The 57,057-nt window shown below is 59.8% G+C and carries 51 protein-coding genes (1 of these 51 running past the window's edge); 28 read left to right on the plus strand and 23 right to left on the minus strand.

Features of this window, described 5'->3' with window-relative positions; genetic code table 11:
* Positions 1-41: 41 nt before the first annotated feature.
* The 3 genes from CI807_RS15080 to CI807_RS15090 form a co-directional block, all read right to left on the minus strand.
* A complete protein-coding gene (locus tag CI807_RS15080; RefSeq protein WP_095015197.1) occupies positions 42-1,229 on the minus strand; it encodes an MFS transporter in 1,188 nt (395 codons plus the stop codon).
* A gap of 119 nt (positions 1,230-1,348) precedes the next feature.
* Positions 1,349-2,239, minus strand: a complete 891-nt coding sequence (locus CI807_RS15085) for an alpha/beta fold hydrolase (RefSeq protein WP_095015198.1) — start codon at positions 2,237-2,239, stop codon at positions 1,349-1,351.
* A complete protein-coding gene (locus tag CI807_RS15090; RefSeq protein WP_095015199.1) occupies positions 2,236-3,312 on the minus strand; it encodes a sugar phosphate isomerase/epimerase in 1,077 nt (358 codons plus the stop codon). The genes CI807_RS15085 and CI807_RS15090 overlap by 4 nt, the downstream gene beginning before the upstream one ends.
* A 109-nt stretch (positions 3,313-3,421) precedes the next feature.
* Here CI807_RS15090 and CI807_RS15095 point away from each other — a divergent pair, with 109 nt between their 5' ends.
* Together CI807_RS15095 and mqo are read left to right on the plus strand one after the other, a co-directional pair.
* A complete protein-coding gene (locus tag CI807_RS15095) occupies positions 3,422-4,048 on the plus strand; it encodes a TetR/AcrR family transcriptional regulator (protein ID WP_095015200.1) in 627 nt (208 codons plus the stop codon).
* A gap of 277 nt (positions 4,049-4,325) precedes the next feature.
* The gene (gene mqo / locus CI807_RS15100; RefSeq protein WP_095015201.1) at positions 4,326-5,972 is read left to right on the plus strand and encodes a malate dehydrogenase (quinone); all 1,647 of its coding nucleotides are present in this window, start codon (positions 4,326-4,328) and stop codon (positions 5,970-5,972) included.
* A gap of 71 nt (positions 5,973-6,043) precedes the next feature.
* Here the strand turns inward: mqo and CI807_RS15105 are convergent, their stop codons facing one another.
* Positions 6,044-6,880, minus strand: a complete 837-nt coding sequence (locus CI807_RS15105; protein WP_095015202.1) for a LysR family transcriptional regulator — start codon at positions 6,878-6,880, stop codon at positions 6,044-6,046.
* 98 nt (positions 6,881-6,978) lie between these two features.
* Between CI807_RS15105 and CI807_RS15110 the strand changes: the two genes are divergently transcribed.
* Both CI807_RS15110 and CI807_RS15115 read left to right on the plus strand, forming a co-directional pair.
* Positions 6,979-7,878, plus strand: a complete 900-nt coding sequence (locus CI807_RS15110; RefSeq protein WP_095015203.1) for a DMT family transporter — start codon at positions 6,979-6,981, stop codon at positions 7,876-7,878.
* Positions 7,879-8,008: 130 nt separating this feature from the next.
* The gene (locus CI807_RS15115) at positions 8,009-8,338 is read left to right on the plus strand and encodes a YXWGXW repeat-containing protein (RefSeq protein WP_095015204.1); all 330 of its coding nucleotides are present in this window, start codon (positions 8,009-8,011) and stop codon (positions 8,336-8,338) included.
* Positions 8,339-8,345: 7 nt separating this feature from the next.
* Here CI807_RS15115 and CI807_RS15120 read toward each other — a convergent pair whose 3' ends face one another.
* The 3 genes from CI807_RS15120 to CI807_RS15130 form a co-directional block, all read right to left on the minus strand.
* The gene (locus tag CI807_RS15120) at positions 8,346-8,690 is read right to left on the minus strand and encodes a hypothetical protein (protein WP_095017557.1); all 345 of its coding nucleotides are present in this window, start codon (positions 8,688-8,690) and stop codon (positions 8,346-8,348) included.
* Positions 8,691-8,791: 101 nt separating this feature from the next.
* The gene (locus CI807_RS15125; RefSeq protein ID WP_016975298.1) at positions 8,792-9,187 is read right to left on the minus strand and encodes a PIN domain-containing protein; all 396 of its coding nucleotides are present in this window, start codon (positions 9,185-9,187) and stop codon (positions 8,792-8,794) included.
* Complete coding sequence (locus CI807_RS15130; protein ID WP_095015205.1) at positions 9,184-9,441, minus strand: AbrB/MazE/SpoVT family DNA-binding domain-containing protein; 258 nt, start codon at positions 9,439-9,441, stop codon at positions 9,184-9,186. Before CI807_RS15130 ends, CI807_RS15125 begins: the two co-directional genes overlap by 4 nt.
* 155 nt (positions 9,442-9,596) lie before the next feature.
* Here CI807_RS15130 and CI807_RS15135 point away from each other — a divergent pair, with 155 nt between their 5' ends.
* Positions 9,597-9,989, plus strand: a complete 393-nt coding sequence (locus tag CI807_RS15135; RefSeq protein ID WP_095015206.1) for a RidA family protein — start codon at positions 9,597-9,599, stop codon at positions 9,987-9,989.
* A gap of 1 nt (position 9,990) precedes the next feature.
* Here the strand turns inward: CI807_RS15135 and ppnN are convergent, their stop codons facing one another.
* Together ppnN and CI807_RS15145 are read right to left on the minus strand one after the other, a co-directional pair.
* Complete coding sequence (ppnN, locus tag CI807_RS15140) at positions 9,991-11,364, minus strand: nucleotide 5'-monophosphate nucleosidase PpnN (RefSeq protein ID WP_010212000.1); 1,374 nt, start codon at positions 11,362-11,364, stop codon at positions 9,991-9,993.
* A gap of 149 nt (positions 11,365-11,513) precedes the next feature.
* Positions 11,514-12,338, minus strand: coding sequence for an aspartyl/asparaginyl beta-hydroxylase domain-containing protein (locus CI807_RS15145; RefSeq protein WP_095015207.1), 825 nt, complete (start codon positions 12,336-12,338; stop codon positions 11,514-11,516).
* A 308-nt stretch (positions 12,339-12,646) separates the two neighbouring features.
* Between CI807_RS15145 and fabV the strand changes: the two genes are divergently transcribed.
* Together fabV and CI807_RS15155 are read left to right on the plus strand one after the other, a co-directional pair.
* A complete protein-coding gene (gene fabV, locus CI807_RS15150) occupies positions 12,647-13,840 on the plus strand; it encodes an enoyl-ACP reductase FabV (RefSeq protein WP_016975302.1) in 1,194 nt (397 codons plus the stop codon).
* A gap of 155 nt (positions 13,841-13,995) precedes the next feature.
* Entirely contained in the window at positions 13,996-14,619 is a 624-nt protein-coding gene (locus CI807_RS15155) for an HAD family phosphatase (protein ID WP_095015208.1), read from the plus strand.
* Here the strand turns inward: CI807_RS15155 and CI807_RS15160 are convergent.
* Positions 14,616-15,521 (minus strand): LysR family transcriptional regulator, encoded by a 906-nt coding sequence (locus tag CI807_RS15160; RefSeq protein WP_095015209.1) that lies wholly within the window; start codon positions 15,519-15,521, stop codon positions 14,616-14,618. The genes CI807_RS15155 and CI807_RS15160 overlap by 4 nt on opposite strands.
* A gap of 102 nt (positions 15,522-15,623) precedes the next feature.
* On the opposite strand from CI807_RS15160, the gene CI807_RS15165 reads away from it, so the two are divergent.
* Positions 15,624-16,793 (plus strand): aspartate aminotransferase family protein, encoded by a 1,170-nt coding sequence (locus tag CI807_RS15165; RefSeq protein WP_095015210.1) that lies wholly within the window; start codon positions 15,624-15,626, stop codon positions 16,791-16,793.
* Here the strand turns inward: CI807_RS15165 and punR are convergent.
* Positions 16,774-17,697, minus strand: coding sequence for a DNA-binding transcriptional activator PunR (punR, locus tag CI807_RS15170; RefSeq protein ID WP_095015211.1), 924 nt, complete (start codon positions 17,695-17,697; stop codon positions 16,774-16,776). The two genes, CI807_RS15165 and punR, sit on opposite strands and share 20 nt — an antisense overlap.
* 122 nt (positions 17,698-17,819) lie before the next feature.
* Here punR and punC point away from each other — a divergent pair, with 122 nt between their 5' ends.
* Entirely contained in the window at positions 17,820-19,004 is a 1,185-nt protein-coding gene (gene punC, locus CI807_RS15175) for a purine nucleoside transporter PunC (protein WP_095015212.1), read from the plus strand.
* Here punC and CI807_RS15180 read toward each other — a convergent pair.
* A complete protein-coding gene (locus CI807_RS15180) occupies positions 19,001-19,834 on the minus strand; it encodes a nucleoside-binding protein (RefSeq protein ID WP_095015213.1) in 834 nt (277 codons plus the stop codon). The genes punC and CI807_RS15180 overlap by 4 nt on opposite strands.
* 158 nt (positions 19,835-19,992) lie before the next feature.
* Here CI807_RS15180 and CI807_RS15185 point away from each other — a divergent pair, with 158 nt between their 5' ends.
* Complete coding sequence (locus tag CI807_RS15185; protein WP_095017558.1) at positions 19,993-21,495, plus strand: nucleobase:cation symporter-2 family protein; 1,503 nt, start codon at positions 19,993-19,995, stop codon at positions 21,493-21,495.
* Between the two features lie 44 nt (positions 21,496-21,539).
* Here CI807_RS15185 and CI807_RS15190 read toward each other — a convergent pair whose 3' ends face one another.
* The gene (locus tag CI807_RS15190) at positions 21,540-22,472 is read right to left on the minus strand and encodes a proline iminopeptidase-family hydrolase (RefSeq protein WP_095015214.1); all 933 of its coding nucleotides are present in this window, start codon (positions 22,470-22,472) and stop codon (positions 21,540-21,542) included.
* A gap of 92 nt (positions 22,473-22,564) precedes the next feature.
* Positions 22,565-23,329 (minus strand): LuxR family transcriptional regulator, encoded by a 765-nt coding sequence (locus tag CI807_RS15195; RefSeq protein WP_095015215.1) that lies wholly within the window; start codon positions 23,327-23,329, stop codon positions 22,565-22,567.
* A gap of 184 nt (positions 23,330-23,513) precedes the next feature.
* Between CI807_RS15195 and CI807_RS15200 the strand changes: the two genes are divergently transcribed.
* Genes CI807_RS15200 through CI807_RS15225 form a run of 6 tightly spaced genes read left to right on the plus strand, consistent with a single transcriptional unit; the run spans position 23,514 to position 29,677 of the window.
* The gene (locus tag CI807_RS15200) at positions 23,514-24,401 is read left to right on the plus strand and encodes a proline iminopeptidase-family hydrolase (RefSeq protein WP_095015216.1); all 888 of its coding nucleotides are present in this window, start codon (positions 23,514-23,516) and stop codon (positions 24,399-24,401) included.
* Positions 24,402-24,404: 3 nt separating this feature from the next.
* Positions 24,405-25,352: an ABC transporter permease gene (locus CI807_RS15205; protein WP_095015217.1), complete on the plus strand. Its 948-nt coding sequence runs from the start codon at positions 24,405-24,407 to the stop codon at positions 25,350-25,352.
* Positions 25,349-26,206 (plus strand): ABC transporter permease, encoded by an 858-nt coding sequence (locus tag CI807_RS15210; protein WP_016975313.1) that lies wholly within the window; start codon positions 25,349-25,351, stop codon positions 26,204-26,206. Before CI807_RS15205 ends, CI807_RS15210 begins: the two co-directional genes overlap by 4 nt.
* Positions 26,203-27,159 carry an ABC transporter ATP-binding protein gene (locus CI807_RS15215; protein WP_095015218.1) on the plus strand — a complete coding sequence of 319 codons (957 nt, stop codon included), beginning with the start codon at positions 26,203-26,205 and terminating at the stop codon, positions 27,157-27,159. The genes CI807_RS15210 and CI807_RS15215 overlap by 4 nt, the downstream gene beginning before the upstream one ends.
* Positions 27,156-28,127: an ABC transporter ATP-binding protein gene (locus CI807_RS15220; RefSeq protein WP_095015219.1), complete on the plus strand. Its 972-nt coding sequence runs from the start codon at positions 27,156-27,158 to the stop codon at positions 28,125-28,127. The genes CI807_RS15215 and CI807_RS15220 overlap by 4 nt, the downstream gene beginning before the upstream one ends.
* Positions 28,128-28,162: 35 nt before the next feature.
* Complete coding sequence (locus tag CI807_RS15225) at positions 28,163-29,677, plus strand: ABC transporter substrate-binding protein (RefSeq protein ID WP_095015220.1); 1,515 nt, start codon at positions 28,163-28,165, stop codon at positions 29,675-29,677.
* Positions 29,678-29,797: 120 nt separating this feature from the next.
* Here the strand turns inward: CI807_RS15225 and CI807_RS15230 are convergent, their stop codons facing one another.
* From CI807_RS15230 to CI807_RS15245, 4 genes are all read right to left on the minus strand, one after another.
* On the minus strand, positions 29,798-30,538 hold the full coding sequence (locus tag CI807_RS15230) for a YciK family oxidoreductase (RefSeq protein ID WP_016975315.1): 741 nt from the start codon (positions 30,536-30,538) through the stop codon (positions 29,798-29,800).
* A 156-nt stretch (positions 30,539-30,694) separates the two neighbouring features.
* A complete protein-coding gene (gene mupP, locus CI807_RS15235) occupies positions 30,695-31,366 on the minus strand; it encodes an N-acetylmuramic acid 6-phosphate phosphatase MupP (protein ID WP_095015221.1) in 672 nt (223 codons plus the stop codon).
* Between the two features lie 4 nt (positions 31,367-31,370).
* The gene (gene ubiG, locus CI807_RS15240; protein ID WP_003189760.1) at positions 31,371-32,069 is read right to left on the minus strand and encodes a bifunctional 2-polyprenyl-6-hydroxyphenol methylase/3-demethylubiquinol 3-O-methyltransferase UbiG; all 699 of its coding nucleotides are present in this window, start codon (positions 32,067-32,069) and stop codon (positions 31,371-31,373) included.
* A 64-nt stretch (positions 32,070-32,133) separates the two neighbouring features.
* Positions 32,134-33,465: a TRZ/ATZ family hydrolase gene (locus CI807_RS15245; protein WP_095015222.1), complete on the minus strand. Its 1,332-nt coding sequence runs from the start codon at positions 33,463-33,465 to the stop codon at positions 32,134-32,136.
* A 108-nt stretch (positions 33,466-33,573) separates the two neighbouring features.
* Here CI807_RS15245 and mtnA point away from each other — a divergent pair, with 108 nt between their 5' ends.
* The 12 genes from mtnA (at position 33,574) to CI807_RS15305 (ending at position 52,135) form a co-directional block, all read left to right on the plus strand.
* Positions 33,574-34,650 carry an S-methyl-5-thioribose-1-phosphate isomerase gene (gene mtnA, locus CI807_RS15250; protein ID WP_095015223.1) on the plus strand — a complete coding sequence of 359 codons (1,077 nt, stop codon included), beginning with the start codon at positions 33,574-33,576 and terminating at the stop codon, positions 34,648-34,650.
* A 159-nt stretch (positions 34,651-34,809) separates the two neighbouring features.
* A complete protein-coding gene (locus tag CI807_RS15255) occupies positions 34,810-39,765 on the plus strand; it encodes a membrane-targeted effector domain-containing toxin (protein WP_095015224.1) in 4,956 nt (1,651 codons plus the stop codon).
* Between the two features lie 331 nt (positions 39,766-40,096).
* Positions 40,097-42,751: a DNA gyrase subunit A gene (gene gyrA, locus CI807_RS15260; protein WP_005786294.1), complete on the plus strand. Its 2,655-nt coding sequence runs from the start codon at positions 40,097-40,099 to the stop codon at positions 42,749-42,751.
* 216 nt (positions 42,752-42,967) lie between these two features.
* Complete coding sequence (gene serC, locus CI807_RS15265; RefSeq protein WP_095015225.1) at positions 42,968-44,053, plus strand: 3-phosphoserine/phosphohydroxythreonine transaminase; 1,086 nt, start codon at positions 42,968-42,970, stop codon at positions 44,051-44,053.
* Positions 44,053-45,147, plus strand: a complete 1,095-nt coding sequence (pheA, locus tag CI807_RS15270; protein WP_003172650.1) for a prephenate dehydratase — start codon at positions 44,053-44,055, stop codon at positions 45,145-45,147. Before serC ends, pheA begins: the two co-directional genes overlap by 1 nt.
* 9 nt (positions 45,148-45,156) lie before the next feature.
* Positions 45,157-46,269: a histidinol-phosphate transaminase gene (gene hisC, locus CI807_RS15275; protein WP_095015226.1), complete on the plus strand. Its 1,113-nt coding sequence runs from the start codon at positions 45,157-45,159 to the stop codon at positions 46,267-46,269.
* Between the two features lie 28 nt (positions 46,270-46,297).
* Positions 46,298-48,508, plus strand: a complete 2,211-nt coding sequence (locus CI807_RS15280; RefSeq protein ID WP_256578789.1) for a bifunctional prephenate dehydrogenase/3-phosphoshikimate 1-carboxyvinyltransferase — start codon at positions 46,298-46,300, stop codon at positions 48,506-48,508.
* Positions 48,505-49,194: a (d)CMP kinase gene (gene cmk / locus CI807_RS15285; RefSeq protein WP_003172653.1), complete on the plus strand. Its 690-nt coding sequence runs from the start codon at positions 48,505-48,507 to the stop codon at positions 49,192-49,194. The genes CI807_RS15280 and cmk overlap by 4 nt, the downstream gene beginning before the upstream one ends.
* A 120-nt stretch (positions 49,195-49,314) precedes the next feature.
* Entirely contained in the window at positions 49,315-51,000 is a 1,686-nt protein-coding gene (gene rpsA, locus CI807_RS15290; protein WP_016975322.1) for a 30S ribosomal protein S1, read from the plus strand.
* Between the two features lie 163 nt (positions 51,001-51,163).
* A complete protein-coding gene (locus tag CI807_RS15295) occupies positions 51,164-51,448 on the plus strand; it encodes a hypothetical protein (RefSeq protein WP_095015228.1) in 285 nt (94 codons plus the stop codon).
* Between the two features lie 132 nt (positions 51,449-51,580).
* Positions 51,581-51,877 (plus strand): integration host factor subunit beta, encoded by a 297-nt coding sequence (ihfB, locus tag CI807_RS15300; protein ID WP_003218804.1) that lies wholly within the window; start codon positions 51,581-51,583, stop codon positions 51,875-51,877.
* Positions 51,878-51,901: 24 nt separating this feature from the next.
* On the plus strand, positions 51,902-52,135 hold the full coding sequence (locus CI807_RS15305; RefSeq protein WP_095015229.1) for a lipopolysaccharide assembly protein LapA domain-containing protein: 234 nt from the start codon (positions 51,902-51,904) through the stop codon (positions 52,133-52,135).
* Between the two features lie 138 nt (positions 52,136-52,273).
* On the opposite strand, the gene CI807_RS15310 is transcribed toward CI807_RS15305, so the two are convergent.
* The 5 genes in view from CI807_RS15310 to CI807_RS15330 are tightly spaced (at most 9 nt apart) and all read right to left on the minus strand, a layout consistent with a single transcriptional unit that may run on beyond the window.
* Positions 52,274-53,035, minus strand: a complete 762-nt coding sequence (locus tag CI807_RS15310; RefSeq protein ID WP_095015230.1) for a glycosyltransferase family 2 protein — start codon at positions 53,033-53,035, stop codon at positions 52,274-52,276.
* Between the two features lie 9 nt (positions 53,036-53,044).
* Entirely contained in the window at positions 53,045-54,454 is a 1,410-nt protein-coding gene (locus CI807_RS15315) for a mannose-1-phosphate guanylyltransferase/mannose-6-phosphate isomerase (protein WP_095015231.1), read from the minus strand.
* Positions 54,455-55,579, minus strand: coding sequence for a glycosyltransferase (locus tag CI807_RS15320; RefSeq protein ID WP_095015232.1), 1,125 nt, complete (start codon positions 55,577-55,579; stop codon positions 54,455-54,457).
* Entirely contained in the window at positions 55,576-56,742 is a 1,167-nt protein-coding gene (locus tag CI807_RS15325) for a glycosyltransferase family 4 protein (protein WP_157742031.1), read from the minus strand. Before CI807_RS15325 ends, CI807_RS15320 begins: the two co-directional genes overlap by 4 nt.
* A protein-coding gene (locus CI807_RS15330) for a glycosyltransferase (RefSeq protein WP_095015234.1) crosses the window boundary here: on the minus strand, positions 56,739-57,057 show its 3' end. 869 nt of this gene lie beyond the right edge of the window; 319 of the gene's 1,188 nt are visible here — the last part of the coding sequence; its start codon lies beyond the right edge, outside the window; its stop codon occupies positions 56,739-56,741. Before CI807_RS15330 ends, CI807_RS15325 begins: the two co-directional genes overlap by 4 nt.

Consider the following 57,057-nt stretch of genomic DNA (forward strand, 5'->3'; position numbering starts at 1 on the left):
CGTTGGCGATTTTCGCGAGCAAGCTCGCTCCTACAGAAAAGCTAGTGGCCGCCCTTCATGCGCCGGGCGATGAGGTAGATGCCCAGGCCGATCAGCGCCGTAGCCGCGCCGATGTAGCCGGTGCTGGTCCACCCGTACCCCGCCGTAATCGCCATCCCACCCAACCACGGGCCCAGCGCATTTGCCAGGTTAAACGCCGCATGGTTGGAGGCTGCCGCCAAACTCGGCGCTTCATGGGCAATATCCATCAGGCGGATTTGCAGCGGCGCAGCCATGGCAATCATGGTACCGACCAGGCCAATGCCCAGCAGCACGCTCCACAGTGAGCTGGCAGCGAAGGTGAAGAAGATCAGCACGGCCATTGACCACACCATAATCCAGCCCACCGCCCGAAATTGCAGGCGGTCAAACAGTTTACCGCCCGCAATGTTGCCGATGATTCCGCCGACACCGAACGCGGCCAGACCAAACGGAATCCACTGCGGCGACACTTTGGTCACTTCCAGCATGGTCGGCGCCAAATAGCTGAACACGCAGAACATCCCGGCAAACCCGATTGCGCCGATGGACAGCGCCATCCACACCTGCGGTTTGGTGAACGCACGCAATTCCTTGCGCGGGTCGCTGCGCGGTTCGTCGCGGCGATCCGGCACGAACTGCCAGACTAGGGCAATGGTGCACAGGGCAATCACGCTGACCAGTGCAAACGCCGAGCGCCAGCCCAGGTGTTGGCCGAGGAAGGTGGCGATGGGGTTGCCGAGCAGCATAGCCAGGGTCAGGCCCATCATCACGCGGGCTACGGCGCCGGCGCGTTTGTCGTTGGGCACCATGCTGGAGGCGACCACGGCGGCGATGCCGAAGTAGGCGCCGTGGGGCAGGCCGCTGATAAAGCGGAAGGCTACCAGCGAGCCGAAGGTCGGGGTGAAGGCGGTGGCGAGGTTGCCCAGGGCGTACAGGCCCATCAGCAACAGCAGCATGTGTTTGCGCAGCAGCTTGGCGCCGAGGATGGCCAGCAGTGGCGCGCCGACCATGACGCCCAGGGCATAGGCGCTGATGGCATGGCCGACCTGAGGTTCGCTCAAGCCCAGGTTTTGGGCGATGTCGGGCATCAGCCCCATGATGGCAAATTCGCCAGTACCGATCGCGAAGGCGCCCACGGCCATGGCCGCTTCCATTTTGGCGGCGCTGCGCGCGGGCAGCACGTGCCCGGGTGTTTGCTGGATAGTCATGGGTAACTCTAGGTTTGGATGGAGAGCACGAAGGAGAGCCGCTGATGCTACGCAAGCAGCGGCGAGGGTGTCTAGAACAGCCTTTTACGCAGGAGTTCCCCTAAAGTGCCGCTAATCCCTTACGGCGCCGGGTGCGCTATCAAAAAATCGAGCAAATGTTGGCAAAACGCCCTTGGCGCTTCTTCCATCACAAAATGCCCGCAGTCCGCGATGATCGCCCCGCGCAGATCCACTGCACGCTCCTCCAGCGTCACCAGTGGCGCATCGTTGGTGGCGTGTTCGGCGCCGATGGCCAGAACCGGCATCTGCAATTGTCGGGTTGCCCGGGCTTGGTTTTGTCGGATGGTTTCGGGAATCGCGCGGTAGTAGTCAAACCCCGCGCGCAGTCCGCCCGGGGACGAGTAGGCACGGATGTAGACCTCGGAGGCGACGGCATCGCGGTGAAACGCCCAGCGATCAAACATGAAGTTGAGGTAGGTTTCTTCGCGCCCGGTGATCAGCGCTTCGGGCAGGTCCTGGACTTGGTTGAACAGAAAATGCCAGAGGAAGATGTTCTGTTCCGGTGCGACGAATATGGGCGGTGCTGGCGCGAGGCCGGGGATCACGGCTTCGGTCAGCGTGAGTGTGCGCACGGCCTGTGGCTGGTCACTGGCCAGCGCATAGCCCACCCACATCCCGATATCGTGCCCGACAATGTGATAACGCGTGATATCCAGCGCGAGCAGGGCCCGGTGCAGTACATCGGCGATATTGCCGGTGTCGTAACCCTGTTCCGGTCGGTCCGAGTTGCCGAGCCCTGGGGGGTCGACGGCGATGGCCTGGTAACCCTGGGCAGCCAGGGCGTGCATGACGTGGCGGAAGGCATACCAGGTTTGTGGCCAGCCGGGTATCAACAGCACCGGGTCGCCGTTGCCGGCCATGACACAGTGGAGTTTTTTGCCATCAACGCGGACGTAATGGTGGGTGAAGGTGTCTTCGGTGTTCAGGGATGGAGCCGTTGCTGCGTTCATGGGCGTGCCTCAAGCGTTTGCGTCAGGCCGAGCATGGCCTGGATCTGTTGGGGCGCGACCGACGCGTCGGCGAAGTCGTCGAAAGTGCGGTCGGTGACGCCGATAATGTGGCGGTTGATGAACTCCACGCCTTCGCGCGCGCCGTCTTCCTGGTTTTTCAGGCAGCACTCCCACTCCAGCGTCGCCCAGCCGGGGTAATCGTATTGGGCCAGTTTGGAGAAGATACCCTTGAAGTCGACTTGGCCATCCCCCAGCGAGCGGAAGCGTCCGGCGCGGTCGGCCCACGCGCTGTAGCCGCCGTAGATGCCTTGGCGGCCAGTGGGATTGAACTCGGCATCCTTGACGTGAAACATGCGGATGAATGACCTGTAAATGTCCAGGTAGCTCAGGTAGTCCAGCTGTTGCAGGACGAAGTGGCTGGGGTCGAACAGTATCCGGCAACGCGCATGCTGGCCGACGCGCTCATAGAAGCGCTCGAAGCTGGTGCCGTCGTGCAGGTCTTCGCTGGGATGGATTTCGTAGCAGAGGTTGACGCCGTGTTGCTCGCCCAGATCCAGAAGCGGTCGCCAACGTCGGGCCAACTCGTCGAAGGCTGCATCGATCAGGCCGTCCGGGCGTTGTGGGAAGGGGAACAGATAGGGCCAGGCGAGCGAGCCGGAGAACGTGCCCAAGTCTTCAAGGCCCAGCCGTTGCGAGGCAATGATGCTCATGTGCATGCGTTCGATCGCCCATTGCGTGCGAGCCTGCGGATTGCCCCGTAGCGGCGCTGGGACAGAGGCATCCCACAGAGCGTCGTAGGCGGGATGCACGGCGACCAGTTGGCCGAAGATGTGGCTGGTCAGTTCGCTGATCTGCAAACCGTGGCTGGCGAGGGTGCCTTTGATATCGTCGCAGTAGGCCTGGCTGCCAGCTGCCAGTTCGACGTCGAAGAAGCGACTGTCCCAGGCGGGAATTTGCAGTGCCTTGAAGCCTTTGGCCTTGGCCCATTGGGCAATCGCTTCCAGGCTGTTGAACGGTGGCTCGGTGTGACTGAATTGCGCCAAGTGCAGGCTGGGACCTTTAAGCGTACGCATCGAAATGTTCCTATTGTTTGTCGATCGACAAAGAATAGGCCGGCAGGTTTGTCAGCGTCAACTCGATATGCGTTAAAGTGGCGGCACACCACCACCAGGTAAGCGAACAATGGCCGGACGTCCGCGCGAATTTGATAGGGAAGCCGCACTGGAACGCGCCATGCGGCTGTTCTGGGAGCAAGGTTACGAGGGCACCAGCATGTCTGCATTGGTGGAGGCCTTGGGCATTGCCTCGGCGAGGATCTATGCCGCGTTTGGCAGCAAAGAGGGGTTGTTTCGCGAGGCTGTGGCTTTGTACGAACAGGCCGAGGGCGGTTTTGCGGGCCGTGCGCTGCTTGAACCGGGCGTTAGAAGCGCCATCAAACGCATGCTTGACGATGCCATCACCACCTACACGCAACCCGGCCGCCCCGCCGGGTGCCTGGTGGTGAGTGCGGCGAGCAGCACCAGCCCGGACGGTGCGGAGGTTCAACAATGGTTGCGTGAACGCCGCAGGCAACGCACCGACTCGATCATCGCCAGGCTGCAGCAAGCCAAGGCCAATCAAGAGCTCGGTGAGGACGTCGATGTGCAGGGGCTGGGCGATTTCTACGCGACGTTCCTGCACGGTATTTCTACTCAGGCGCGAGACGGCGTCTCTGCGGATCGCCTCCACCAGTCCGTCGACGTGGCGCTGAGCCTGCTGCCTGTAGAACCGTCGAGTCTAGAACAGACGCCCGATCTCGTCGGAGCATGATATTCTGCGCGCCATCTTGGTCTAGTCTGTCTCTGGTATGTACATCCGTATACGTCCCAGCGATTGGCTGTTACCCAGGTAGCTGAAGCCAATAATGATAAGAAGTCAGCGCAGAAGGGACATAAAAGTGAGGTCGATACGTCGGCCTTGTGTGCCCACCCTGCGGTTCTCTCGTGAATGTGCAAACCCCGCGGTGCGTTGCCTGGCGCAGCGTGATGGAGGGTTGCCCATGATCAGGGGCGGTAGGGCGGATGGCGTTTTATCATAGGTGCTACTGATGTTTAAAAAAGTAAACACTGCCCTGCTGGGGCTGGCTTTGTCGCTGGGGATCAGCTCCGCTCACGCGGAAGAGGCAAAGAAAGTCGATGTGCTGCTGATTGGCGGCGGCATCATGAGTGCGACCCTGGGTGTATGGCTCAATGAGCTGGAGCCGGGCTGGTCGATGGAGATGGTCGAGCGCCTCGATGGCGTGGCCGAAGAAAGCTCCAACGGCTGGAACAACGCCGGTACTGGTCACTCGGCCCTGGCTGAGCTGAACTACACCCCGGAAGACAAGAACGGCAACGTTGAGATCCCGAAAGCGGTCGAGATCAACGAAGCGTTCCAGATCTCCCGTCAGTTCTGGGCCTGGCAGGTCCAGCAGGGCGTGCTGAAGAACCCGCGTTCGTTCATCAACACCACGCCGCACATGAGCTTTGTGTGGGGCGACGACAACATCAAGTTCCTGAAAAAACGCTACGAAGCCCTGAAGGCGAGCCCGCTGTTCGCCGGTATGCAGTACTCCGAAGACCCGGCGCAGATCGCCAAGTGGGTTCCGCTGATGATGGAAGGGCGTGACCCGAACCAGAAAATCGCGGCCACCTGGAGCCCGCTGGGTACCGACATGAACTTCGGCGAGATCACCCGCCAGTTCGTCGCTCACCTGCAGACTACGCCGAAGTTCGACCTGAAACTGTCGAGCGAAGTGCAGGACATCACCAAGAACGCCGACGGTTCGTGGCGTGTGAGCTACAAAAACCTGAAAGACGGCACCAAGACTGAAACCGACGCCAAGTTCGTGTTCATCGGCGCCGGCGGCGGTGCACTGCACCTGCTGCAAAAATCCGGCATTCCTGAAGCCAAGGAATACGCTGGCTTCCCGGTAGGCGGCTCGTTCCTGGTAACCGATAACCCAACCGTGGCCGAGGCGCACCTGGCCAAGGCCTACGGCAAAGCGTCAGTGGGCGCACCGCCAATGTCGGTTCCGCACCTGGACACTCGTGTGCTGGATGGCAAGCGCGTGATCCTGTTTGGCCCATTCGCGACCTTCTCGACCAAGTTCCTGAAAGAAGGCTCGTACCTGGACCTGCTGACCAGCACCACCACCCACAACATCTGGCCTATGACCAAGGTTGGTATTCGTGAATACCCACTGGTCGAGTACCTCGCCGGCCAACTGATGCTGTCGGATGACGACCGCTTCAAGGCGCTGCAAGAGTACTTCCCGAACGCCAAGCAATCCGACTGGCGCCTGTGGCAAGCCGGTCAGCGCGTGCAGATCATCAAGCGTGACGAAGAGCAGGGCGGCGTCCTGAAACTCGGTACCGAAGTGGTCAGCTCCGCCGACAACACCATCGCCGGCCTGTTGGGTGCATCGCCAGGCGCGTCCACCGCGGCTCCGATCATGCTGACCGTGCTGCAGAAAGTGTTCAAGGACAAGGTCGCGACCCCTGAGTGGCAGACCAAACTGCACCAGATCGTACCGAGCTACGGCACCAAGCTGAACGACAGCCCTGAAGCAGTTGCCAAGGAGTGGGCCTACACCGCCAATATCCTGCAACTGCCTACACCGCCTGTCATTCCGCAGGCCACTGCTCCTCAGGCGACCGAGGCTGCCAAGCCTGCGGCTGAGCCGAGCAAGCCGGCGTCCGACCTGGCGCTGTAAGCCAAGTATCGAGCCGATATAAAAAGCCCGCTGAACCGGTAACGGTCAGCGGGCTTTTTTGTCCCTGGCGTTCACACCTTGAAGTGCCTGACTTGCTCATGCAGATGCAATGCCAGCGCATTGCCGGTATCGCACAACAGGTACAGGTGCTGCGTCGGCAACGAGGGTAGATCTGTCATTTGCCTGAGCCCTTCACCCATGCGGCTTTCCTCCATCAGGCCTACCGCCACGCCACTGCGGATACAGGCTTCAACGGCGGATGAATTGGGGCTCTCCAGCAGCATGCGATGATAAATCCCATGATCCTTCAATACCTGCAAGGCCGCGGCGCGATACGGGCAACCGGCGATGGGCACAGTGATGGGGAGCGGCGCATTCGACGGACAGCTGAAGTGCTCGGCCGCAACCCACAGCGGCTGCACGGAGCCTAGGCGTTCTCCCTGGGCGAGAGGGTGTGCGCTGACGGTGATGGTCAGGTCCAGATGGTTGGTCATAAACAGGTTGAGCAGCTCACCGCTGGTGCGCGCTTCGACTTCCAACTCCAGCAACGGGTTATCGGCGATCAGCCGTGGCAGAAATGCCTGGATGAACGCAGGTGCATAAGTATCCGGCACGCCCAGGCGGATCTTGCCCTGCATGCGTTGGGGCATCAGCGAGATCAGCAGGCGATCATGACTCTTGAGGAACTCAGTGGTTTCACCCACTAGCTTCTTGCCATAGAGCGTCAATTCCACGCCTTGATTGCTGCGGCTGAACAGGCGCTGGCCCACCTGATCTTCCAGCTTTTGTACCTGTGTGGTCACCGTGGACGCACTGCGGTGCACATGCTCGGCCGCTTCGTTGAATCGCCCGAAGCGCGCCACGGCGTGGAAAGTACGCAACAGGTCGATATTCAGTTGTTTGGCCATGGTTCCACTTTTGCGGATTGATTGTGCAGGTTATTCAAATATACAGAATCATGCGTGGCCTTTAGCCTTTCAGTCAATGTGCACTGACGGGAGGTTTCATGACGCGATCAACGTTAAAGCGGCTGCTGTTGCAGGTGGCATTTGTGCTGTCGTGGAGTTCGGGCTATATCGGTGCCAAATTGGGCACGCAGGGCGGCGGGGCGTTCAACCTGCTGTTCTGGCGATTCTTGTTGGTGTCGGTTTGCCTGGGACTGTTCCTGAACATCAGGTTGTTGAAGGTCTCATGGGTGCAGATTCGCCATTACGCCATCATCGGGTTTCTCTCGCAGTTCCTGTACCTGAGTTGCCTCTACGTCGCGATCCAGAATGGCTTGCCGCCCGGGATCGCCGCGATCATTGCGGCGCTGCAGCCGTTGATGACGGCGGCGTTGTCGACTGGCAATGTGACCGAGCGCAGTGGGGGCTGGCAATGGAGTGGCCTGATGCTCAGTTTCGTTGGCGTTTCCATCGTGATTGCCGGGCAGTACGGCAGTGGCGGGACGGGCGTCGGCCTGGTCATGTACCTGTTGCCGCTGGCGGCAGCGCTGGGGCTGACGCTGGCAACCCTGTATGAGCGTCGCACCGTGCAAAATCACGACGCGGGTTTGGTCCTGCCGCTGTTCATCCAGTCGCTGCTGACCTTGATCGGTTTTACCGCCGCCGTGCTCTATACCGACACGCTGAGTATTCCCCATGACCCTGACGTTTTGATCTCAATCGTCTGGCTAACGGTGTTCTCTACCTTCGTTGCCTACCTGAGCCTATGGATGCTGCTACGTGTGATGAGCGCAACCCACGTGGCGGCGTTGGTCTACCTGGAGCCGCCCGTGACGCTGGTGTGGGCGGCGCTGATGTTTGGCGATGCGATCACCGCCTCGACCTACGCCGGCATTGCCGTGCTAGTCGCCGGACTGCTGCTAGTGCGCCTGAAACGACCGACTGTCGCGTGTGCCACTTGAGGCGTGCGGGTTCAGCAAGCTGACAGACACCACCTGTTAAAAATACCCACAGCCAGGCAGGAGCACGGCTGTCACAACGGGGGGATTTTCAGCGGTGCAAGTGTTGGGCGCCAGCGCCCGAGGGTTTTGTATGTGGCTACGTTATGCGGCATTGACGGCCATGGTCGTCGCAGCATCCGGGTGTGTGCAAGAGCGCGTCGTGCATGAGCGCAGGCCGGTGCAACGCGAGTATGTAGAAGTTGTTGCGCCACAACCGCCGCCGGTGCAGGTGATTGAAGTCGAGCCACCGGTACGCTACGGCTATATATGGTCACGTGGTTACTGGCGTTGGGAGGGCGGGCGTTATGTCGCGGTGCACGGCCATTGGGAGCCAGTACGCGAAGGATACCGCTATGTGCATCCGCATTGGGTGCAGCGCAATGACGGTTACCATTGGCAAGGCGGTGGCTGGGTTCGCTGAACCTTGGCTAGATCGGCTTCGTGGTGCCCAGGAGTCGAACCTCACGCAGCAGCGCGGCGCCGAGTTGATCGGTGCCCAGCTCCTTGTAGCCCACGGCTTTGATTTCGCCGTTTTCTTCGGCCTGGATAAGGATCACCGGGGTTTCCTTGCCGGTGGTTTCGTCTATGTGCAAGGCGTACTGCGGAATATCCAGCTTGATCGGCGTGCCCGCCGCCTGGCCTTTGACATTGATCAGGAACGCCGCGCAGCCTGCGTCGACGTCCATGCTGGTGGCCGAACGGCCACTGACGAAGCAGGTTTTTGGCAGATCGGGCCAGGTGATGGTGTCGGCGACGGCCATGCCGGAGGCCATCGTCAAGGTAGCGAGAAGGAGCATGCGCACGTTGGTCGTTCTCTTGATGGGGGTTGAGCGCGATTTTTACCAAAGCCTGAAGGACGTCGCAACGGCAAGCCTCAGACCAGACGTTGCATGCCTACCGTCTTGGCAGCGTTCAGATCAAAAGTGGCTGTGTATTCGCAGCCTGCAGCATGGCCACAGCGTTCGATCAGGCAGTCCGCGAAATCGGCTTTGCTGGCGGTGAATCGTCGCAGTGCCTTCCAGATGATCTCGGCGTGTTCGATGGTCAATTCTCGGGTGCGTAGCAGCGTTTCGAGAACGGTCACTACATCACCCTTGGCAGACTGATAACAACTTTGTAGAACCCATACCAATTCCACCACGGACACCAGGCTGACAAAGCCCGGTGCAAAGGGGGTGAGCGATTCAATCAATTCAGATGCCTTAGGCGATTGGACGGGATCGTCCTGAGTGACATAACGCACCAGCACATTGGTATCCAGCCCGATCATCCAGCTTTCACCCCTTGTGCCGCGATGGCACGGTTCATCTCATCCAGGGAGACGGCCTTGGCGGGCTTTTGGATCAGGCCTTTGAGGTCGTGTACGGTTTTGCTGGCGGCAATCATGGAAAATTTACCGTCTTCCATTTCGACAAATTCAACGCGATCGCCTGTCTCCAGGCCCAGGGCGGTTCTGACCTGGACGGGAATGGTGATTTGCCCTTTTGAAGTAAGCGTGGCGGTGGCCATAGTGAAGATCTCCATCGTGATGCTCCTTACCTTAGGGTAAGGAATTATGGAGGACAAGATCCGTTGGTCCATAGGTTGCTCTTCTGGTGTGAGTTGATCGGAACAGGTAAAAAGATAGCCTGAGTTATGCCGATGGCACGCCCGAAAACGCCCGCAAAGAGATACAACATATGACCGACCGCCACCTCATCATCCCTGCCTCCATGCAGCCCATCGTCGAGCGCGCCGGCTACGTGCCCGCCGTCAAAGTCGGCAAGACGTTGTACTGCGCCGGGCAGGTCGGGCGTACCGTCGAATTGGCGGTGATTGAAGACCCAGAGGCGCAATTCATTGCAGCCTGGGAGAACCTGAGGCAGGTCCTGGAGGAGGGTGGCTGCACCTTCGACGACGTGGTGGACATGACCACCTACCACGTCAACATGAGCCAGCATATGGCGGTTTTCCGTGATGTGAAAAACCGCCTGTTCCCACGCGGGCAGTGCGCCTGGACCACCCTCGGGGTGTCCGAACTGGCGCACCCCGGTTTGCTGGTGGAGATCAAATGCGTGGCGGTGCAGCGCTAGTTCACTGAACCACGCGATAGCACGGCACGTACGCCGCACCGCCCGGCAACTTCATTCGGTGCTGGGCGACAAACGCCTGCAACAGCTCATCCAGTGGCTTCATGATCGCCGGGTCGCCGTGAATCTCGTAGGGACCGTTCTGCTCGATCAGGCGGATGCCCTTGTCCTTGACGTTGCCGGCCACAATGCCGGAGAACGCGCGGCGCAGGTTGGCGGCCAGTTCGTGGGGCGGCAGCGCGTGGCTCAGTTGCAGGCTGGCCATGTTCTCGTGGGTAGGGTCGAACGGGCGCTGGAAGCCCTCATCGATCTTCAGCAGCCAGTTGAAGTGGAAGGCGTCGTTGCGCTCGCGGCGGAACTGTTTCACCGCTTTGAGCCCTACGGTCATCTGACGCGCCACTTCGGCCGGGTCGTCGATGATGATTTGATAGTGCGCCTGCGCCGCTTCGCCCAGGGTGGCGCCGACGAATGCGTGCAGTTGTTGCAGGTACGGCGCGGCGTGTTTCGGCCCGGTGAGGATGACCGGGAACGGCAGGTCGCGGTTGTCCGGGTGCATCAGGATGCCCAGCAGGTATAGGAACTCTTCGGCCGTGCCGGCGCCGCCTGGGAAGATGATGATGCCATGGCCTACACGCACGAAGGCTTCCAGGCGTTTTTCGATGTCCGGCAGGATCACCAGCTCATTGACGATCGGGTTGGGCGCTTCGGCAGCGATGATACCGGGCTCGGTCAGGCCCAAGTAGCGCCCGCCGGTAATGCGTTGCTTGGCGTGGGAAATGGTCGCGCCTTTCATCGGGCCTTTCATTACGCCAGGGCCGCAGCCCGTACACACGTCGAGGCTGCGCAGGCCCAGTTCGTGGCCGACCTTCTTGGTGTATTTGTATTCTTCGGTGTTGATGGAGTGTCCGCCCCAGCACACCACGATCTTCGGCTCGACACCGGGGCGCAGCGTACGGGCGTTGCGCAGCAGGTGAAACACGTAGTCGGTGATGCCCTGGGAGTTGCTCAGGTCGATGCGCTGGCTGTCCAGCTCGTTCTCGGTGTAGACAATGTCGCGCAGGGCGCTGAACAGCATTTCACGAGTGCTGGCGATCATTTCGCCATCGACGAAGGCATCGGCGGGTGCGTTCAGCAGTTCCAGGCGTACGCCACGGTCTTGCTGGTGGATGCGTACTTCAAAGTCTTTATAGGCGTCGAGGATGGTCTTGGCGTTGTCGATGTGCGCGCCGGTGTTGAGGATCGCCAGGGCGCACTGGCGGAACAGGGTGTAGATGCTGCCGGTACCGGCTTCGCTCAGTTGCTGGACTTCACGCTGGGAAAGGGTTTCGAGGCTGCCCTTGGGGCTGACGGAGGCATTGATGACTTGACGTTGGGGCATTCTGATTCCTTGAAAGCGCAGCCACCGCCCCCGTGACGGGCCGCGATGGCTTGAGAATGATGGCGCCGAATTCGGTCGCACGAGACGGATATTTACCTCAGGCGCAAGGCCGAGCGCAAACACTGTCCAGCATCATCATGCCGCAGAACTCACTGAATCAGCTTCCAGTTTTTGTAGAAAACTCGACGCAGGGTAAAGGCGATCCCGGCAAACCCCGCGATCACGGCGTTGAGGACCTTTGGCACCGGTGTCGGCCGCACGATATCGATAAACAGGCAGTAACGCTTGGCATCATTTTTGTTGAAAGACGCATGCATCAGCGTGTCATCAAAAATAAACAGCGGGTCGTCATGCCAGTAATGCTTGTGCTTGCCCACCTGGATATAGACGCCCTCGTGATGGGGCGCCGGTGCCATGTTGTAGAGCACGCGGAACATCATGCGCAGGGGGCCGAAGTGAAAGGACGTGGAGCGGTTTTCATTGAATACCGACACGCCGATGGTCTTCACGAACGGCAGTTTTTTGCGCAGTTCCGGGAGGTCGAGGGTGGTCTCGATGGGTTGGCCATACCACTGGAAAAACAACATGCCGCGCTTCTTCTCGGCCATGCGTTCGTCCAGGTAACCGATGATTTCGTCCTTGTGGGCCATGGCGTCATCGATCACGTGCTGCAGGTCTGCACGCCAGGCCGGCGGCAGGTCGGCCATGGTGTAGACATGGCGGTTAGGCGAACTGAACAGGTCGAACAGGGTGTTGAACGGCGCCAGCAACCAAGTGTTGCGGCCACTGCCGATGAAATATTTCTTGAGAGTGTCACGGTCATACAGGCCGTTTCGCAGGAAATCATAGATCCCGCAGACCACGACCAGGCCAAGAAATACCGCAGTCGTCAGGGGGATCAGGCAAATAATCAGCAGAACGCCGAGTACCCAGGCAACCGACACGGCTTTTTTGCGTAAGGCAGACTTGCTCATGAAACTCAGCTCCAGCTGGACGCCATTCGACAGGTCCGGATCCGTGGCTGCGAGTGGGAAGGGTTGAAACATATTGAAACAACTGCGTCATGATAAGGCGTTCGGCGCTGGAGAGGCGTTTTAAATATTGCAAAATTGTGAAGGCGCTACACAGTTTTTAACCGGATCAGCGGTGTGTGGATTGGATTTTGTAAACAGAAGATTTGCGACTATCGTGACGCTTCGGTTTTTTGGACGTCATAGACCGGTACGATTGAAGTTGAATGGCCACCACTGGCCTTCGGCACCTTGGAAGAGGCAGAAATTTTATGATCATCAAACCGCGGGTTCGTGGCTTCATCTGTGTGACCGCTCACCCTGTTGGCTGTGAAGCGAACGTCAAAGAACAGATCGACTACGTGACTCAACACGGCGTCATCGAAGGCGGCCCGAAAAAGGTGCTGGTCCTCGGTGCGTCCACCGGCTACGGTCTGGCCGCGCGCATCAGTGCTGCCTTCGGCTGCGGCGCCGACACCCTGGGCGTGTTTTTTGAGAAAGAAGGCGAAGAAGGCAAGCTGAGCTCCGCCGGCTGGTACAACAGCGCCGCGTTCGAGAAGTTTGCTGTCGAGAAAGGCCTGTACGCCAAGAGCATCAACGGCGACGCGTTCTCCGACGAGATCAAGCGCCTGACCATCGAAACCATCAAGAAAGACCTGGGCAAGATCGACCTGGTCGTCTACAGCCTGGCCGCGCCACGCCGTACCGACCCGCAAGGCGTGGTGCACAACTCCACCCTCAAGCCGATCGGCAAGGCCGTGACCCTGCGCGGTATCAACACCGACAAGGGCGTTGTGGTCGACACCACGCTGGAGCCTGCGACCCAGGAAGAAATCGACGGCACCGTCAAAGTGATGGGCGGCGAAGACTGGCAGCTGTGGATCGACGCCCTGCGTGACGCCGACGTGCTGGCCGAAGGCGCCAAGACCACTGCGTTCACCTACCTTGGTGAGAAGCTGACCCAGGACATCTACTGGAACGGCTCCATCGGCGAAGCCAAGAAAGACCTCGACAAGAAAGTCCTGACCCTGCGCGACAACCTCGCTGCACTCAAGGGCGATGCCCGTGTGTCGGTGCTCAAGGCCGTGGTCACCCAGGCCAGCTCGGCCATCCCGATCATGCCGCTGTACCTGTCGCTGCTGTTCAAAGTGATGAAAGAGCAGGGCACCCACGAAGGTTGCATCGAGCAGGTCTACGGCCTGTTCAAGGACAGCCTGTACGGCAGCCAGCCGAAACTCGACGCCGATGGCCGCCTGCGTGCCGACCTGGCCGAGCTGGAGCCGAAGGTCCAGGACGCCGTGGCAGCTCTGTGGAACCAGGTCACCGACGACAACGTCAACGAGATCAGCGATTTCGCCGGCTACAAGGCTGAATTCCTGCGTCTGTTCGGCTTTGAAATCGACGGCGTGGACTATGACGCTGACGTGAACCCGACCGTGAAGATCAACGGCCTGATCCAGGCATAAACGATCCGGTTTGAGAAAACGGCCCTTCGGGGCCGTTTTTTATGGCCTGCAAAAAAGGCTGCTCTCAGAACCCTCCTACACATTTTTGAGCAGCGCCTGATCCCTCCGATATGCCAGACTCCGTGCGCTATCAACGCGTACTAACGGAGGATCTAATGACGATTCGTGCAGTGGTTTTTGATTTCGGCGGTGTCCTGTTCGATTGGAACCCGCAGCACCTGTACCGCAAGCTGATTGCCGACGATCACGAGCGGCAATGGTTTCTCGAGAACATCTGCACCCAGGCCTGGAACACCGAGCAGGACGCCGGTCGCTCCCTGGCCGACGGCACCCTCAGCCTGATCAAGCAGCACCCAGACCATGAGCACTTGATCCAGGCCTATTACGACCGCTGGCACGAAATGCTGCGTGGTCCGCTACCGGAAGGCGTGGCGATTCTCGAGGCGCTGCACCAGGTCGATATGCCGCTGTTCGGGCTCACCAACTGGTCAGCTGAGACATTCCCTTATGCGCGGGCCAACTACCCGTTCCTCCAGCGTTTTCGCGATATTGTGGTGTCCGGCGAGCTGAAATTGATCAAGCCCGACGCTGCCATCTACAACGCCAGCCTAAACCAGGTTCGGGCGCACCTGCCGGATATCCAGCCGACGGAAGTGGTATTTATCGATGATGTGGCCGGCAATATCGAAGCGGCCATCGCCCTCGGCTGGCAGGGGATCCACCATGTGTCTGCCGAGCGCACTGCCGCGCAATTGAGAGCGTTGGGTGTGGGCTTCTAGCGCGCCCACTTCTCCATGGCGAAATCCACGAAGGCGCGCAGTTTCGGCAGGCGAAAACGGTCCTGGCCGTAGAGCAGGTGCATGGGGCGGCTGGGCAATCGATAGGCGGTGAGCAAGGCCACGAGCTTGCCGCTTTCCAGGTCCGGTTGCACCAGGGCATCGGCCAGCATGATGATGCCCATGCCGTTGACGGCCGCCTGGCGCAAGCCTTGCGAGCTGTTGATGGTCAATGAGCCGGAGACCGGTACCTCCACCTCGCCGCCCTCGCCGGTCATGCGCCACAGTTTGTCGGCGTCGCGCCAGTTGTCGCTCGCTGGGTAGGCGAACGCCAGGCAGTCGTGCTGTTGCAGGTCATCGGGCGTCTGCGGCGTGCCCCGTCGCGCCAGGTATTCAGGTGAGGCGCAGAGGGTGAGGGTGTAGTCCTGCATTGGCCTGGCGATCAGGCTGGAGGTTTCCAGCTCGCCGAGACGGATCGCCACGTCAAAGCCACTGTCGACCAGATCCATCCGCTCATTGCTCAATACCACGTACAGGTTGATCAGCGGGTAGCGTCGGGAAAATTCACTCAAGGCGGGTGTAAGGCGTTCGGTGCCGAACACGGGAGGCGCGGTGATGCGCAGATTTCCTTTGGGAACATCGCTGTGAGCTTGTTCGGCGAGTTGCTCTGAGTCGGCCACCAGCCCCAGCACTTCCAGGCAACGCTGGTAATACTGCCTGCCAAATTCCGTGAGGCTCTGTTTGCGCGTGGTGCGTTTGAGCAGGCTGACGCCGAGTCGCTGCTCCAAGGCACGCAGGTGATTGCCAACCATAGTGGTCGACATGCCGCAGGCCTGGGCTGCCGCTGTCATGCTGCCGGTCTCGACCACTTTCACGTACACCGACATTGCCTGAAACAGGTCCATTATCAAGCCTTGATTTAAAGTCATTGCAGGAATGTGCAGTTTATCCAGCTCAGGTGGCTAACGATACTGTAGCCATCACTACGATGCACTGGAGACCGCACCATGACCGCCGCCTGCCTGATGACCACTTACCAACCCTTGGCCCTGAGCTTCACCCGCGGTCTGGGCACGCGCTTATGGGACCAGCAAGGTCGCGAATACCTGGACGCGGTCGCCGGTGTGGCGGTGACCAATGTCGGCCACTCGCACCCCAGGTTGGTAGCGGCCATCAGCGAGCAAGCCGGACTATTAATGCACACCTCCAACCTCTACAGCATCGACTGGCAACAACAGTTGGCCCGGCGCCTCACCCAGCTATCCGGGCTGGACCGCGCCTTCTTCAACAATTCCGGCGCCGAGGCCAACGAAACAGCGCTCAAACTGGCGCGCCTGCATGGCTGGAAAAAGGGCATCGAAGAGCCGTTGGTGGTGGTGATGGAGAACGCGTTTCATGGCCGTACCCTCGGCACCATGGCCGCGAGCGATGGGCCCTCGGTGCGCCTGGGCTTCCAGCGGTTGCCGGGGGATTTTCTCAAGGTGCGCTTTGGCGATCTGGCGGCGCTGGAAGCGATTACCACGGCATTTGGCCCGCGCATCGCTGCGGTGCTGTTGGAGCCGATCCAGGGTGAAAGTGGCGTATTGCCGGCGCCGCCGGGTTACCTGCAAGCCCTGCGCGAGCACTGCACAGGTCATGGCTGGCTGATGATGCTGGACGAAATCCAGACCGGTATCGGCCGCACTGGCACCTGGTTCGCCTTCCAGCATGAAGGCATCGTCCCGGACGTGATGACCCTGGCCAAGGGCCTGGGCAATGGTGTACCCATCGGCGCGTGCCTGGCCCGGTCTGCCGTGGCGCAGTTGTTTACGCCGGGCAGTCACGGCAGCACCTTCGGCGGCAATCCGTTGGCGTGCCGGGTTGGCTGCACGGTGCTGGACATCATCGAAGAACAAGGTTTGCTGCAGAACGCCGCGCAACAGGGCGAACGCTTGTTGGCGCGGTTGCGCGTGGCGTTGAGTGAGCATCCGCAGGTTGTGGCGATTCGTGGTCAGGGGCTGATGATCGGCATCGAGTTGGCCAACCCTTACCGGGACCTGGCCCAGCGCGCCGCCCAGGAGCACAGCCTGCTGATCAATGTGACGCGGGGCAAAATCATTCGCCTGCTGCCGCCGCTGACCCTGGATACCAAGGAGGTCGAGATGATCGTGCGGGCCATTACTCGGTTGCTGGCGTAGGCCCGTTGAGCCATTCCTGATTCAGCGTTTCGGTGTCGCCCAGGTATTCCAACAACCACGCCATGGCCGGGGACAGCTTGTTCTGCGCCCAGGCCACACACGACGGGCTTGCCGGAAACGGCCGGCTCAATTGCAGTGCCACCAATTCACCGCGCTCAATCCACGGTAACACCTGATGCGCTGGCGCCATGCCGACGCACAGGCCGTCGCGCAGGCAGTCGATGGCAGAAGCCCAATTGGGAACCACCAGTCGTCGCTGGTTATCCAGGGTCCAAGTGTCACGCTTGGGCAGGTTGCGCGAGGTGTCGGTCATGCACAAGGAAGCGTAAGGGCGTAGTTGATCGTCGCTCAACAGCCCTTGGACGCCGGCCAGAGGGTGCCGCGCGCTGACCACGCACAGCCAGTTCAACAAGCCCATGTCGCGAAAGGTGAAGTGACTGGCCACCGGCACCGCGCTGGTGGCACCGATCACAATGTCGGTGCGTTCATCTGCCAGGGCATCCCACACGCCGTTGTACACCTCGTACTCCAGCAACAGCTCGACTTCGGGAAACTGTCGGTAGAAGTCCAAGACCAACTGTCGGCAGCGTTGGGGTTTGACGATGGAATCCACTGCGACCTTCAACTGACCGCTCCAGCCGTTGGCGACTTGCTGACACAGGCGTCGGGTGCCAAGCATTTTCTTCATCACGCCACGGGCTTCGTCGATAAACAGGCGGCCGGCGGGCGTCAGCTCCACATCCCGGTGGCGTCGCACGAACAGTGGCACCGCCAGCCATTCTTCCAGCTGCCGCACCGTATAACTGACGGCCGACGGCACTCGGTGCAGCTCCTGAGCGGCGGCGCTGAAGCTGCCATGGCGTGCCACGGCATCGACCACATCCAGGGAATATTCAGACCACATGGCGGCTGCCTTCAAATTTATTGATAAGAGTATCCAATTATTATCGCTTCACAGAGAAACTGTCAGCCTCATAATGGGCGCCAGTCAGCAAATAGTTTGATGGCAGGATTAACAAGGCTTCAATGAAAAATTCTTTTGGTTTCACTTGGTATCTGGCGGGGCTGAGCATGCTCGGTTACCTCGCCATGGACATGTATCTGCCGGCGTTCGGCGCCATGGGCGAACAGTTGCAGATTGGCGCAGGCGCGGTGGGTGCCAGCTTGAGTATTTTCCTCGCCGGCTTTGCGGTGGGGCAGTTGTTGTGGGGGCCGTTGTCCGACCGCCTGGGGCGCAAGCCCGTCCTGCTCGCTGGCCTGAGCCTGTTTGTGCTGGGTTGCGCAGGGATGTTCTGGGTCGAGACCGCGCCGCAATTGCTGGCGCTGCGTTTTGTCCAGGCGATTGGCGTGTGTTCCGCCGCCGTCAGTTGGCAGGCGTTGGTGATCGACCGATACCCCGCCGATAAGGCTCATCGTGTGTTCGCCAGCATTATGCCGCTGATGTCGTTGTCGCCTGCGTTGGCGCCGCTGTTGGGCGCGATGGTGCTGAATCACTTGGGTTGGCAGGCGATCTTCGGCGTATTGCTGGGCGTCTCATTGCTGTTGCTGCTACCGACGTTGTTCTTGCGCACCGTGGCGAAACATCAGGCAGAAAAGAGCGAACGTTCGCGCCTCGGTTATGGGCAGTTACTGACATCTCGCGTGTTTACCGGCAACGTCATGATCTTCGCCGCCTGCTCGGCCAGCTTCTTCGCCTGGCTGACCGCTTCGCCCTTCATTCTGGGCGACATGGGCTACAGCCCGAATGATATTGGCCTGAGTTACGTATTGCCGACATTGGCGTTTTTGGTCGGTGGCTATAGTTGCCGCAGCGCGTTGCAGCACTTCCAGGGCAAGACCTTGTTGCCCTGGTTGCTGCTGGCGTATTGCATCAGCATGGTGGCGTTGTACCTGGTTGCCACGCTGACGGTGCCGACCCTCACCACCTTGCTGATTCCGTTCTGCCTGATGGCGCTGGTCAACGGTGCCAGTTACCCCATCGTCGTGGCGAATGCGCTGATGCCGTTTGCGGAAAATTCCGGCAAGGCGGCGGCATTGCAAAACACCCTGCAACTGGGCCTGTGTTTCCTCAGCAGCCTGCTGGTGTCGTCGATGATCGACCAGCCGCTGCTGATCACCGTGATCGTGATGCTGGCGACCGCGCCACTGGCGGTGTTGGGTTACTGGCTGGCGCGGCCGAAAGCCGGTGACTCGGAGCTGGCGACCGCCTAGAACGTCACTTCCAGGTTCACCGTCGGCGTCGATGTGCGGCTACCCCGGCCGCCGTCCACGCCGAACTTGTTATGCCAATATTCATAACCCACCCCCAGGTACAGGTTTGGCTTGACGCTTTTACCCGGCCGCACCGCCACCATCAGCGCGGTGCGCATCAGGGCTTCCGGCGCAGTATCGCGGCCATGGTAGTCCTCGCCTTTCTCCCCGACGTAATTGATGAAACCCTGGAATTTCGCCGCATGGTTGGCGATTTCGAACGGGCGCATCCACGTCAGGTTGAGCATGTAGGTGTCGTCAAACGTATGGTTCGACTCCTTCGCGCCGGGGATGCCGGTGTGGTTTCTTTCCTTGTAGTACATCAGGCTCAGGTCAAGTACGCCGACGGTGTTGAACTTCAACGTCGGGCCGATCACCAGTGCGCGTTTCTTGGCTGAGGCGAAGTTGTTGTTACGGTTGGCGTCAAACCCCAGGGTCAGCGCGTAATCCTTGACCAGGCCGGTGCCCAGCGGCACATCGAATACCCGCGATGCGTACAGCTGATGGCGATATACCGCGTACACCTCACTCCCACCATGATCGGTGCCCTTGCGTGGGTCGCGGCTGTCGGACAGGAACACATCGAGGTTGAGGAAGTTGCTGCCGTACTGGTAGCCGCTGGCGTGGGTGAAGCTGTAGATGCGCTTGCTGAATTCGTCGGGGTTATTCGGATTGGTGAACTGCTGGCCGTAGCGAAATCCCACGCTGTTGTTCATCCATTCCAGCGCGACGGCCTCCCCGCCGCCGAGCAGGGTGAGTGCGACGGTTGCGCCCTGTAGTGCCTTTTTCATTGTTCTGGGTCCTTAGGCGTTCTGGCTCATCACGGCCGGATTGTTTTTGTAACGCCGATGGAGGGTAACTTGTTCGATTGATTGTATACAACTCTATGGACATCCAGTCCAAACATTGCATACAGTGGCCGCACAACAAAAACAGAGAACCCCTCACCATGACTATCCCGAAGGCGTCACCGCAGCGGCCAGAAGATGAGAATCTCGGCGTCGCCGCCAACATGGCTTACGGTCTGCAACATGTGCTCACGATGTATGGCGGCATTGTTGCGGTCCCCTTGATTGTCGGCCAGGCGGCCGGGTTGTCCCCGGCGGATATCGGCCTGCTGATCGCTGCGTCGCTGTTTGCCGGTGGCTTGGCCACGCTGTTGCAGACCTTGGGTCTACCGTTTTTTGGCTGTCAGTTGCCGCTGGTGCAGGGCGTGTCGTTTGCCGGTGTGGCAACCATGGTGGCGATTGTCGGCAGTGATGGCGCCGGCGGGGTGCCGGCGATTCTCGGGGCGGTGATGGCCGCGTCGTTTATCGGGCTGCTGATAACCCCGGTGTTCTCACGCATCACCAAGTTTTTCCCGCCGCTGGTGACGGGCATCGTGATCACGACCATCGGCCTGACCCTGATGCCCGTTGCGGCGCGTTGGGCCATGGGCGGCAACAGTCGCGCGGCGGATTTTGGCAGCATGTCCAACATCGGCCTGGCGGCGCTGACCCTGGTGCTGGTGTTGCTGCTCAGCAAGATCGGCAGCGCAACCATCTCACGCCTGTCGATCCTGTTGGCGATGGTCATCGGCACGGTGATTGCGGTATTCCTCGGCATGGCCGACTTCTCCGGCGTAACCCAGGGGCCGATGTTCGGTTTCCCTACGCCATTCCATTTCGGCATGCCAACCTTCCATGTGGCTGCGATCATCTCCATGTGCATCGTGGTGATGGTGACCCTGGTCGAGACCTCGGCGGACATCCTGGCGGTGGGCGAGATCATCGACACCAAGGTCGATTCAAAACGCCTGGGCAATGGCCTGCGTGCCGACATGCTGTCGAGCATGTTTGCGCCGATCTTCGGTTCGTTCACCCAGAGCGCCTTCGCCCAGAACGTCGGCCTGGTGGCGGTTACCGGGGTCAAGAGTCGCTTTGTGGTAGCCACCGGTGGACTGTTTCTGGTGATCCTTGGCTTGTTGCCCTTCATGGGCCGAGTGATCGCAGCGGTGCCCACCTCCGTGCTGGGTGGGGCCGGGATTGTGCTGTTTGGTACGGTGGCGGCCAGTGGCATTCGCACGCTGTCGAAAGTGGATTACCGCAACAACATGAACCTGATCATCGTGGCCACTTCCATCGGTTTTGGCATGATCCCGATTGCGGCACCAAGCTTCTATGATCACTTCCCGACCTGGTTCGCGACCATTTTCCATTCGGGGATCAGCTCGTCGGCAATCATGGCGATTTTGCTGAACCTGGCATTCAACCACTTCACCGCCGGTAACTCGGACCAGCAGTCGGTGTTTGTGGCGGGGACCGAGCGCAGCCTGTGCTTCCGTGATGTGTCGGAACTGCGCGATGGGGATTACTTCAAAGGCGGCAAGTTGTTTGATGCCGAGGGGAGGGAGATTCCATTGGTGGCGGATGCCCCGAGGAAAACAACCAAGCCTGAGACCTCCGAAGTCTAACGCCACCCCTGTAGGAGCCGGCAAGCCGGCTCCTACGTTGGGGGTCAGCTAGCCTTGCGAACGTTGTACTTCGCTGAACACACTTCATCCAAAAACTTCACCACAGTCCCCATGCACGCTTGGCGTTCTTCCACATGGGGCATGTGGCTGGAGTCTTCAAACAGCGCCCAGCGCACATCGGCGATTTCATCCAGGAATGGCTTGACCACCAGCGGCGTGGCCTCGTCGTGCCGACCTGAGATCACCAGCGTCGGCACATTGATCGCCGATAGACGGCCAGTGGACTTCCAGTCTTTCAAGCTGCCGATCACGTGGAACTCGGTCGGGCCGCTCATGGCGTGGTACACCGTCGGGTCTGCATCGACTGCGGCAAATGTGCGGGCTACTTCCTCCGGCCACGGGATGACTCGGCACACGTGCTGGTCATAGAACACCCGCGACGCGGCGAGGTATTCCGGATCCTGGTAAGTGCCGGCGGCTTCATGTTTGAGCAGGGTTTCATGCACACCTTCCGGCAACAATTTGCGCAGGCGGTTGGCTTCGCTGACCCAGGTGCGCATGCACGTCGGCGAGTTGGCCGGGATGAACGCGCGCAGGCCCTTGGGCTGCAGGATCGCGTGTTCACTGCCGAGCATGCCACCCCAGGATTGGCCGAGGATCGCGTAGTTATCGCTGATCTGCAGGTGGTCCAGCAGGTTGTTGAGTTCTTCGAGGAACAGGCCCACGGTCCAGAAGGACGGATCTTTTTCGGGCAGATGGGTGGAGCGGCCGTTGCCCAACTGGTCGTAGTGGATCACGGCGTGGCCGCTGGCGGCCACGTCCTTGAACGCGTCAACATAATCATGGGTGCATCCGGGGCCGCCGTGGATAACCACCAGGGGCGTGCGGCCGCTCGACAAGTCACCGGTGACGCGGTACCAGGTTTGGTAGGCGCCAAACGCCGCATACCCTTCGCGGATTTTTTCGATGAATTCCATTTCGTACCCTGCTCTGAAAAAAGGATCAGGGACACGATAATGCGTGGCAGAAATTTAAGTAACTAGCAAAACAGCTAGGTTTTGCCGAGCGGTCAGTCTTCCAGCAGGCGGTAATGGGTGGCACGCACCACCGCCTGCACGCGGTTCTTGGCCCCCAGCTTGTGCATCGCCGAGGCCAGGTGCAGGGTGACGACCGCCAGCGAGCGGCTCAATTGCGCGGCGATTTCAGCGGCGGTCAGCCCGTCGGCGGCCCATTTGAGGCACTCGCGTTCGCGTTTGGTCAGGTGGATATGCGGATAGGTGCGCAGTTCCTTGCTGAACAGCGGGTAGGCCGCTTCCTGCAAGGCATGGGAAATCAGGCTGAAATCCGACAGGGTCTGCTGCGCATCCTGCAACACGGTGCGGGCGTTGCCGGTGCGCAGGCCGGTCAGCGAGGCGAAGCCGCCACGGGGCAGGTGGATCGGCACGCTGACGCCGCAGGTCAGTTGCTGGTCGTGCAAGTAGGACGAAACCGGCGCGTGGCAGGGATCAATGATCTTTTGCAGTGGGGTATCGGCCTTGACGTCGTAGGACCACACGAACGGCGACACCGTACTCAGAGCCAGATGTTGCACCGGATCGATCTGGTAGAACCCTTCGCTGCACCACAGGGCATGCCAGTCAGGCGGGGTATTGCGCAGTGCGAGCACCGAGGGCGTGATCAATGCGCCATCCTGGTCGATCGGCACCGGGGTGTAGTCATACACCAATGCATCGAAGCCCAACTGCTGGGCGAGGGTAAACGTGTTATCCATCTGTTCGTCCAGGCTCCTGCCCGGCATCAGACGGTGATTTAACGCAGTCAGCTTGGCCTGCATCCGTTCGGCTCCCGAATTCATTTGAATCTCGACTTGCGGCAAGTAGAATGCCACGCCCCGGCGAAGGACTGCCAGGCCAAACCTATAAGAAATACTAGGTTATGGACGCACGGCATCCTCGGTAGTGTTGGCCTGATAAAACGGCCGCTGCCTGCCAGGCCGATACAACACAAGGAATGTATGCATGTGGCGTGAAATTGCCCCCGACCAGCAGTACAACGTGCAAGTCGACGGCCATAACCTCGTGGTCTACAGCTTTGGCGAAGGCGACGAGGTGCTGTTGTGCCTCAACGGCGGGCCAGGCCTGCCGTGTGACTACTTGCGCGACGCCCATGGCTGGCTCAAAGACCATAACCTGCGAGTGGTTGCATTCGACCAGCTTGGCACGGGCGCATCAGCCAGACCCACCGACGTTTCGCTGTGGGAAATCCGCCGTTATGTCGAAGAAGTCGAAACCGTGCGTCAGGCCCTGGATCTGGGCCGTGTGCACCTGCTCGGGCATTCCTGGGGCGGCTGGCTCGGTATCGAATACGCCATCCACTACCCCGACGCGCTGAAAAGTCTGATCCTCGAAAACACCGTGGGCGACATTCCGCACCTGTCCCAGGAGCTGGAGCGCCTGCGCGGCGCTCTCGGCAGCGAAACCGTGGCGATGATGCAGCGCCACGAAGCCATGGGCACCCTGGACCACCCGCAGTACCAGGCCGCGATCACCTTGCTCAACTATCGCCACGTGTGCCGCCTGGATGAATGGCCCGCGCCGGTCAAACGCTCCCTCGACGACTGGAACATGGGCCCTTACGAAACCATGCAGGGCCCCAATGAATTCCTCTACATCGGCAACCTCAAGGACTGGAACCGCATCCCCGAGATGGCCGAGTTCAAGATGCCGATCCTGATCACCACCGGCCAGCACGACGAACTCACCCCGGCCTGCGCCATGCGCATGAAACTCGCGGCCCGGCACGCCGAACTGCACGTCTTCCCCAACAGCAGCCATATGCCATTTTATGAAGAACCCCAGGCATATTTCCCGGTGCTGCTGGACTTCCTCTCGCGTCACCGAGGCTGACGGATGAACCTGGCGCGCTACCGTTTTGTGCTGTCCCGGCCGCTGCAATTGCTGCCGGTACTGTTTGGCATCAGCCTGATCACCTTTGTGCTGGTGCGCTCGATTCCCGGCGACCCGGCGCGCGCGCTGCTGGGCTCGCGCAGTACACCCGACGCCTTGCTGAAGATCCGCGCCCAGTACGGCCTCGACCAGCCGTTATGGTTGCAATATTTCTACTTCCTGAAGAACCTGCTCAAGGGCGACCTCGGCCAATCGCTGCTGTACAAGGTCGATGCGCTCAAGCTGATCGTCACGCGCATTGAACCGACGCTGGTGCTGGTGCTCGGCAGTGTGGTGCTGGCGCTGCTGATCGCGGTGCCGCTGGCGACGTTGGCTGCGCGCAACAAGGGCGGTTGGGCGGATAACCTGATTCGCGTGTTCACCACGGTCGGCCTGGGCATGCCGGCGTTCTGGCTGGGCTTGATGCTGATCCTGTTGCTGAGCGTGCAGTGGGGCTTGTTTCCCGTATCCGGTTACGGCCGAACCTGGCTGGACAAGGCGCATCACATGGTTTTGCCCTGCCTGACAATTGCCCTGGCGCTGTCGGCAGTGCTGGTGCGCAACCTGCGCGCGAGCATGCTGATGGAGTTGCAGGCCGACCACGTGACCGCCGCCCGGGCACGTGGGTTGTCGGAAGCCGCGGTGTTTCGCCGGCATGTGCTGCCCAATTCCCTGGTGCCGGCGGTCAACCTGCTGGCGGTGAACATCGGCTGGCTGATCAGCGGCACGGTGGTCATCGAAAGCCTGTTCGCCATCCCCGGCATTGGCCAATTGCTGGTACGCGGGATCTTTACCCGCGATTACATGGTGGTGCAGGGCGTGGCCATGGTGCTGGCCTGCGCGACAGTGATCGTCAACTTCATCGCTGACGTCGTGACGGTGGCCCTTGACCCACGGGTGAAGATGCAATGAGCAGCCGCCCGTTGATTGCTCCTTGGCGCTTGCGCCTACGCTTCGGCTTTCGCAATGGCCGGCTGACGGCGGCGTGGGGCTTATTGATTCTGCTGGCGTGGCTGGTGCTTGCGCTGTTCGCGCCGTGGATCGCGCCTTACGACCCGATTGCGCAGAACACGGATTTCAGTTTGCTCGGCCCCAGCCTGGCTCATCCATTTGGTACGGATAATTACGGTCGGGACATCCTTTCGAGGGTGATCTGGGGGGCGCGCATTGACCTGCAACTGGCCGTCGTCGGAGTGATCTTCCCGTTCATGATCGGCACCTTCATCGGCGCGGTTTCCGGGTATATCGGCGGGCGCTTCGACAGTGTCTGCATGCGTGTGATCGATGTGATCCTGGCATTCCCGTTCCTGGTGTTGATGCTGGCGATCATGGCCATCCTCGGTCCGGGCTTGAAGAGCTTCTATATTGCCATGGCCCTGGTCGGCTGGGTGTCGTATGCGCGGCTGATCCGCTCGCAAATCCTGGTGCTCAAGGAAAGCGACTTTGCCCTGGCCGCCAAGAGCCTGGGCTTTGGCCATGGGCGGATTCTGTTCCGGCACCTGTTGCCCAATGCGATGTTCGGCTCCATCGTGTTTTCCATGTCGGACGCGGTGTTGGTGCTGCTCAATGGCGCCGCCGTGAGTTACCTGGGTCTGGGCGTGCAACCGCCGACCGCCGAGTGGGGCACGATGGTGGCCGAAGGGCAGGCCTTCATCACCACCGCCTGGTGGATCTGCACCTTTCCGGGGCTGGCCATCGTGACCTTGGCCATGGGCTTCAGCCTGCTCGCTGATGGCGTGGCGCAAGTGCTGGGAGATCGCTCATGAGCCTGTTGCAAGTGCGCGACCTCAGTGTGATCGCCAATAACGCCGGGCGGGATGTGACCCTGGTCGATCGCGTGTCCTTCGATTTGGCCGAAGGCGAAATCCTCGGCCTGGTCGGGGAAAGCGGCTCGGGCAAAACCATGGCCTGTCGCGGCCTGATGCGTTTATTGCCTTCCCCCAATTTGCGGGTTCACGGCGGTGCTGTAAGGCTGGCCGGCCAGGATCTTTTGTCACTGGATGACGCCGGCATGCGTGCCGTGCGCGGCGGCCAGTTGGGCATGATCTTCCAGAACCCCAGCAGCCACCTCGACCCCTTGATGCGCATCGGTGAGCAGATTGCCGAGGGTATTCGCTTGCACCAAGGCGCCTCGAAAAAAGACGCGCGGCTGCAAGCTATCGACGTGCTGCGCCAGGTGGGCATCCCCGATCCTCAGGCGCGGGTCGACAACTACCCCCACGAGTTTTCCGGCGGCATGCGCCAGCGCGCGATGATCGCCGTCGCCCTGGGCTGCAACCCGAAAGTGCTGATCGCCGACGAACCCACCACCGCCCTGGATGTGACGGTGCAGGCGCAAATCCTGCGGCTGTTGCTGGAATTGCGCGACCAGCGCGGCCTGTCGATCATCATGATTACCCACGACCTGGGCGTGGTCGCGCAAACCTGCGACGCCATCGCCGTGATGTACGCCGGGCGCCTGTGTGAGCACGGCAGCAAATATGATCTGCTGGCGCATCCGCAGCATCCCTACACCGCAGGCCTGATTGACTGCCAGCCCGCCCACAGCAGTGGCCACGCCTTGCTGCGCACGATTCCCGGGCAACCGCCGTTGTTGGACGCATTGCCTGCCGGTTGCCGGTTCAACCCGCGTTGCCCGCAGGTCGGCGCCTTGTGCACCGAGGTGCTGCCGGAGGGCGCGCGAGTCGCCTGTCATTACCCGTTGGGAGTGCACCCATGAGTCTGTTACAGATCAAGGACCTTGAGGTGAAGTTTGCCGCGTCCGGCACGGGCTTGTTAGGCTTGAACAAGCAGTGGGTGAGGGCAGTGAACGGGGTGTCCCTGAACCTGGCGGCGGGTGAAACCCTCGGGTTGGTCGGCGAGTCTGGCAGCGGCAAAAGCACCCTGGGTCGCGCCATCCTGCACCTCAACCCGATCAGCGCCGGGCAGGTGTTGTTTGATGGCATCGACATGGCTCACGGTAGTGCCATCGACATCACTCGTCTGCGCCATGAAACCGCAATGATCTTCCAGGACCCGTATGCCGCGCTGAATCCGCGCCACACCATCGGCGAGACGATTGCCGAAGTGTTGCGGGTGCAGCGCAAGGTCACGCCGGAGCAGATCCCGGCGCGCGTGAATGAACTGCTCGACCTGGTCGGCCTGCGCCCCGAACTGGCCAGCCGCAAACCCGGCTCCCTCAGCGGCGGCCAGTGCCAGCGCGTTGGTATCGCCCGAGCGCTGGCGGTGGAGCCTCGGCTGATCATCGCCGATGAGTGTGTGGCGGCGCTGGATGTGTCGATCCAGGGCCAGATCATCAACCTGTTGCTGGAACTGCAACAGCGCATGAACCTGGCGATCCTGTTCATCGCCCATGACCTGGCCATCGTGCGCCGCCTGTGTGACCGCGTGGCGGTGATGTACCTGGGCAAGATCGTCGAGGAAGGCCCGGTAGAAGCGGTCTTTACGGCGCCGCGTCATCCCTACACGGCGGCATTGGTCCAGGCGATTCCCGAGATCGATCCCCATCGGCCATTGCCTACCGAACCCTTGCCGGGTGAGCCACCGAGCCCGCTGAATTTGCCTACAGGCTGCGCCTTTCACCCGCGTTGCCGGCATGCCCGAGCCTTGTGTTCCGTGGTGTTGCCGCCGACGCATTTCCTGCACGAGCATCGGTACAGTTGCGTGCTTGAAGAACCGTTGCTTTGACCCTTCCCTGCCATTCATGAACAAGGAGTTATGACATGCAATCGCGCCACTTGAAGTTACTCGCTGCTGCTACATTGACCGCATGGTCCCTCACTGCCGGGCTGGCCCACGCCGCCGGCGTCCTGACCATCGGTTGCCGTGAAGACAGCACCACGTTCGACCCGATCAAAAGCGCGCAAAACCGCGACACCTGGGTATTCGCCAACGTCTACGACACCCTGGTACGCGTCGATAACCTGGGCACCAAGATGGAGCCGGGCCTGGCCGAAAGCTGGGACATTTCCAAGGATGGCCTGACCTACACCTTCAAACTGCGTGATGCGAAGTTCTCCGACGGCTCGGCGATCACCGCTGACGACGCCGCGTTCAGCCTGCTGCGCATCCGCGACAACAAGGCCTCGCTGTGGGCCGATCCGTTCAACTTGATCAACACGGCCAAGGCGTCGGACCCGAAAACCCTGGTGGTCACCCTGAAGACCCCGGCGGTAGCCTTCCTCTCGCAACTGGCGTCGCCGACGGTGTCGATCCTGTCGGAAAAAGCCATGACTAAAATGGGCGAAGACGCCTACTCGGAAAACCCGGTGACTTCCGGCGCGTTTACCGTGGACGAGTGGCGCAAGGGTGATCGGGTGATCCTGAAGAAGAATCCGAACTTCTGGCAGGCCAAGAACGTGAGCCTGGATGGCGTGGAGTGGGTCTCCGTGACCGACGACAACACACGCATGCGCATGGTGCAGAACAACGAGCTGGACACGGCGATCTTCGTACCCTTCTCGCGGGTTGAAGAGCTGAAGAAAGACAAGAACGTGGTGATCCACGCCGACCCGTCTACTCGTGAAGATCACCTGCTGATCAACCACGAGCATGGCCTGCTGGCCAAGCCTGAGGTGCGTCAGGCGCTGGACATGGCCATCGACAAACAATCGTTGGTGAAGACCGCCACTTACGGTCAAGGCACCGTGGCTTATTCCTACATTCCAAAGGGTTCGTTGTACCACTACGCCAACAACCTGCAACGCCCGTATGACCCGACCGCTGCGAAGAAGCTGCTGGAGCAGGCCGGTGCCAAGGACTTGAAGCTCAACTACGTGGTCAACGCCGGCAACGAAGCCGACGAGCAGATTGCGGTGATCATCAAGGACCAATTGGCCAAGGTCGGCGTGACCGCCAACCTGCAAAAGGTCGACCCGACCCAGAGCTGGCAGATGCTGGTGGACGGTGAGTACGACATTTCGGTGATGTACTGGACCAACGACATCCTCGACCCGGACCAGAAGACCACCTTCGTGCTGGGCCACGACACCAACCAGAACTACATGACCCGCTACAAGAACGACAAGGTCAAGGCGCTGGTGGCACAGGCGCGCATCGAGGCGGACCCGGTCAAGCGTGAGCAGATGTATGTGGAACTGCAGAAGCTGGCGAAACAGGACGTAAACTGGATCGACTTGTACTACAGCCCGTACATCAACATCTCACGTAAGAACGTGAGCAACTTCCTGCAAAACCCACTGGGCCGTTTCACCCTCGAAGAGGTCGTGAAAAACTGACGGATTCCTGTAGGAGCGAGCTTGCTCGCGAAGAACCTGAGAGCGCCGCGTTAAACCATACTCGCAGCGCCATCGTTAACGATTTTCGCGAGCAAGCTCGCTCCTACAGGGGGCGCAGCATTATTGCGCGTCAAACGCCTGGCCGTTGATGCCAGCACTGTCCGGCCCCATCAGGTACAGGTACACCGGCATGATCTCTTCCGGAGCAGGCCGCTCCATCGGGTTTTCCCCTGGATACGCCTGGGCGCGCATGCTGGTGCGCGTGCCACCTGGGTTGATGCTGTTGGAGCGTACCGCTGCCACATCCTCAAGTTCATCGGCCAAGGTTTGCATCAAGCCTTCGGTCGCAAACTTCGACACGCCATAAGCGCCCCAGTAAGCCCGACCCTTGCGCCCGACACTGCTGGAGGTGAACACCACCGACGCATCCTGGGACAATTTAAGCAGCGGCAACAGCGTGCTGGTCAACATGAACATCGCGTTGACGTTCACGTGCATCACCCGCATGAAATTCTCACCCGACAACTGCTCGATCGGCGTGCGTGGGCCGATGATCGAGGCGTTGTGCAGCAGACCGTCGAGGTGGCCGAATTCTTTTTCGATCATTGCAGCCAGCTCATCGTATTGATGGGGCAGGGCGGTCTCCAGGTTGAACGGAATCACCACCGGTTGCGGCTGGCCTGCGGCTTCGATTTCGTCATACACCTGGGCTAGGTTGGCTTCGGTCTTGCCCAGCAACAGCACGGTGGCGCCATGGGCGGCGTAGGTTTTTGCCGCCGCGGCGCCGATCCCGCGACCGGCGCCGGTCACCAGGATCACCCGGCCTTTGAGCAGTTCTGGACGTGCGGAGTAATCAAACATAAACAACCTCGACAGAATTCACAGAAAATCTAAGCACCCCTTGTAGGAGCGAGCTCGCTCGCGAAAAACGTCAACGATAACGCGGGGTATCTGGATCAACGCGGCGATCTCGGGTTCTTCGCGAGCAAGCTCGCTCCTACAGAGGGGAGCGCACCATCAGCAACTGCACAGTGCGTTATCCAGCACCTTGCGCAGTTCCAGCGGGTGATCCACCACCACATCGGCGCCCCAATGGCGCGGGTTGTCATCCGGGTGGATATAGCCGTAGGTGACCGCCGCAGTGCGCGTGCCGGCGTCGCGGCCGGACTCGATATCGCGCAGGTCATCGCCCACAAACAATACGCTGGCCGGGTCCAGGTCGAGCATCTTGCACGCCAGGATCATCGGCTCCGGGTCCGGCTTGCTGTTCTTCACGTGGTCCGGGCAGATCAACAGCGCCGAGCGCTCGGCCAAACCCAGTTGCTGCATGATCGGCTCGGCAAAACGCAGGGGTTTGTTGGTGACCACGCCCCAGACCAGCTTGGCCTTTTCGATGTCTTCGAGCAGTTCGGCCATGCCGTCGAACAGTTTGCTGTGGACCGCGCAGCCTTTGACGTAGCGCTCTAGGAACTCCAGGCGCAGCTCTTCAAAGCCAGGGGATTCCGGGTCCATGGAAAAGGTCACGGCCACCATCGCCTTCGCACCGCCGGAGATTTCATCGCGGATGTGCGCAGGGTTGATCGGCGCCAGGTCGCGGTCGGCGCGCATGGCCTGGCAGATGGCGATAAAGTCCGGCGCGGTATCCAGCAGGGTACCGTCCATGTCGAAGAGAACCGCTCGCAACTTCACAGGCTCACTCCTCGCGCAGGGTCTGGATCATGTAGTTGACGTCAACGTCGTTGGCCAGCTTGTAGTGCTTGGTCAGCGGGTTGTAGGTCAGGCCGATGATGTCCTTGACGGTCAGCCCGGCCTGGCGGCTCCAGGCGCCCAGCTCGGACGGGCGGATGAATTTCTTGAAGTCATGGGTGCCGCGTGGCAGCAGCTTCATGATGTATTCCGCGCCGATGATCGCGAACAGGTAGGCCTTGGGGTTGCGGTTGATGGTGGAGAAGAACACCTGGCCGCCGGGCTTGACCATGCGGAAGCACGCGCGGATCACCGAGGACGGGTCCGGTACGTGTTCGAGCATTTCCAGGCAGGTGACCACGTCGAACTGCTCGGGCATTTCTTCGGCCAGGGCTTCGGCGGTGATCTGGCGGTATTCCACGCTCACGCCGGATTCCAGTTGATGCAGTTGGGCCACGGCCAAGGGCGCTTCGCCCATGTCGATGCCCATCACGGTCGCGCCGCGCTGTGCCATGGCTTCGCTGAGGATGCCGCCGCCGCAACCCACGTCCAACACCTTCTTGCCGGCCAGGTTGACGCGCTCGTCAATCCAGTTGACCCGCAGCGGGTTGATGTCGTGCAGCGGCTTGAACTCGCTCTCGCGGTCCCACCAGCGGTGGGCCAGGGCTTCAAACTTGGCGATTTCGGCGTGGTCGACGTTGCTCATGGTGAATCCTCTAAACCTGATAAATCGTTGGGTCAGTTCTGAACCCAGGGGTTCAAAACCTTCGTTATTCGCTGTGCCCGCTGATGCGTTGGCCCCAGGCAATGGCCGTGGCGGTCAACTGTTGTTCATCCATGCGGGTCAATTGCCGGTCGTCGAGCAACTGCTTGCCGGCGACCCAAAGGTGTTTCACACAATCGCGTCCGGTGGCATATATAAGCTGCGAGACCGGATCGTAGATCGGTTGTTGCGCCAGCCCCGACAGATCGAAGGCGACGATATCCGCCGCCTTGCCGACCTCCAGCGAGCCAATCTCGCTTTCCAGGCCCATGGCCCGTGCACCGTTGAGGGTGGCCATGCGCAGGGCGCGATGGGCATCCAGTGCGGTGGCCGAACCGGCGACGGCCTTGGCCAGCATCGCTGCGGTGCGGGTTTCGCCCAGCAGATCGAGGTCATTGTTGCTGGCGGCGCCATCGGTGCCGATGGCCACGTTCACGCCAGCCTGCCACAGCCGCTCCACCGGGCAAAAGCCGCTGGCCAGTTTCAGGTTCGATTCCGGGCAGTGAATGATGCTGGTGTTGCTTTCTACCAGCAAAGCCAGGTCATCCTCGCTGATTTGGGTCATATGAACGGCCTGGAAGCGCGGCCCCAACAGCCCGAGGCGACCCAGGCGCGCTAATGGCCGTTCGCCGGTCTGCTCGACGGCTTGCTGCACTTCAAAGGCGGTTTCGTGAACATGCATGTGGATCGCGGCGTCCAGCTCTTCGGCGATCACCCGGATTTTCTCCAGGTTGTCGTCGCACACGGTGTAGGGCGCGTGGGGGCCGAAGGCAATCTTGATGCGCGGGTGGTGCTTGAGGTCGCCGAATAGCTCGACGCCCTGGCGAATCGCCTCGTCAGGCGTGCTGGCGCCGGGGATCGGGAAGTCCAGGATCGGGATCGCAATCTGCGCGCGCATGCCACTGTTGTGCACGCAATCACTGGCGACCTTGGGGTAGAAGTACATGTCGGAGAAGCAGGTGATGCCGCCCTTGAGCTGTTCGGCGATGGCCAGGTCGGTGCCGTCGCGCACGAAGGCTTCATCGACCCACTTGGCCTCGGCGGGCCAGATATGTTTTTCCAGCCAGGTCATCAGCGGCAGGTCGTCGGCCAGGCCGCGAAACAGGCTCATCGCCGCATGCCCATGGGCGTTGATCAAGCCGGGGCTGAGCAGCATGCCGGGCAGTTCGCGCACTTCGTTGGACGAAAGCTTCAACGCTGCGGCCCGTGGGCCGATAAACGCGATGCGCCCGTCGCGGATGCCCAGCCCGTGTTCCTTGAGCACCACTCCGGCCGGTTCGACAGGCACCAGCCAGGTTGGCAGCAACAATAAGTCGAGCGGGGCGGCAGTGGCGGTCATCGCAGGCTTCTTCCCAGGCAGCTATAAAAGAAGGACGAAGTATACCCGAGCGTCCTGGCTGGCGGATCGCTATAATCGGCGGCTTTGTTTATGAGTGCGGAGTAAGGGATGCGCGATCGACTGTTGGCAGCGGAGAAAGTGAAGGCCATCGATTGGCGTGATGGCGCGCTGTACCTGCTCGATCAGCGTGCCTTGCCGTCCCGGGAAAGCTGGGTGGCCTGCGTGACGGTCGATGACGTGGCGGCCGCCATTCGTTCGATGGTGGTGCGCGGTGCGCCGGCCATCGGCATCAGTGCCGCATATGGCTTGGTGCTGGCCGCCCGTGAGCGTATCGCTGAGGGCGGTGACTGGCAGGCCGCGTGGGAAGAAGACTACGCACTGCTGGCTGATACCCGTCCCACCGCGTCGAACCTGTTCTGGGCGTTGAAACGCATGCGCGACCGCCTGGATCGCGTCAAAAAGCACGCCGATCCGCTGGCGGTGCTGGAGGCAGAAGCCATCGCTATCCATGAAAGTGATCGTGAAGCCAACCTCACCATGGCGCAGTTGGGCGTTGAACTGATCCGCAAGCATCAGGGCAATGCCCAGGCCATCCTGACCCACGGCAATGCAGGCGCCCTGGCGACCGGCGGCGTGGGTACGGCGCTCGGGGTGATTCGTGCGGCCTACCTGGAAGGGATGGTCGAGCAGGTCTACGCCAATGAAACCCGGCCCTGGCTGCAAGGCTCGCGGCTGACCGCCTGGGAGCTGGCGGGCGAGGGCATCCCGGTGACGGTGAATGCCGATTCGGCCGGCGCGCACATTCTCAAGACCAAAGGTGTGACCTGGGTGATCGTCGGTGCCGATTGCATTGCCGCCAATGGTGATGTGATCAGCAAGATCGGTACTTACCAGTTGGCCGTGTGCGCGATGCATCATGGCGTGCGCTTTATGGTGGTGGCGCCGAGTTCGACCCTGGACCTGATGATGGCGACTGGCGATGATGTCGCCTTGGAAGAGCGCGATACCGGCGAGTTGCTGGAAGTCGCCGGCCAACGCTTCGCTGCCGATGTCAGCGCCTTCAATCCGGTGTTTGACGTGACTCCGGCCGACCTGATCGACGTGATCGTGACCGAAAAAGGCGTGGTCGAGCGGCCGGACACCGCCAAGCTGGCTAAGCTGATGTGCCGTAAACGCCTGCATTGAGGTGCGTGGCCGGGCGGTAGTACACATCTAGCCCTGGTTGGGCGAAGGGTGCTCGCAGAATGATGGTCGATGTCACTTCACATCTGATTGCGGGCCTCGCGGCCGGTACAGCAGGAAGACGTGCAAGTGACCCATTGATCACTTTCAGGGCGCTTTTTCATGTCTACCGCTACTTCCTCTTTATCGCCTTATCCGCTCATTGACGACCGTGAGCTGGTCGGCGTCCTTCCAGTGCATAGCCGAGCCTGGCATTTAAAGCAGTTACAGGCAGAGAGTCTGTTCGGCGAGCGCCTGGTGCAGCATCAACCGTCTCTGGAACGCGTCAGCCGGGAGGTGTTCCAGCAGTCGCTCGATCGCGTCTTTGCAGGCCTCCCAATTAATCCGGACGCGATCTGTCTGGAAGAGACCTTGCCTCCCGGTGCGGCGCGACGCTCTATGACCCAGGTGGTACGCGATTGCCTGGCGTCAGGCACAGTCCCGACGGAATCGCAAATAACCGGTTTTTCCACGGTCCCTGATGCGGCTGGCATTCAGCGCAGGGTGGAGATTGATCCGAAAACCTTTGTTGAGGTGCTGAATCAGCACCTTCTAGGGTTGTTCGAGCATTTCAGCCAGCGGCTGAGTCGTTTTTGGCGCAACCCGGTTCGACAGGGCAATGAGTTGAGCATGCGCGACACCTGGCTTGGTCACCGGCACAGCGAGTTGGTCGCAGAGGCGGCGCTGCGCCGGGCGGATGACCTGGCGACCCCGGGCACGGGGCTCTCGGCTGAAGGCGTGGCGCTGGTGAAGGACCTGGTAGAAACCCCTTTCCGTTCCGTTACCCAGACGCCTAAGGTCGCGCTGTACCGCCTGGTGATTAAAGGAGGGAGCCAGGACATCCATTTGGCCGCGGCGTTTATGTTGGCGTCGTGGGGAGGGTTGTCCAAGCGTCTGCCCGTACTGCTTTACACCCCACAGCGTGGCCTGCAAGAGTTTGCCAGTGACTCGGCGTTGCTCAATGCCTTGCGCTTGCAACAAGTGCAGGCGGGTGATCGGGATGAGCTTCTGGTCAACGTTGCCGTGCCTGACATTGAGCAGGCACTTGCCTTGCGCAAAGAGGGGCGCGCGGGTTGGGACCTGGACGAGATGCTGCCGGATGCTCAGGGTTCCCTACTGGGGCGGGTGCTGGACGAGCAGTTGGCCCAGCAGCAGGTGAATGTGGGGGCTGCTTTTTTGCCCTTCAGGCCGGGTATCGAGGCGCGCCTATCGCAGGCGCTGAGACTGCCATCTGGCCTGCCGGGGGATCTGCTCAGTCGCCCGCTGCGCCCTGACACGTTGCCGGTCGTGCCCTCTGCCGACATTGCAATCACTGATCAGCAGCAAAACCTGATTGGGCAGTTGGACAAGCTGAACAGCTTGACGGGGAAGCTGCTCGTAGGTTCGCCCGGGTTCGATGGGTTTTTCCAGGCGCAGTTGAAGGTGATGTTCCCGAGTTTTACGGGGTTGATCAGTCCACTCGCGATTCATTTCACCCGCTCCCGGTTTGATGAGCAAGGAAAGCGGCAACCGGCCGAGTCCAAGACCCTGGAATCCCTGCTCGGTGAGCTGTTGGAGGAGAGTGAGGAGGGCGGTCACCAGGATGGAGCATTTTACGTAGAGCCCGACACCCTGGACGAAAGCTACAAGCTCCAGCAAGTGGGCACGCTGGGCGGGTTGGTTGCGGCAATGAAGCAAGCGTTCCCGATACTGTTGCGAGCGTTTTGGGCGACATTTCAGGTCGGCCAGGGCGCGCGCGCCGAATTGCTGATTCGATTGCGCAAACAGATGCTGGCAACTGAAGCGGCCCTGCGTACGGTAGATGGTACGTTGACGTCGGCCAGTCGAACGCTGATTGACAACGTATTGAAATACCCTACGCCCGCCGCCCGTGAGCTGGCGTTTCCCGTTGCACAGCGGCCACAGGTTTACAGTGTGACGTTGACGGGTGGCGAGCGCTTTGTCACCGCGTTAATCGTGAGCCCGGACAGCGTAAGTCCGCCGACAGGGCCGTTGGTGCTGTGGACCGCCGCCCAAGGTTTTGAGGAGTTTTCCAGTCTGGGTGCCCTTAATGCTGAGCTGGCCCTGCGACTGGATGATGGCGCGGAGGACGGTCGCATCATGGCGCAAGGCCTTTTTTCCGCGGGCCGCGATGCGCTTGTTGGCCAATGGTTGGGAAGGCTGGAGCTCGCCCCTGTCGCCATCGCGGATGACTTTGTCGCCGACGGGGTGCAAGCCTTGCTCGCAAAGCAACAGCAGGATGTGCGTCTGGCGCTCAGTGACAAAGACAGTCTGCGGCCCGGGGCGGTGGATAAGGTTCTTGATCTGGCTCCCCAATTGGATGTGGCGGCTGCCTTTGTGGCGCGTAATCAGCGCCTGGAAGAGCTGATGTTGCCCGCTTGGTATAAAGCACTGTCCAGGCAAGACCGGCAGGCATTGGAGGTTTTGGAGTTAGATGCGCAGGAGAAGACCCAGGCTGTGTCTGCTTTGATCGGGCACGTCCCCTCGCTGCCCGAGTACGCCCGACAACAGCTGCGAGGCAAGTTACGTGGGTTTCTGGAGCGGCGGGGCCTGCCCGCTGCTGCTGCGCAGCGGATTGATCCTGATAAAGTTATCGTTACTCGTGTGGAGGTAGTAAGGGTCAATTCCGGGCAGTCGGCTGGCATTGCTCGTCCCATCGAAAGGTCCACGGTTGACCGCATGAGCTTGACTCAACTGACACTCAAGAACCTTGACCCCTGGGAGTGGAGTCTCTCATCTACGTCAAGGGTCAGTATCTCGGCGCGTGTGACTTATGCTGACGGGCGGCAGGTGGTCACGACGAGTGGCGAGGCGCTTGAGCTTTCGCGCGAAACCATTGAGCAATGGGTGACGGACATCAATGCCGGTCACAATTATTGCGAGGACATTCTCAAAACAAAATTCGTGCCCTCTGTGAGGTCAGCGCCGGCCGACCAATTGGTGCAGGCATGGATAGCGGCCCAGGCCGCGACGTTGAAATATGCCGCCCAGTCGGCGCGCCTCAATCCTTCAGCGTATAGCACTGCGTTGGCCGGTGATCCGGCGAAAAAGCGTGCTGAGCAATGGGTGGCGGCCGTGCTGGCATCGGCGATGCCTGGGGGGCGGCCACGCGTGGAGGGGCGTGAAGTGCATGCGTCGCTCCTGAGGTTGGGGGCTCCTGATGTTAAGCCTGAGAAAGGCGGCCGCCAATGGGTTCAGGGCCTGGTTCTAATTTCGACCGATCAAGATGCCGAATTGGTGCTTTATGCGCCTGATGCACCTGATGGGTTGGAGTTGCGGGAGCTTCGCAGCGAGGTTGAGTTGATAGCACTGCTCGGGAGAGAGGCGTGGCGCTCCTATTTGATGGATCGCTTGAGTGTGAGGTCCATGGCGGTCATGACAAACCTGCTCTTGCCAGGGTTTGAGTACATGCGCTTCAGCGAAGTTGTACAGTATTTTGTGGCCGGGAGCCCGGAAACTGAAGAGCGCCTGCCACCCTTGATCGTGCAGCGAATGCGCTGTAGAGGGGATCTATTGCATGGGATGTACTACTTACAGGTTTTACGGTTGCTAGAGCTTGCGCAACGAGGTTCGGTCACAAATGCGCAAGTCAGCTTTCAATCGACCTTTAATAAGGTGATGTTTGGTATTGAAGTGGTCGGTACGTTACTCGACATGCTGCCATGGGTGGGGTTTTGGATCACTTCGAACATACGGCTTTGGGGGCGGTTGGCGCGCACGGCGGTGCGTACTTTTCGTACGCGTGGGCAGTCGATTCCAGGGATGATCGTGCGTGAGGGGCATGGGCGACGGTGGCTGAGTATGCAATTCGCGACCGCGAGTGCTCCGTCCGTCGGTATCAGGCCTTTGGCCGTGCACCCGGTGTTTTTTCGGTCGTCGGCAGCCTCCGCGCAGCCCTTTTTGCAAGTGCCCAGGATGCCGGAGCCTGTCTCCGTCATCCCTTCGGCTTGGAAAACTTCGGCTGTTCGGGTGGATGAAGCCACCTTGTTGCTGCGAGGACTGGAGCCTAACAGCAGGGGTGTTTATCGCACCGCGACGGGTGAGTACTTGATTCGCACGGTCGATGCGCGAGGTCGCGCGCTGGTGTTTCGCATCAAAAGTGACTTCAGGCTTTATGAGGGAGGCGGGGCAACGGTGCAGGTTATCGATGCCCGTAGCCGCAACGAGGTGGGTTTTTTGCAGGCTGGCGAGCAGGGGCAGTGGCAGCCGGCCGGAGCCAGTGGGGGAGGTGTAGGGGAATCCAGCCCTGCTATTGATTTGCCTGCCGAGGAGTACCTGTTGACGCAAAGTTTCTTGGATAACGATCATGGGGCACGCCTGTTGCGCCAGGATCGCCTTGATTATTTTAACGCCTGGTTTGCTCGGGATTGGAGGCAGTTCTACAGGACGGTGCAGACGCCACCCCGTCCTCTGCCGCTCGTTCTACCCGCTTCAGCGACGGTGGATGACCTGATTCGTGTCTGGCCCGACGCTGTCGATGGCATGGTGCTGGGCGAAGCCCATGATGAAATAGCCAGTGTTACATTTCTAACCGATCACATGCAGGCACTCTATGCCCGGGGTTTTCGCACCCTCTATATTGAAGGCATGCATGCCACCGGGCAGCCTGTTGTGCATTTTGCGCCTGGGAGTCAGGGGGTGATGGCTTCGGTGTCAAGGAAGGCTCGGTCCTGTGGCATGAGCGTGCGAGGGTTGGATGATAACCGCCTTACCTTGCATAGGGACGTTTACACCTCTAGGCCTCGTATCGATGCCTTGGTGCGGATTGAGGAGATGAATTACTTTGCTGCGCGTCAGATTCAGGCTCACCACCCAACCGACGGCGGAAAGTGGATCGCCTGGGTCGGAAAAGCTCACATGAACACCAGCGGTAGCACTCCAGGGCTAGCCGAACTGATGGGGGGCGTCAGCGTGGATATCGGCAACGCCAAAGCAGGTCAACCCACTGTTGTCAGGGTGCCTGCAAGGGGCGGGTTCCTGTCACGGGGCCCTCAACCGGATGTTCAAATTGAGCTCGACGTGAGCGCAAACCCTACGCGTTTGCCGACAGCGCCTGCCGGCTACATTGACTGGGTCTGACTGGGGGGCTTTTGTGGGGCGCAATACTGTGAATTCATGCCTGAATTTGACAGGCTTTCAGCCTCAGAGCGCCTCTCGGGCTCAGTAAGCCTGTCATTGGTCAACTAACTACACACCATGCGCATCAGGGGGATAGGTGCGTGGCGGCGATTGTGATAACATCCGGCGGTTTCCAGGGTTGCCCCGAGGGGTGGCCTATAACGTGCAGATCCGTGTCATAACTCGTTGATTTGTCGTAAGTCGTTGTCAGGCGCTTTGCCGGCAACGGCGAGCTTCGTTCGTCCCATATGGATGTGACGAGGTTTCACCCGAAAAAGGAATCAGGCTTCTCATGGGCGAACTGGCCAAAGAAATCCTCCCGGTCAATATCGAAGACGAGCTGAAACAGTCCTACCTCGACTACGCGATGAGCGTAATTGTCGGTCGGGCACTGCCTGATGCGCGCGATGGCTTGAAGCCCGTGCACCGGCGTGTGCTGTTCGCGATGAGCGAGCTGGGTAACGACTGGAACAAGCCGTACAAGAAATCTGCCCGTGTTGTCGGTGACGTGATCGGTAAGTATCACCCTCACGGCGACACTGCGGTGTACGACACCATCGTTCGGATGGCCCAGCCGTTTTCCCTGCGCTACCTGCTGGTAGACGGCCAGGGCAACTTCGGTTCGGTCGACGGCGACAACGCCGCGGCCATGCGATACACCGAAGTGCGCATGACCAAGCTGGCGCACGAGCTGCTGGCCGACCTGCATAAAGAAACCGTGGACTGGGTGCCGAACTACGACGGCACCGAAATGATCCCGGCGGTCATGCCGACCAAGATCCCCAACCTGCTGGTCAACGGTTCCAGCGGTATCGCCGTGGGCATGGCGACCAACATCCCGCCGCACAACCTCGGTGAAGTCATCGACGGTTGCCTGGCCCTCATCGACAACCCTGAGCTGACCGTCGATGAGCTGATGCAATACATCCCTGGTCCGGACTTCCCGACCGCCGCGATCATCAACGGTCGCGCCGGCATCATCGAAGCCTACCGCACCGGTCGTGGCCGCATTTACATGCGCGCCCGCTCGATGATCGAAGACATCGACAAGGTCGGTGGCCGTCAGCAGATCGTCATCACCGAACTCCCGTACCAGCTGAACAAAGCGCGTCTGATCGAGAAGATCGCCGAGCTGGTTAAAGAGAAGAAGCTTGAAGGCATCACCGAGCTGCGCGACGAGTCCGACAAAGACGGGATGCGCGTGGTGATCGAGCTGCGTCGTGGCGAAGTGCCTGAGGTGATCCTCAACAACCTCTACGCCCAGACCCAGCTACAAAGCGTGTTTGGTATCAACGTGGTTGCACTGATCGACGGCCGCCCGCGCATCCTGAACCTCAAGGATCTGCTGGAAGCTTTCGTTCGTCACCGTCGTGAAGTAGTGACCCGCCGTACCGTGTTCGAACTGCGCAAGGCCCGCGAGCGTGGGCACATCCTGGAAGGCCAGGCGGTTGCGCTGTCGAACATCGACCCGGTCATTGCCCTGATCAAAGCGTCGCCAACCCCGTCGGAAGCCAAGGAAGCGCTGATCAGCACGCCTTGGGAATCCAGCGCCGTGGTGGCCATGGTTGAACGTGCCGGTGCCGATTCGTGCCGTCCAGAGACCCTGGACCCACAATACGGCCTGCGCGAAGGCAAGTACTTCCTGTCCCCGGAACAGGCTCAGGCCATCCTGGAACTGCGCCTGCACCGCCTGACCGGCCTGGAGCACGAGAAGCTGCTGGCCGAGTACCAGGAGATCCTCAACCAGATCGGCGAGTTGATCCGCATCCTCAGCAGCGCCGTGCGCCTGATGGAAGTGATCCGCGAAGAACTGGAAGTGATCCGCGCCGAATACGGCGACGTGCGTCGCACCGAGATTCTCGACGCGCGCCTCGATCTGACCCTGGGTGACATGATCCCGGAAGAAGAGCGCGTGGTGACTATCTCCCACGGCGGTTATGCCAAGACCCAGCCATTGGCGGCGTACCAGGCCCAGCGTCGTGGCGGTAAAGGTAAATCTGCTACCGGCGTGAAGGATGAGGACTACATCGCTCACCTGTTGGTCGCCAACAGCCACACGACGCTGCTGCTGTTCTCCAGCAAGGGCAAGGTGTACTGGCTGAAAACCTACGAAATCCCGGAAGCCTCCCGTGCCGCCCGTGGTCGTCCGCTGGTCAACCTGCTGCCGCTGGACAGTGATGAGTACATCACCACAATGCTGCCGGTCGAGGAATACACCGAAGGTCACTTCATCTTCATGGCCACCGCCAAAGGCACCGTGAAGAAGACCCCGCTGGAATCCTTCAGCCGTCAGCGCAGCGTGGGTCTGATCGCTCTGGAGCTGGACGAAGGCGACGTACTGATCTCCGCTGCCATCACTGATGGTGAGCGTGAAGTCATGCTGTTCTCCGACGGCGGCAAGGTCACGCGCTTCAAGGAATCCGACGTTCGCGCCATGGGCCGTACCGCCCGTGGTGTGCGCGGCATGCGTCTGCCGGAAGGGCAGAAGCTGATTTCGATGCTGATCCCGGAAGAAGGCAGCCAGATCCTCACCGCTTCCGAGCGTGGTTACGGCAAGCGTACGGCCATCAGCGAGTTCCCGGAGTACAAGCGTGGCGGCCAAGGCGTGATCGCCATGGTCAGCAACGACCGCAACGGCCGTCTGGTCGGCGCGGTGCAGGTGCTCGACGGCGAGGAGATCATGCTGATTTCCGACCAGGGCACACTGGTACGTACCCGTGTGGCTGAAGTGTCGAGCCTGGGTCGTAACACCCAGGGCGTGACCCTGATCAAGCTGGCCAAGGACGAAAAACTGGTCGGCCTGGAGCGTGTCCAGGAGCCGTCGGAAGTCGAAGGCGAGGAGCTGGAAGGTGAAGAGTTTGACGGCGAGGTGATCGCAGCCGGCGATGACAACGTCGACGAGCCGACCCTCGACGCTGCCGCAGACGAAGAAGAACCGCAGGAATAAGCGGACACACAGGGGGCGGATGAAGATTCGCCCCCTTGTTGTTTGTCCCCTTTGAAACATGTGGGAGCTGGCTTGCCTGCGATGGCATCACCGCGGTATCACTGAAATACCGAGGCGCCTGTATCGCAGGCAAGCCAGCTCCCACAACGGTCCGCTCCAACAAAAGAGTGTTGCCGAATACGATTGCAGCCCCACCAGATCAGAGTGAGATTGGATGTGAGCAAGAGAGCCTATAACTTCTGTGCCGGTCCCGCGGCGCTTCCTGAAGCAGTCCTGCAGCGTGCGCAGGGTGAACTCCTCGACTGGCATGGAAAAGGCCTCTCCGTGATGGAAATGAGCCATCGCAGCGATGAGTTCGTGTCCATCGCCACCAAGGCCGAGCAGGACCTGCGCGACTTGCTGGACATCCCATCCAACTACAAAGTGCTGTTCCTGCAGGGCGGCGCCAGTCAGCAGTTCGCCCAGATCCCGCTGAACCTGTTGCCGGAAGACGGCACGGCTGACTATATCGACACGGGCATCTGGGGCCAGAAGGCCATTGAAGAGGCCTCTCGTTACGGTCACGTGAATGTCGCGGGTACCGCCAAGCCTTACGACTACTTCGCCATTCCCGGTCAGAACGAGTGGAAGCTGTCGAAGGACGCGGCCTACGTGCACTACGTCGCCAACGAAACCATCGGCGGCCTGGAGTTCGACTGGGTGCCGGAAGTGGGTGACGTTCCGTTGGTGTGCGACATGTCCTCGGACATCCTCTCGCGCCCGATCGATGTGTCCAAGTACGGCATGATCTACGCCGGCGCGCAGAAGAACATCGGTCCGAGCGGCATCCTGGTCAACATCATCCGTGAAGATCTGCTCGGTCGCGCCCGTTCGCTGTGCCCGACCATGCTCAACTACAAGGTCGCGGCCGATAACGGCTCGATGTACAACACGCCGCCGGCGTTTGCCTGGTACCTCTCCGGCCTGGTGTTCGAATGGCTGAAAGAGCAGGGCGGTGTGGCCGCCATGGGCAAGCTCAACGAAGTGAAGAAACGCACCCTGTACGACTTCATCGATGCCAGCGGCCTGTACAGCAACCCGATCAACCTTACTGACCGCTCGTGGATGAACGTGCCGTTCCGCCTGGCTGACGACCGTCTGGACAAGCCATTCCTGGTCGGTGCCGACGAACGTGGCTTGCTGAACCTCAAAGGTCACCGTTCGGTCGGTGGCATGCGCGCGTCCATTTACAACGCCGTCGACATCCACGCGATCAACGCGCTGGTTGCCTACATGGCGGAGTTCGAAAAGGAACACGGCTAATGTCTGAGCAAGAACTCAAGGCCCTGCGCGTACGCATTGATAGCCTGGACGAGAAAGTCCTGGAGCTGATCAGTGAGCGCGCGCGGTGCGCCCAGGAAGTGGCACGGGTGAAGATGGCGTCCCTGGCTGAAGGCGAAGTGCCGGTGTTCTACCGTCCGGAGCGTGAAGCCCAGGTGCTCAAGCGTGTCATGGAGCGCAATAAAGGCCCGCTGGGCAACGAAGAGATGGCGCGGTTGTTCCGCGAAATCATGTCGTCGTGCCTGGCCCTGGAGCAGCCGCTGAAAGTGGCTTACCTCGGTCCTGAAGGCACTTTCACCCAAGCGGCGGCCATGAAGCATTTCGGCCACGCGGTGATCAGCAAGCCAATGGCGGCGATCGACGAAGTGTTCCGTGAAGTGGCGGCTGGAGCGGTGAATTTTGGCGTGGTGCCGGTGGAAAACTCCACCGAGGGCGCGGTCAACCACACGCTGGACAGCTTCCTCGAACATGACATGGTGATCTGCGGCGAAGTCGAACTGCGCATCCACCATCACCTGCTGGTGGGCGAGAACACCAAGACCGACAGCATCAGCCGTATCTACTCCCACGCCCAGTCCCTGGCCCAGTGCCGCAAGTGGCTGGACGCGCACTACCCGAACGTCGAGCGTGTGGCGGTCTCCAGCAACGCCGAGGCAGCCAAGCGCGTCAAGGGTGAGTGGAATTCGGCAGCTATCGCCGGTGATATGGCAGCGGGCCTGTATGGCCTGACGCGCCTGGCCGAGAAAATCGAGGACCGCCCGGACAACTCCACGCGCTTCCTGATGATCGGTAGCCAGGAAGTGCCGCCGACCGGCGACGACAAGACGTCCATCATCGTCTCTATGAGCAACAAGCCCGGCGCGCTGCATGAGCTGCTGGTGCCGTTCCACGATAACGGGATTGACCTGACGCGCATCGAGACTCGTCCGTCGCGCAGCGGTAAATGGACTTACGTGTTCTTTATCGACTTCATCGGCCACCACCGCGACCCGCTGGTCAAAGGTGTGCTGGAGAAAATCAGTCAGGAAGCCGTGGCACTCAAAGTGCTGGGCTCTTACCCGAAAGCGGTTTTGTGAGGCTTTAACATGAGTGGCAACTTCCTCGCCCTGGCTCAGCCGGGCGTGCAACAACTGTCGCCCTACGTTCCGGGCAAGCCTGTGGACGAGTTGGCGCGTGAGTTGAACCTGGATCCGGCGAACATCGTCAAGCTGGCCAGTAACGAAAACCCGCTGGGCCCGAGCCCAAAAGTGTTGGCGGCGATTCGTGAAGCGCTGGCTGAACTGACCCGCTACCCCGATGGCAACGGTTTTGCCCTCAAGTCACTGCTGGCGGAAAAATGCCGGGTCGAGCTGAGCCAGGTCACCCTGGGCAACGGCTCCAACGACATTCTTGAGCTGGTTGGTCGTGCGTACCTGGCGCCAGGCTTGAACGCGGTGTTCAGCGAGCACGCGTTTGCGGTCTATCCGATCGTGACCCAGGCGGTCGGCGCTGATGCGCGCGTTGTTCCTGCGAAGGATTGGGGGCACGACCTGCCAGCCATGCTGGCGGCCATCGACGCCCAGACCCGGGTGGTGTTTATCGCCAACCCGAACAACCCGACCGGCACCTGGTTCGACGCACAGGCGTTGAACGACTTCCTGCAAGACGTGCCGGAACACGTGCTGGTCGTGCTGGACGAGGCCTACATCGAATATGCCGAAGGCAGTGATATGCCGAACGGCCTGGATTTCCTGGCGGCCTACCCGAACCTGCTGGTTTCGCGCACGTTCTCCAAGGCTTATGGCCTGGCGTCGCTGCGGGTCGGCTATGGCCTGTCCACTGCTGTAGTTGCCGATGTGCTGAACCGTGTGCGCCAGCCGTTCAACGTCAACAGTCTCGCCCTGGCGGCGGCCTGTGCTGCGGTGAAGGATGCCGAGTACCTGGAAGAAGGTCGTCGCATCAACGAAAGCGGCATGCTGCAACTGCAGGAAGGCTTCCGTGAGCTGGGGCTGGGCTGGATTCCGTCCAAGGGCAACTTCATTTGTGTTGATCTAGGCCAAGTGGCTGCGCCGGTGTTCCAGGGCCTGTTGCGCGAAGGCGTGATCGTGCGTCCGACCGCCAACTACGGCATGCCGAACCACCTGCGTATTACCATCGGTCTGCCGGCAGAAAACGCCCGCTTCCTGGAGGCGCTGGCCAAGGTTCTGGCCCGTGGTTGATGTCACTGCATTGCAACCTGCTGTGCCTATGATCGGTCGCCTGGTGGTGGTCGGTCTGGGATTGATCGGCGGATCTTTTGCCAAAGGCCTGCGTGAAAGCGGGCTGTGTGGCGAAGTGGTCGGTGTGGACCTGGACCCGCAATCGCGCAAGCTGGCGGTTGAGTTGGGCGTGGTGGATCGTTGTGAGGCGGACCTGGCGCTCGCGTGTCAGGGCGCTGACGTGATCCAGTTGGCCGTGCCGATCCTGGCCATGGAGAAATTGCTCGCCGTACTGGCAGGCATGGACCTGGGGCAGGCGATCCTGACGGACGTCGGCAGTGCCAAAGGCAATGTGGTGCGCGCGGCGCAACGGGCCTTTGGCGGTATGCCCGCACGCTTCGTGCCGGGGCATCCGATTGCCGGCTCCGAGCAGAGCGGGGTGGAGGCGTCCAATGCGCAGTTGTTCCGTCGCCATAAAGTCATCCTGACGCCGCTTGCGCAAACCGATCCTGCTGCGTTGGCGGTGGTGGATCGCCTGTGGCGTGAGCTGGGCGCGGATGTCGAGCATATGCAGGTCGAGCGTCATGACGAAGTGCTGGCCGCGACCAGTCATCTGCCGCATTTGCTCGCATTTGGCCTGGTGGACTCCCTGGCCAAGCGCAACGAAAACCTCGAGATTTTCCGTTACGCCGCCGGTGGCTTCCGTGATTTCACGCGGATTGCCGGTAGCGACCCGGTGATGTGGCACGACATCTTCCTCGCCAATCGCGAAGCGGTGTTGCGCACCCTGGACACCTTCCGCAGCGACCTCGACGCCTTGCGCGATGCGGTTGATGCCGGAGATGGCCGTCAATTATTGGGCGTGTTCACCCGTGCGCGGGTGGCGCGTGAGCATTTCAGCAAGATCCTGGCGCGCCGGGCCTACATGGAAACCGCTGTGAACGCTGATGAGTTGACCTTCCTCGCCGAACCGGGTGGCCGCTTGAGCGGAAGCATTCGGATGCCGGGCGACAAGTCGATTTCCCATCGGTCGATCATGCTGGGTTCGTTGGCTGAGGGTGTGACTGAGGTTGAGGGTTTCCTTGAAGGCGAAGATGCCCTGGCGACCTTACAGGCGTTTCGCGACATGGGCGTGGTGATTGAAGGCCCGCACCATGGGCGCGTAACCATTCATGGTGTCGGGCTAAATGGCCTGAAACCGGCGCCGGGACCGATTTATCTCGGTAATTCCGGGACTTCCATGCGCCTGCTGTCCGGTTTGCTAGCAGCGCAGAGCTTCGACAGTGTGCTGACCGGTGACGCGTCCCTCTCCAAGCGTCCGATGAATCGCGTAGCCAAGCCCCTGCGGGAAATGGGTGCGGTGATCGAGACAGGGCCAGAAGGGCGTCCGCCGCTGACCATTCGTGGTGGCCAGTCGTTGAAAGGCCTGGCTTACGCAATGCCGATGGCCAGTGCCCAGGTCAAATCCTGCCTATTGCTGGCCGGGTTGTACGCTGAAGGCAAAACCGCGGTGACCGAGCCTGCGCCGACCCGCGACCACACCGAGCGCATGTTGCGCGGCTTTGGTTATCCGGTGGCGGTGGAGGGTGCGACGGCGTCGGTGGCGTCCGGTCATGCGCTGACGGCTGCCCATATAGAAGTGCCGGGGGATATTTCTTCTTCGGCGTTTTTCCTGGTGGCGGCCTCGATTGCCGAGGGTTCTGAACTGCTGCTGGAGCATGTGGGGGTCAATCCGACGCGTACCGGCGTGATCGATATCCTGAGACTGATGGGCGCGGATATCACCCTGGAGAACCAGCGTGAGGTGGGTGGTGAGCCTGTCGCGGATCTGCGCGTAAGAGCGGTAGCGTTGAAAGGGATCGAGATTCCTGAAGCGCTGGTGCCGTTGGCGATCGATGAGTTTCCGGTGTTGTTCGTCGCGGCGGCTTGTGCCGAGGGACGAACGGTGTTGCGTGGCGCTTCAGAGCTGCGCGTGAAGGAGTCCGATCGTATCCAGGTCATGGCCGATGGTCTGCTGGCGTTGGGCGTGAAGTGTGAACCGACCCCTGATGGGATTATCATTGACGGTGGCCCGATGGGCGGTGGCGACGTGCATGCCCATGGTGATCACCGCATTGCCATGGCGTTCAGCGTGGCTTCCCTACGGGCGGCGGCGCCGATTCGTATCCGTGACTGCGCCAATGTTGCTACGTCTTTTCCGAATTTTCTTACACTGTGTGCCCATGTCGGCATCCGTGTTGCCCAAGAGGCTCAATTGTGAATATCAAAGCACCGGTGATTACCATCGACGGGCCAAGCGGCTCGGGCAAAGGCACGATCGCCGGCATCCTGGCCAAGCGCCTGGGCTGGTGCCTGCTGGATTCCGGCGCGCTATACCGTCTGCTGGCATTCGCCGCACGCAACCATGGCGTCGACCTGACCAACGAAGAATCCCTGAAGCTGCTGGCGGCGCACCTTGATGTGCAGTTTGTCGGTGCGACGGAAGGTCATCCCCAGCGCATCATCCTTGAAGGGGACGATGTGACGGATGACCTGCGCAACGAACAAGTGGGTTCCTGGGCATCCCAGGTTGCCGCGCTGCCGGCCGTGCGTGATGCGCTGCTGCAGCGTCAGCGGGCTTTTCAAGAGCCGCCGGGCCTGGTGGCCGATGGTCGTGATATGGGTACCGTGGTGTTTCCCGAGGCGCCCTTGAAGATTTTCCTGACCGCCAGCGCCGAGGAACGGGCTCGCCGCCGCTACTTGCAGTTGAAGGGCAAAGTCGATGGTGTTAGTCTGTCGAGTCTGCTAGATGAGATCCGTGCACGCGATGAGCGTGATACCCAGCGCGCAGTAGCCCCGCTCAAGCCGGCGGCTGATGCCATACAACTGGATTCCACGGAGTTGTCCATCGAGCAGGTGCTGGAACGCATCTTGAGTGAAATCGCCATTCGCGATATCGCCGGGTGATCAAGAAGGCCGCAGGGGACCAGTCATAGTCCTGCGGTGGCTTCTTTTAACTGAAACTGACCCACACCGTCTGGGGTGTGGAGATGGGCGTATTCTTCGCCCTTATCAACAGGAATTAAAATGAGCGAAAGCTTTGCGGAACTCTTTGAAGAAAGCCTAAAAACCCTGAACCTTCAGGCAGGCTCCATCATCACCGGTGTTATCGTTGATATCGATTACCAAGCTCGCTGGGTAACCGTTCACGCTGGTCTGAAGTCTGAAGCTCTGATCCCGCTGGAACAGTTCTACAACGATGCTGGTGACCTGACTATCAATGTCGGTGACGAAGTTCACGTTGCTCTGGACTCGGTTGAAGACGGTTTCGGTGAAACCAAGCTGTCCCGTGAAAAAGCCAAGCGCGCTGAATGCTGGATTGTTCTCGAAGCAGCCTTCGCAGCTGAAGAAGTGGTCAAGGGCGTTATCAACGGTAAGGTTAAAGGCGGCTTCACTGTCGACGTTAACGGCATCCGTGCGTTCCTGCCAGGTTCTTTGGTCGACGTTCGTCCTGTGCGCGACACCACGCACCTGGAAGGCAAAGAACTCGAATTCAAGGTCATCAAACTCGACCAGAAGCGCAACAACGTTGTCGTTTCCCGTCGCAGCGTCCTGGAAGCAGAGAACTCCGCCGAGCGTGAAGCTCTGCTGGAATCCCTGCAGGAAGGCCAGCAAGTCAAAGGTATCGTCAAAAACCTCACCGACTACGGCGCATTCGTCGACCTGGGTGGCGTGGATGGCCTGCTGCACATTACCGACATGGCTTGGAAGCGTATCAAGCATCCTTCCGAAATCGTCAACGTTGGCGACGAGATCGATGTCAAGGTTCTGAAATACGATCGCGAGCGCAACCGTGTTTCCCTGGGCCTGAAGCAACTGGGTGAAGATCCATGGGTTGCTATCAAAGCCCGTTACCCAGAAAGCACTCGCGTTACCGCGCGTGTTACCAACCTGACCGACTACGGCTGCTTCGCTGAGCTGGAAGAAGGCGTGGAAGGCCTGGTACACGTTTCCGAAATGGACTGGACCAACAAAAACATCCACCCTTCGAAAGTCGTACAAGTCGGCGACGAAGTGGAAGTTATGGTTCTGGACATCGACGAAGAGCGTCGTCGTATCTCCCTGGGCATCAAGCAGTGCAAATCTAACCCATGGGAAGATTTCTCTGGCCAGTTCAACAAGGGCGATAAAATCTCCGGCACCATCAAGTCGATCACCGATTTCGGTATCTTCATTGGTCTGGACGGCGGCATCGACGGCCTGGTTCACCTGTCCGACATCTCCTGGAACGAAGTGGGCGAAGAAGCTGTTCGTCGTTTCAAGAAGGGCGACGAGCTGGACACCGTTATCCTGTCGGTTGACCCAGAGCGCGAGCGTATCTCCCTGGGTATCAAGCAACTGGAAAGCGATCCGTTCTCCGAGTACGTTCAAGAGAACGACAAAGGCGCAATCGTTAAAGGCACTGTGAAAGAAGTTGACGCTAAAGGCGCCATCATCGTTCTGGCCGACGATATCGAAGCGACTCTGAAAGCCTCCGAAATCAGCCGTGACCGCGTTGAAGACGCGCGCAACGTTCTGAAAGAAGGCCAGGAAGTAGAAGCCAAGATCATCAGCGTTGATCGCAAGAGCCGCGTAATCCAACTCTCCATCAAGTCGAAAGACGAAGTTGAAGAGAAAGAAGCTATCCAGAGCCTGAAATCTGCTCCGGAAGCTGCACAAGGCGAGACCACTATGGCCTCCCTGCTGCGCGAAGCAATGGCTAAGCAGAACTAAGTTCTGTAAGGCTGTAGAAAAAGGGCGACTTCGGTCGCCCTTTTTTGTGCCTGAAATTCGTTGAATCAACAACCTAGAACCAAGGCGTTCAGCTCAGTGTCAGAACTGGCTATAGTCTTAAGAAAAAAGCGGTTCCCGTGTTGTAGCTTCAATAAGGATTTAAATGAACAGGCTTATCGTAATACTCGCATTGGTAATGCTTGCAGGCTGCTCCACTACCAGCGCCAAGACTCACGCCAAGCGCGGCGTCAGTGGCATCGAGATCGACTGCTCAGGGCTTGGCAACAACTGGCAGAAGTGTGAAAAGCGCGCCGCCCGAGAGTGCAAGATGCAAGGCTACAAGGTCGTCACCAGGTCCAGCGACGCCAAGGATGAAGAGGGTGACTCTCTCTTCGGCTGGAACCCCGCCGGCGCAGTGACGCGGACGATGCTGGTTATCTGTAATTGAGCGTATCGCACGTTCGATACGGGTGTTTATTCAACCGGCAGATAAGTTTATGCATGGGCTGTTCAAATTCATCGAGTCATGCTAAAACCTTCGAAGCGCTTTTCCTAGCTGCTTGAAAAAGAAGGGAAAAATATGACGAAGTCGGAGTTGATTGAACGAATTGTCACCCATCAAGGGCTGCTCTCATCCAAGGATGTCGAGCTGGCTATCAAGACCATGCTTGAGCAAATGTCCCAATGCCTGGCGACCGGGGATCGCATTGAGATCCGTGGGTTTGGGAGCTTTTCCCTTCACTATCGCGCGCCGCGTGTGGGCCGTAATCCGAAAACCGGCCAGTCCGTCAGTCTTGACGGCAAGTTCGTACCTCACTTCAAGCCGGGTAAGGAATTGCGTGATCGTGTGAACGAAGACGAGGAAGAAGGCGTCTGATTGGTTTTGGAGTAGGGGAAGGTTATGCGTGGGGTCAAGCGCGTTTTATTGATGTTGGTGATGCTTCTCGCTGGTTTGGCGGTGCTGACATTCGTGCTGGAAAATCAGCAAGGCACTACGTTGTCATTCCTGGGCTGGAGCACCGCGCAACTGCCGGTGGCGGTATTTGTTACGCTAGCATTGATTGTCGGTATGTTGATAAGTCCTGTCCTTGGGGGGCTGGTCAGACGCAAGGTGCGTCGCAAGCAAGTGGTATAACGCGGGCCCGCTCTTTTGCATTGCGGTCAATGTAGCCGGCGATCGCATTTAGAGTCAGGCTCGCCTCGATCTTGTGACGAGCACTTCAAGCATTTTCTCCGGCCCGCTAAATCGGACTTTCACGCTCTGCTACTTGGCTCAATTCTTGGGACGTTTGCGCAGTTCGTACAGCTTGAACGGCAACTTGAGCAACAGCGAAGGTAAGTTGGTATAAACTCCGTTTGCGCGACAGGCTTCGACGATCTCCATATTCAGCTTCAAGCTACTTTTGAGTCCGGCTGTGCTGGCACCTCCTGATCGCATGCGAACTAACACCTTATCCAGATAAGAGTACTTAAGGCGCTGCACCATAAAAAGCCGCACAAAAAATTCGTAATCAGCAGAAATCCTGTACTTCAAGGAGTACAAGCCCACTTTTGTGTAGGCTGATTTACGAATGAACGTTGCTGGGTGAGGCGGCATCCAGCCAAAGCGCAATTTCCATGGAGCGAAACGATTGCCGCGGTAAAAGCGTGTCACTTTTTGCAGGTCAGGCGCATTCACAAAAACAACGTCACCAAACACAACGTCGCTTTCTGGGTTGCGTTCGAATGCTTTCACCACGGAAGACGCGCTGGTGGAATTTTCGTAAAAGTCGTCGGAGTTCAATATGCCGATGACATCACCTGTAGCCAACGCTACGCCTTTATTCATCGCGTCGTACAGGCCTTTGTCCGGTTCGCTGATAAAGCGGCTGATACGTTCGCCATAAGACTCGACAATCGCCTGAGTCCCGTCTTTAGAGCCCCCATCTACCACGATATATTCAATGTCGCAGTGGTCTTGTGAAAAAACGGACTCTATCGTGTCTCGAATCGTACTTGCGCTGTTATAGCAGACCGTAATAATTGATAGCTTCAAGACAACCTCTTATGTACGACCGTATAAGTCTTCTAGGCGCACGATATCATCCTCGCCCAAGTAGGAGCCGGACTGCACTTCAATCAATTCCAGTGGAATAACCCCGGGGTTTTCCAGCGTGTGCAGTTGGCCGATGGGGATATACGTCGACTGATTTTCGGTGACTAGGTAGGTCTTCTCACCGTTCGTCACTTTCGCTGTTCCACTCACGACGATCCAGTGTTCGGCTCGATGATGGTGCATTTGCAAGGACAAGCGCGCCCCGGCGTTGACGGTTATGCGTTTAACTTGATAACGGCTGCCATTATCAATCGAGTCATACATGCCCCACGGTCGATAGACTTCGCGATGATCCTGTGATTCGCAGCGGCCTTCATTCTTAAGCCGGTCAACGATCTTCTTTACGTCCTGCACGCGGTTTTTATGCGCTACCAGGACGGCGTCCTTGGTTTCCACGATGACCAAGTCGTCAATGCCGACAGTGCTGACCAGGCGACTTTGAGAGTGTATGAAGGTATTGCTTGTCTGTTCTGTCAGTACGTCGCCATGACACACGTTGCCTTGCGCGTCTTTGCTGCCGACTTCCCACAGTGCTGCCCAGGAACCGATATCGCTCCAGCCTGCGTCGAGCGGGACCACTACCGCGTCAGCGGTTTTCTCCATGACGGCGTAGTCGATGGACTCTGCCGGACAGCCCGCAAAAGCCTCTTTGCCCACACGGGTAAAGTGCATGTCCTGGGTACCGGCTGCGATGGCGTTGCGGCAGGCGGTAAGAATGTCAGGGCGAAACTTCTCCAGTTCTTCCAGATAGCGGCTGGCGCGAAACATGAACATGCCGCTGTTCCAAAGGTAGTTCCCACTGGACAGGTAAGTGCGAGCTGTTTCTTCATCTGGTTTCTCGACGAAGCGGGCCACTTGAAAGCCGCCTGCTTCGACACGTTCACCTTTCTCGATATAGCCGTAACCGGTTTCCGGTTGAGTCGCGATGATACCGAAGGTGACCAACTTGCCTGCAAGCGCCAGGGGCAGTGCCTGTCGGACGCAATCCTGGAAAGCATCGGCTTTTTGAATCAGATGGTCGGCGGCCAGCACTAGCAGTAAGGGATCCTGCCCATCAGCACACGCCTGCAGCGCGGCCAGCGCGACTGCCGGTGCGGTGTTTCGGCCCACCGGCTCCAAAAGGATATTGGCGCTCTCCAATCCAAGGCGCCGCAGTTGCTCGGCAGCCAGGAAACGGTGCTCCTCATTGCAGATCAACCGGGGCAGGGCAACATCAAGCCCATCCAGACGCTTGATGGTTGCCTGCAACATGGACAATTCGCTGTCAGCCAGGCAGAGGAACTGCTTGGGGTTGAGTTGACGCGAGAGTGGCCACAGGCGAGAGCCAGAGCCACCGGCCATAATTACCGGAATCAACATTTAATCTTCCCTTGTGTTCAATTCGTGGGTCACGCCAGCAGTTGGATGAGCAGCGATGTCCAGCATGCTCGTTGCGACGCTTTCCCAGTCTCTGGGGATCGCTTTCAACTGCTCACTCCAGTCGGGCCAATAGCCAGCTGCGAGTTTTCGGTGCAATTCGTTTATGGCGTTTTTCAGCGAGTCTGCGCTATCTACACGAAAGTATATCGCCCCTTCACCACACAACACGCGTGCATAGGGCAAGTCCGGGCAAATGATCGGTAAACCAACAAACATCGCCTCTATCAGTGGGAACCCGTAACTCTCATCGGTTGAGAGAAACAGCAACGCGTCCACCTGGCTGTATGCCTCAAGCATCTGCTGCGCAGCAAGCGTGCCCACGCAACGCAGGCCTTTGAGGCTGGGAGCGGGACTGCTGTTTTCGTCAAGCGTAAGCGCAAGGTTCGCTACAGGCCATTGTGTCACATCGCTATCATCTACTGCGGTGAGCAGTTTGTGATTTTTGTGAGGGTATCCGGCAGCTGGGTAGATCATATGTAAAGGCCCGCGTGCCGCTGCAACACGCCCCGTGCGCGTGAGCCCGGCGTCCAGTAGCCATGTGGGCACTGGTTGCGGTACGACATGCACGCGTGATTGGAGCGAGGGGTATGACTCAATCAGGGCGTCACGCATTAATGTCGTCTGCACGATAAACGCTTGTGCGTACCGCAGGTTCGAACGAAACACCCACCTGAGCAGTGCGAGCTTGAGGCCTGCAATACGCCAGGAGAACGTGGTGGGGCGCAGGAGGTGGGAGTTCTGGACGAACACCGTTTGCGGTGCGCTGCAGCGAATAGGCAGGTCGCCCATCACCAGCAGAGGCAGCCGTCCGCTGAAGCGCTTGCCGAGTAAGAGGCATTCCGCCAAGCGTGAAAGTGCGTTGGGGAGGACGCGTCGATAGGTTGTTGTTTTGATCGACCTGTCTGCGCTTTGGTAGGACGACAGGTCCCCTCTGTCGGGTAAGTAGGCCTCAACAATACGGACGCGAGCATTGCGTTCCAGCGCAGGCAGCAAGGACTTGAGCAATTGCACCGCACCCAGGCCCGCAATGTTGGTCAGGTGCAGGCGGACAGAGTCTTGGCTCATAACGATGATTGTTCCGAATACCAGGGGGAGGCGATGGCGGCCTTATCCTCAGGCTTTGCACGCAGTACCGCCAGCATGTAACTGGCCGCAACGTCAGGCTGGATCGCTGCTGCGGCTAGCCGCGCTCCGGCGCGCATCGCGAGCAGGCGTTCGGGGTTGGCGCTTAGCGAGTTGAGCAGTGAGGCAAGCGCCTGCGTATTTTCGGCATCGAAGACGGCACCGGCACCAAACTTTTCGACCAGCGCGCGTGCGCCCACCTGGTCACTGCAGATGACCGGCACACCTGCGCAGAGCGCCTCATTCACGACGACGCCCCAGCCATCATAGCGACTGGGCAGAACCAGCACATCGTAAGTAGAGACGACATTCTGTGTCTCGCCAAACGGGATCGTTCCCCGGAAACGGAGGGTGTGGTTATCAAAGGCAAAGGCGCTGGGATCGCCTGGCCCATAGGCATCCAGTGTGACTGGCGCGTTCGAGCGTGAGACCGCCTCTACCAACACGTCCAGGCCTTTGCGTGCAATCAGCGCGCCGACAAACACAACGCTCAATGGCGTATCGGCGATGCGTGCGTCGGGTGGAGCTGGCGAGTGACGTTCAAGCGCGGGAATGAAATAGCCGAATGGAAACAGTTTGTTTTTTTCGATGCCAGCATTTGAATATTGCGCGATGGCTTTCGATGAGATCGAAAACACGCCGGTCATCCGGCCCTTGAGCACAGTCATGTAAACCCTGTAGAGGCAAGGTCGCAATATCGCCTTGAGTTTTTGCAGTGTTAATCGTTTATCACTGAAGTAGCCTTGGGCAATTGGTGAGTAAGGTTCTGAGACGATGTAAAACTCAACACGAAACAGCAGGGCCAACAGCAGGCAATACAACATTCTGGCGTTCTGGAATGCACTTCCGAACAAATGCACGTCGTGCCGGTGCTTGCGCATTGCTTGATAGCAGTAGGCAAGCCCGCCTCGGGCTGGTATGAGTCGCCGTTCGATGGATTCGACTTGGGTATCTTTCCAGCCTTGGGCGCGGCGATCCGCATCTTCCATCGTCAGCACGTAAGCAATAACCGGCGTTTTGGATTGCCTGGAGAGTGCCTCGTAAGTATAGGCCTGATGATCTGTCAGCACGGGCTGCCAGGTAATCAGCGCTGAAGGCGTTGTCATGGTTGGTCGCCAAAAATAAACGTGAATACCGCCTGGCCGGCCAGGTGGGGTGCGCATCGAGCGACGACGGATTGTTGGCCTCGTTGAGCGCAGGCCTCCATTTCCTCGGGCTGTTCGACAATCTTTCGGAACAATCCCGTCAGCTCTTCGGGTTCGTTGCCAGTCAGGTAAAGGGCGCCTGAACCCAGGACAGCTCGGACATCGCTGATGTCCGTGCTCAGAACGAGCAGGCCTGCCTCGGCAAACTCAATGACCTTGGAAGGGAATGTGGTGCTGGCCAAGGGGCCGCCCACGGGTTTGAGGGCCAGGCCGACG

This window comes from Pseudomonas sp. NS1(2017) (assembly GCF_002269425.1).
Lineage (GTDB): Bacteria > Pseudomonadota > Gammaproteobacteria > Pseudomonadales > Pseudomonadaceae > Aquipseudomonas > Aquipseudomonas reactans.

Excerpts from the sequence above, each read along its gene's own strand:
- CI807_RS15080 (WP_095015197.1), bottom strand. The coding sequence starts at position 1,229 with ATGACTATCCAGCAAACACCCGGGCACGTGCTGCCCGCGCGCAGCGCC.
- CI807_RS15085 (WP_095015198.1), bottom strand. The coding sequence starts at position 2,239 with ATGAACGCAGCAACGGCTCCATCCCTGAACACCGAAGACACCTTCACC.
- CI807_RS15090 (WP_095015199.1), bottom strand. The coding sequence starts at position 3,312 with ATGCGTACGCTTAAAGGTCCCAGCCTGCACTTGGCGCAATTCAGTCAC.
- CI807_RS15095 (WP_095015200.1), top strand. The coding sequence starts at position 3,422 with ATGGCCGGACGTCCGCGCGAATTTGATAGGGAAGCCGCACTGGAACGC.
- mqo (WP_095015201.1), top strand. The coding sequence starts at position 4,326 with ATGTTTAAAAAAGTAAACACTGCCCTGCTGGGGCTGGCTTTGTCGCTG.
- CI807_RS15105 (WP_095015202.1), bottom strand. The coding sequence starts at position 6,880 with ATGGCCAAACAACTGAATATCGACCTGTTGCGTACTTTCCACGCCGTG.
- CI807_RS15110 (WP_095015203.1), top strand. The coding sequence starts at position 6,979 with ATGACGCGATCAACGTTAAAGCGGCTGCTGTTGCAGGTGGCATTTGTG.
- CI807_RS15115 (WP_095015204.1), top strand. The coding sequence starts at position 8,009 with ATGTGGCTACGTTATGCGGCATTGACGGCCATGGTCGTCGCAGCATCC.
- CI807_RS15120 (WP_095017557.1), bottom strand. The coding sequence starts at position 8,690 with ATGGCCTCCGGCATGGCCGTCGCCGACACCATCACCTGGCCCGATCTG.
- CI807_RS15125 (WP_016975298.1), bottom strand. The coding sequence starts at position 9,187 with ATGATCGGGCTGGATACCAATGTGCTGGTGCGTTATGTCACTCAGGAC.
- CI807_RS15130 (WP_095015205.1), bottom strand. The coding sequence starts at position 9,441 with ATGGAGATCTTCACTATGGCCACCGCCACGCTTACTTCAAAAGGGCAA.
- CI807_RS15135 (WP_095015206.1), top strand. The coding sequence starts at position 9,597 with ATGACCGACCGCCACCTCATCATCCCTGCCTCCATGCAGCCCATCGTC.
- ppnN (WP_010212000.1), bottom strand. The coding sequence starts at position 11,364 with ATGCCCCAACGTCAAGTCATCAATGCCTCCGTCAGCCCCAAGGGCAGC.
- CI807_RS15145 (WP_095015207.1), bottom strand. The coding sequence starts at position 12,338 with ATGAGCAAGTCTGCCTTACGCAAAAAAGCCGTGTCGGTTGCCTGGGTA.
- fabV (WP_016975302.1), top strand. The coding sequence starts at position 12,647 with ATGATCATCAAACCGCGGGTTCGTGGCTTCATCTGTGTGACCGCTCAC.
- CI807_RS15155 (WP_095015208.1), top strand. The coding sequence starts at position 13,996 with ATGACGATTCGTGCAGTGGTTTTTGATTTCGGCGGTGTCCTGTTCGAT.
- CI807_RS15160 (WP_095015209.1), bottom strand. The coding sequence starts at position 15,521 with ATGGACCTGTTTCAGGCAATGTCGGTGTACGTGAAAGTGGTCGAGACC.
- CI807_RS15165 (WP_095015210.1), top strand. The coding sequence starts at position 15,624 with ATGACCGCCGCCTGCCTGATGACCACTTACCAACCCTTGGCCCTGAGC.
- punR (WP_095015211.1), bottom strand. The coding sequence starts at position 17,697 with ATGTGGTCTGAATATTCCCTGGATGTGGTCGATGCCGTGGCACGCCAT.
- punC (WP_095015212.1), top strand. The coding sequence starts at position 17,820 with ATGAAAAATTCTTTTGGTTTCACTTGGTATCTGGCGGGGCTGAGCATG.
- CI807_RS15180 (WP_095015213.1), bottom strand. The coding sequence starts at position 19,834 with ATGAAAAAGGCACTACAGGGCGCAACCGTCGCACTCACCCTGCTCGGC.
- CI807_RS15185 (WP_095017558.1), top strand. The coding sequence starts at position 19,993 with ATGACTATCCCGAAGGCGTCACCGCAGCGGCCAGAAGATGAGAATCTC.
- CI807_RS15190 (WP_095015214.1), bottom strand. The coding sequence starts at position 22,472 with ATGGAATTCATCGAAAAAATCCGCGAAGGGTATGCGGCGTTTGGCGCC.
- CI807_RS15195 (WP_095015215.1), bottom strand. The coding sequence starts at position 23,329 with ATGCAGGCCAAGCTGACTGCGTTAAATCACCGTCTGATGCCGGGCAGG.
- CI807_RS15200 (WP_095015216.1), top strand. The coding sequence starts at position 23,514 with ATGTGGCGTGAAATTGCCCCCGACCAGCAGTACAACGTGCAAGTCGAC.
- CI807_RS15205 (WP_095015217.1), top strand. The coding sequence starts at position 24,405 with ATGAACCTGGCGCGCTACCGTTTTGTGCTGTCCCGGCCGCTGCAATTG.
- CI807_RS15210 (WP_016975313.1), top strand. The coding sequence starts at position 25,349 with ATGAGCAGCCGCCCGTTGATTGCTCCTTGGCGCTTGCGCCTACGCTTC.
- CI807_RS15215 (WP_095015218.1), top strand. The coding sequence starts at position 26,203 with ATGAGCCTGTTGCAAGTGCGCGACCTCAGTGTGATCGCCAATAACGCC.
- CI807_RS15220 (WP_095015219.1), top strand. The coding sequence starts at position 27,156 with ATGAGTCTGTTACAGATCAAGGACCTTGAGGTGAAGTTTGCCGCGTCC.
- CI807_RS15225 (WP_095015220.1), top strand. The coding sequence starts at position 28,163 with ATGCAATCGCGCCACTTGAAGTTACTCGCTGCTGCTACATTGACCGCA.
- CI807_RS15230 (WP_016975315.1), bottom strand. The coding sequence starts at position 30,538 with ATGTTTGATTACTCCGCACGTCCAGAACTGCTCAAAGGCCGGGTGATC.
- ubiG (WP_003189760.1), bottom strand. The coding sequence starts at position 32,069 with ATGAGCAACGTCGACCACGCCGAAATCGCCAAGTTTGAAGCCCTGGCC.
- CI807_RS15245 (WP_095015222.1), bottom strand. The coding sequence starts at position 33,465 with ATGACCGCCACTGCCGCCCCGCTCGACTTATTGTTGCTGCCAACCTGG.
- mtnA (WP_095015223.1), top strand. The coding sequence starts at position 33,574 with ATGCGCGATCGACTGTTGGCAGCGGAGAAAGTGAAGGCCATCGATTGG.
- CI807_RS15255 (WP_095015224.1), top strand. The coding sequence starts at position 34,810 with ATGTCTACCGCTACTTCCTCTTTATCGCCTTATCCGCTCATTGACGAC.
- gyrA (WP_005786294.1), top strand. The coding sequence starts at position 40,097 with ATGGGCGAACTGGCCAAAGAAATCCTCCCGGTCAATATCGAAGACGAG.
- pheA (WP_003172650.1), top strand. The coding sequence starts at position 44,053 with ATGTCTGAGCAAGAACTCAAGGCCCTGCGCGTACGCATTGATAGCCTG.
- hisC (WP_095015226.1), top strand. The coding sequence starts at position 45,157 with ATGAGTGGCAACTTCCTCGCCCTGGCTCAGCCGGGCGTGCAACAACTG.
- CI807_RS15280 (WP_256578789.1), top strand. The coding sequence starts at position 46,298 with ATGATCGGTCGCCTGGTGGTGGTCGGTCTGGGATTGATCGGCGGATCT.
- rpsA (WP_016975322.1), top strand. The coding sequence starts at position 49,315 with ATGAGCGAAAGCTTTGCGGAACTCTTTGAAGAAAGCCTAAAAACCCTG.
- CI807_RS15295 (WP_095015228.1), top strand. The coding sequence starts at position 51,164 with ATGAACAGGCTTATCGTAATACTCGCATTGGTAATGCTTGCAGGCTGC.
- ihfB (WP_003218804.1), top strand. The coding sequence starts at position 51,581 with ATGACGAAGTCGGAGTTGATTGAACGAATTGTCACCCATCAAGGGCTG.
- CI807_RS15305 (WP_095015229.1), top strand. The coding sequence starts at position 51,902 with ATGCGTGGGGTCAAGCGCGTTTTATTGATGTTGGTGATGCTTCTCGCT.
- CI807_RS15315 (WP_095015231.1), bottom strand. The coding sequence starts at position 54,454 with ATGTTGATTCCGGTAATTATGGCCGGTGGCTCTGGCTCTCGCCTGTGG.
- CI807_RS15320 (WP_095015232.1), bottom strand. The coding sequence starts at position 55,579 with ATGAGCCAAGACTCTGTCCGCCTGCACCTGACCAACATTGCGGGCCTG.
- CI807_RS15325 (WP_157742031.1), bottom strand. The coding sequence starts at position 56,742 with ATGACAACGCCTTCAGCGCTGATTACCTGGCAGCCCGTGCTGACAGAT.